The following is a 56,386-nucleotide window of genomic DNA, read 5'->3' on the forward strand; positions in this document are numbered from 1 at the left end:
CAAACGCCTGCCGGAGCGCGCCCTGCATCAGTTCGTGCCGGTGGATACGCCCAATGCTGTTTCAGGCTTTCTGGATCATTGGCGGCCTGACGCGGCTGTGCTGGTGGAAAGCGAGCTCTGGCCCAACCTCATCACCATGACGCGTGACCGCAACATCCCAATGGCGCTTATCAATGCGCGCATGTCTGCCTCTTCTGAACGCGGCTGGGGTTGGTGGAGCAATGCGGCCCGCACCATTACCGGCAGCTTTGATCTGGTGCTCGCGCAGGACGATACAGCCGCCGCGCGCCTCCAACGCCTTGGCGCCACGAGCGCGAAGGCTGTTGGCAATCTCAAGGTAGATGCCGCACCGCCACCGGCGCCTGACGGGCTCATGGGTGATCTTACGCGTCTTCTGGCGGGCCGTGCCGCCTGGGTCGCTGCCAGCACGCACTCCGGTGAAGAACACATCATTGCGGACACGCACCAACTGCTGAAGAAAGCCATTCCTGGCTTGCTGACGGTCATCGTTCCCCGGCATCCAGAGCGCGGCCCAGAGATTGCGCGCATGTTGCGAGAGATGGATCTGGAAGTGGCCCGGCGCAGCACAGGTGATCGTGTCACCGGCCGGACAGACATCTATCTGGCAGACACCCTTGGCGAGCTTGGCGGCTTCTTCCGTATCCTGACGATTGTGTTCATGGGTGGGTCGCTGGTGCGCGTGGGTGGACACAATCCTATTGAGCCAGCGCTGCTTGGGGCGGCCATTCTGACCGGCCCGCATGTACACAATTTTGAGGACATCTACCGCGCCTTTGCAGCCCACAAAGCCAGCGAAACGGTGTCTGACGCACCATCGCTGGCGGCAGCCGTCGGGCGGCTCATGTCTGACGGCGTGCTGGCTGGCGCACGGGTCACAGCTGCCGCTGAAACGGCGGGCAGCCTGACCGGGGCGCTTGAAGCAACGCTTGCCGACCTGCTGCCTTTTATTGACGCAGCCACAGGAGGCACGCCCGATGCGCGCACCTGATCACTGGCAGTCCCCCAATCACTGGCTGGCCCGCGTGCTGACGCCGGTAGCCTCGCTCTATGCATCGGTCACCCGAGCACGCGCCAGCATGGTCGTGCCACAGCGCGCCAGCATTCCGGTTGTGTGCGTCGGCAACATCACGGCAGGCGGCAGCGGCAAGACACCGGTTGCCATCGCGATTGCCAAGCGGCTGGCTGCTCTTGGCGAACAGCCGACTTTCCTGACGCGTGGCTATGGCGGACGCCTGTCAGGGCCGCTGATTGTGGACGCGGAAAAATCCCATGCCATTGATGTGGGTGACGAACCTTTGCTGCTTGCGCGCAGCTTTCCCACTGTCGTTTCCAGTGACCGCCCCAAGGGGGCTGAGTTGGCAGGCCACAAGGGGGCCAGTGTTGTGGTGATGGATGACGGGTTTCAAAACCCGTCCCTGCACAAGGATGCCGGCATTGTGGTGATTGATGCGGGGGCGGGTCTTGGCAATGGCTTGCTCATTCCCGCCGGCCCCATGCGCGAGGCGGCGGATGATGCTCTGGCGCGCGCCCATTGCCTGGTCGTCATGGGCAAGGGCAACGCCGCGGATGATGTCATCTCACAGGCCCGCTCGCGCGACCTGACTGTTATTGCAGGAGCCCTCGCCCCATCCGGTGACCCGGAGCAATGGCGCGGCAAGCAGGTCCTGGCGTTTGCAGGCATCGGAAGACCTCAGAAGTTTTTTGATACGCTGGACAGTCTGGGCGCGGACATTCGCGAGACGCAGGTCTTTGGTGACCATCACAGCTTCACGGACGACGAAGCACAGGCCTTGCTCAGCCGCGCGCGTGACCAAGGCCTGACGCTCGTCACCACGGAAAAAGACATGGCGCGACTGAGCGGCTCGGGCCATTCCGGGGCGCTGGCTGAACTGCGCACCCACGCCCATACACTTCCGGTGGAAGTTGTTTTTGATGACCCGGAGGCGCTTGACCAACTGCTGAAGGCGCGTATCAATGCCGCCTCTCGGGCGGGCGACTACAAGGCCTTTTGAAGGAACAGCACCTATGAGCGGCTGGCAGCACAAGCTGGAATCGGCAGGCTTTTCGCTCCTCATGGGGGCGTTCAAGACGCTCGGCCGCGAACGCGCGTCGGCCTTTGGCGGCTGGCTGTTCCGCACCATCGGCCCGAAGATTTCCCGGCACAAAAAGGCGGATGCCAGCATGGCCCGGGTGCTGCCGGACCTGACGCCGCAGCAGCGCGCCGACTACCTTTCACAGATGTGGGACAATCTGGGCCGTGTCGCCGGCGAATACCCGCATCTGGGCAGCTTCTCAACCGGTGGCCCGGATGCCGATGATGCCGATATCGAAGTCCTTGGCGCTGATGTCCTCGCCAGTTTTGCTGAAGACGGCAAATCCGCCATCTTTGTTTCCGGTCACTTTGCGAACTGGGAATTGATGCCGCTGACGGTGGCGCGGGCGGGTGTAGAGGGGGCGGAAATCTATCGCGCGCCCAACAACCCTGCCGTCGATGCGTGGATCACCAATGCCCGCCAGCAGCACATCATGGCCCATCAGGTCCCCAAGGGTCCGTCCGGTGCGCGCGAGCTTGTGAAATGTCTCAAGTCGGGCGTCAGCCTGTGCATGCTGGCAGACCAGAAGATGAATGACGGCATTGAGAGCACTTTCTTTGGCCGCCCGGCCATGTCTCCGGCAGCCCCCGCCACCATGTCGCTTCGCTACAATGTGCCGATTGTGCCGGTGACGTTTGAACGGGTGGCGGGCACGAAGTTCCGCATCCGTTTCTGGCCGCCGCTTGAGCACGACAAGACCGGCGACATGCAGGCGGACATCGCTGCCATCACGCTCAAGGTCAACGCGTTTCTGGAAGACTGGATCAGGCAGCGCCCGGGCATGTGGCTATGGCTGCACAACCGCTGGCCGAAAGACTAGGTCGCAGATCATGCGGTCTTACTGAGGCATGGGCCCTACAATGAGCTGTGGATCAAGACGCTGCTTGCCCCAGTTCATGCGCCAGTCCAGATGCGGGCCGGTTGCACGGCCCGTCGCACCGACGGTGCCGATCTGTTCACCCTGCGCCACCACCTGACCGACTTCCACATCCACGCTGTGCAGGTGGAACAGGGTCGAATTCACTGAGAACCCATGGTCGATGATGACGATGCCGCCGGTAAAGAAGTGATCTCTTTCCGCCAGCCGAACTGTACCTGACGCCGGAGACAGAACCGGCGTACCAGTGGGCGCCGCAATATCAATGCCGAAATGCGGACGACGTGGCTCGCCGTTCAGGACCCGCTGGGAGCCATAGACGCCGGAAATGCGCCCCTTGGTCGGCCAGATGAAGCCAGACAGGAAATGTTCGTCGCGGCTCGTGTCGCGACGGGCGGCGGCCACCTGCGCGTTGTCCGCGCGGATGCGTTTGAGGGTGGCTGCTGAAAACCCGCCGACCTTGCCGGGTGGCAGACCGTCAATGCGCTGAATGTCGTAGTCGCGCTTGGCAATCTCCAGCGGCCAGACTTCCTGCTCTTCCGTCCCGTCCTTCATGACTGCGAGCAGGGCCGTCGGCCCATGATCGCGGCCAAAGCCGATGACGAACTTGCCGTCGTCTGTCACGGGCAGCATGTCGCCATCCAGTGAAACCTCACTGCCCGGCTCGACAGTACCGATGACCATGCCGCCCTGGCTGAGATCACCGTCCAGTTCGAGCGCGAAGGCGGGTGTGGCGAACAGGGCGAGCGCTGCCGCTGCAATTGCTGATTTACGCAACACCCAGATCCCTCTTCACCATTTCCTCAGCGCCCGCATAGGGTTCCTGCCGATCGACGCTCCAGTAGCGGAGCTCATCAAGCGCAATTCGTTCGCCTGTTACAGCGCAGGTCACAAAGGAGCCCGGTGCCAGAACATCAAAATCTGCATCGAGATAGCGAAGGCGCGCTTCGCCGCCCATCTGACTGTCAAACCGGTTCACGGCCAATCCTCATTAAATGTCTCGTTCGCCCCCATACTTATCACGGGCGATAGCGGCAGGAACAGGGCAGCGATGTCGCGCGGCCCGCAACTCAATCTCCCCCGTAGCCCCGGACTTGATCCGGGGCCCACTCGCAAATGCTGAGATGAACAACGGGTGAGAGTAGGCTCAGGGTCAAGCCCGGAGACACGGAGATGGTGCGTGATGGAGACAGGACAACAGCCTAGAACAGCTCACCCTGCCCCTTGCGTTTTGGTGCAGCCTTTTTGGCCGGTGCGGTCTTTTTCACACCGCCCCTGGGCGCGGGCCCATCAACGGTTTCGACTGTCACCCGGTCGGCATTGGCAAATTCAAGGTCGAACCGTCCGGCTGCGCGCGCGGCATCGCCTGAACGAATGGGTTTGCCGTCCCCATCAAGGGCCAGTGCAAAGCCGCGATCCAGCACACTCTTGTGGGAGAGGGTTTCCAACAGCCGCACGGCCTGATCCAGACGCTTGCGACGGTTTTCCACGTGGGCTGCAAAGACGCGCGGCAGACGCTGGGCCATGGGGTCGAGGGCGCGCCGTGCAGTTTGGGCGGCCACATCGCGGCGGCGCAGAAGGCGTTCGCCCAGGGCATCCAGGTCCTTGCGGGACTGGGCCAGCTGTGCCTGGGGGCGACGGGCTTCCAGCCGCCCTGCCCAATTGGCCAAAGTGGTGCGGCGGTCCTGCAGGAAACGTCCGCGATGGCTGACCAGTCGCTCCCCGGCCACGTCCAGTCGCTGGCGCTGGATTTCCAGCAGGCGTTCGGGCTTTGGCAGGGCGCGGGCGAGGCTGCGCACATCGGTGCGGGCCTGCTCCAGTCTGCGGGTCATAGTGCGGTGCTGGCGGGCGCCCTGCTCCATCACCTGCGCGATGAGATCAGCGCGCACCGGCACGGCATGTTCGGCAGCCGCCGTGGGCGTTGGGGCGCGCAGGTCAGACGCAAAGTCGATCAGTGTCGTGTCGGTCTCGTGACCCACGGCCGAGATCAGCGGGATATCGCTTTCAAAGGCCGCGCGCACCACGACCTCTTCGTTAAAAGGCCACAGATCCTCAACACTGCCACCGCCGCGCGCGACGATGATCAGGTCCGGGCGCGGGATATCTCCGCCCGGCTCTAGCGCGTTGAAGCCCCTGATGCCCGCGGCGACTTCCGCGGCTGCGGTTTCCCCCTGCACCCGCGTCGGCCAGACCAGCACATGGCGCGGGAAACGGTCGCGGACGCGATGCAGGATATCGCGGATGACGGCACCGGACGGGGACGTCACGACGCCGATCACATCCGGCAGAAACGGCAGCGGCTTCTTGTGGCCCGCATCAAACAGACCTTCTGCGGCGAGCTTCTTGCGGCGGTCTTCCAGCAGCTTCATCAGCGCGCCGACACCGGCAGGCTCAATGGATTCGATGACGATTTGATATTTTGACTGGCCGGGGAACGTTGTGAGGCGGCCGGTGGCGATCACCTCCAGACCCTGCTCGGGCTGGGTTGCCAGGCGCGACGCGTTGCCCTTCCAGATCACACCGGACAGGACGGCGCGATCGTCCTTCAAGTCCATATAGATGTGGCCGGAGGCCGGTCGGGACACACGGCCGATCTCGCCGCGCACCCGCACATGGCCGAACTGGTCCTCGACCATGCGTTTGACGGCCCCGGATATCTCCGAAACGGAGTATTCAGGGGCGTTGCCCAAGGCAGGTGCATCAAGAGAATCAGTAGCCAATTCAGGTAGCCTTGCAGGTACGAATCCGGTTGAAAGGAAGGCGGGTTCTAAGGGCGCGAGACTTCGTGCTAGAACCCGGTCAGCATACCCTTCGGCAGCGCGATAGGCTATCGGGCAAACCCAAAGGGCACTCCTTTCACCTCCTTTTGGCGGGCACGGCAGACATGAAAGTATTGGTGGTAGGCTCCGGCGGACGCGAACACGCCTTGTGCTGGAAACTGGCCCAGAGCCCCAAGCTCACCAAGCTTTACGTCGCCCCCGGCAATGCCGGCATGAAGGCCGTTGCGGAATGCGTGGCCATCGGCGTTGAGGACCTCGACGCGCTGGTGACCTTTGCCCGCGACACCCAGATTGACCTGGTGGTTGTCGGCCCGGAAGGTCCGCTGGTGGCTGGCCTGACGGACCGACTGGAAGAGGCTGGCATTCGTGTCTTCGGCCCCAGCGCCAAGGCCGCCCAGCTTGAAGGGTCCAAGGCCTTCACCAAGGACATTTGCCAGCGCGCGGGCATTCCCACTGCCGCCTACCGCCATTTCACCAATGCTAACGACGCGCTGGCCTATGTGCGCGCGCAAGGCGCACCTATTGTGATCAAGGCGGACGGGCTGGCTGCGGGCAAGGGCGTGACCGTGGCCATGGACCTGACGGATGCCGAAAACGCCATCACCGAAGCCTTCGATGGACGCTTTGGTGAGGCCGGCGCAGAAGTTGTGGTCGAAGCCTTTCTGGAAGGCGAAGAAGCCAGCTTCTTTGCCCTGTGCGACGGTGACCGCGCCGTGCCGCTTGTCACCGCTCAGGATCACAAGCGCGTCGGCGATGGTGACGTGGGGCCTAACACCGGCGGCATGGGCGCCTACTCTCCGGCTCCTGTGATGACGCCTGATCTGGTCGAGTTCACCATGACCAGAATGATCCAGCCAACGCTGGATACGCTCAAGGCAGACGGCATGCCATACAAGGGCGTGATCTTTGCCGGTCTGATGATCACCGACAAAGGTCCTGAGCTTATTGAATACAATGCGCGCTTCGGTGATCCGGAATGCCAGGTGCTGATGATGCGTATGCAGAGTGATTTGTTGCCGCTGCTTGATGCTGCCGCGCGCGGTGATCTGTCCGGTGCCAGTGTGACCTGGCATGACGACCCGGCATTGAGCGTCGTCATGGCTGCGAACGGGTATCCCGGCAGCTATGAGAAAAACACGCCGATCAACAATCTGGACACCGCAGGTGCCGGTGACAGCGTGGAGATTTTCCACGCGGGCACGGCTGAGAAAGATAGCCAGATCGTTGCGACAGGCGGCCGCGTCCTCGCGGTAACCGCAATGGGACCATCGGTGGCGCAAGCGCAGGCGCTGGCCTATGCTGCGGTAGACAAGATTGACTGGCCTGAAGGCTTTAGCCGCCGCGACATTGGCTGGCGCGCGATAGAACGCGAAAAGGCCTGAATGCCCCTACGAATTTGAGACATACGACACCCAAGAATCAAGCAAACCAAGAAACTGAATAGGGAATGTCCCGATGAGTGATGCAGCAGAATCGGATGACCGCCAGGAGATGTTCTCCGGCACCAAAGGTGTGGCGGACAATCACCGGTTTGATGAGACCAAACTGTTTGAGTACCTGAACGATACGGTTGAGGGCTTTGAAGGCCCGCTTGAAGTCCGTGAGTTCAAGGGCGGGCAGTCCAACCCGACCTATCAGCTGGTCACACCGAAGAAGAAATATGTTCTGCGTCGCAAGCCGCCAGGCAAGCTGCTGCCGTCTGCGCATGCTGTTGATCGCGAGTTCAAAGTGATCTCCGCACTGGGTGATACCAATGTTCCTGTGCCCAAGGCCTACGCCCTGTGCGAAGACGACGATGTCATCGGCACGATGTTTTACGTCATGGAAATGGTCGAAGGCCGCATTCTTTGGGAAGCGTTGCTGCCCAAGGAAACAAAAGAGAGCCGCGGCCAGATTTATGACGCGATGAACGACACCATCGCCAAGCTGCACATGGTGGACTACGAGAAAGTCGGCCTTGGTGACTTCGGCAAGCCGGGTAACTATTTTGCGCGTCAGATTTCGCGCTGGTCCAAGCAGTATGTGGCCAGTGAGACGGAAACCATCGAGTCCATGAACAAGCTCATGGAATGGTTGCCGAACAACATTCCCGACGAAGACTCAAACTCCATCGTTCATGGTGACTATCGCCTGGACAACATGGTGCTGCATCCCACCGAGCCGCGCGTGCTTGCAGTGCTCGACTGGGAACTCAGCACGCTGGGTCACCCGCTGGGTGATTTCACCTATCACACCATGCAGTGGAAAATGCCTGGCGCCGGTACAGGCGGCGGTACGGGGTCTCTTAAGGATCATGACCTTGCGGCTCTGGGCATCCCCAGCTTTGAGGATTACGTCAAAGCCTATTGCGACCGGACCGGCCGCCAAGGCATCGACAATCTTGATTTCTACTATGCGTATAACTTCATGCGTCTTGCGGGCATTCTGCAGGGCATTGCCGGTCGGGTGCGCGACGGAACGGCAGCCAGCGACCACGCAAAGACCATGGCGGCCAATGTTCGTCCGCTGGCGGATGAAGGCTGGTTCTACGCTCAAAAGGCGGGCGCTGTTTAGTCCCGCCTATTCTGCATAACTTCGGCCATGGTCTCCTTGAGACCATCGGCTGAGGTAATGTGCAGGTCGCGCTGCGGGAACGGGAACTCGATATCATTCTCGTGAAACAGATCCCAGATATGCAGGCGAATGTCGCTGGAGACATTCACCACGCCAGCTTCGGGATCATTTACCCAGATACGCAATTCAAGATCGACCGAGTTGTCGCCAAAGCCCACCAGCCGCGTGGCCGGGGGTGGCGACGACAGCACACGTTTGTGCTCTTCAGCGGACTGCATCATCAGCTCCAGCGCCTTGCGCACATCGGACTGATAGCTGACGCCTACCGCGATCTTGATCCGCACGGCGCGGTTGGAGAACGACCAGTTCACAACTTGCTGGGTGATCAGGTCTTCGTTGGGAATGAGATATTCCTTGCCGTCTCGGGTCACGACGGCGGCGTAGCGCGCGCCCAGCTTGGATATCCAGCCATAGGCCTCGCCAATCTCGATCACGTCGCCGGGTTTGATGGACCGGTCGAGCAACAAGATGATGCCGCTTATGAGGTTGGAGACAACCTTCTGCAGGCCAAAGCCGATGCCCACACCAATGGCCCCGGAGAAGACTGCGACAGCCGTAAAGTCGATACCCAGGGATGTGAGGCCGACGAGCACGGCAACGGTCAGGAAGCCGATGCGCAGCACTTTGCCGACCAGCACTCCTGCTGCGGGCGTCACCCCATCCACCCGCCTCAGCTGGCTTTCGAGCAGGGCCGACGCAAAGATTGCGACCCACACCAATGCCCCCACAAGGATGACACCGTTGATGATAGTGAGCAGCGAAATCCGCATCTCACCGGCCGTGAAGGCCGCCGCATCCAGCGCCGCCACAAACGGCTCCAGCCATCCAAGGATCGCAAGGGCGGCAACGAACCAGATGACGGCACCGACGAGCTGGGTGAGACCGGTCTGGCGGGTCATCGCCGTGATGAGACGAATGAGCAACCACGCCAGCAACAGATTTGTGGCACTGGACAACAATTCAGCCGGCTGGTCTGCCGCGCGCATGGCAAGCGTGGCAAGCCACGTCATCAGATTGGCCGCCAGCGGTGCGGTCAGCGTCGCCAGCCGGTTCAGACGGCCGCTCAGCCAGGCGCGCCCGTCAGTCTTTGCGGCCAGTCGTTCAACCTGCGGTGACAGGCGCCGGCCCAGGGCAATCGACACAAGGACGATGGCCGCCAGAATGCCAAGCTGGATGGCGACGGGAATGGTCGCAACGTCGGTGACGATCCACTGCCACAGGGGCGCGAGCAGTGTCTGGGCACCCTCAGCGGCTTCGGAAATATCAGGAAGCTCTGGTGATTCTGTCGTCTGATACATCTTGGGATTGCAGCATTCCCGATCTGTCCTGTCGAGTATGCGGTCAGGGGGTGTCGCGCGGCCCGAGCCCCCATGCTAGGACACCGGCGAACCTGAATTTGCATACAGTCTGGAAGTCCCATGCCCGAAGCCACCCCGGAAACCAACCCGGAAACAATCGATGTCCTCGACCGCCATCGCTTTGACCAAAAAGCACTTGAAGAATGGTGTGAGGCCAATGTGGACGGCTATGAAGGTCCGCTGGAAATCCGCCAGTTCCAGGGTGGCCAGTCGAACCCGACTTTCCAGCTGGTCACACCCAACCGCAAATATGTGATGCGCAAGAAGCCTCCCGGGCAATTGCTGGCAAGCGCACATGCGGTTGATCGCGAATACACCGTCATGAAGGCGCTGGCGGATACGCCGGTGCCGGTGCCGCACATGTATGCCCTGTGCGAAGACGATGCTGTGGTCGGCACGTCGTTTTACATCATGGAACATCTTGAAGGCCGCGTGTTCCGCGACCCGACCCTGCCGGATCTGACGCCGGATGAGCGCGCTGCCATCTACGACGACATGAATCGCGTTCTGGCGGAACTGCACAAGGTGGATTTTGAAGCTGTTGGCCTTGGTGAGTTTGGCCGACCAGGCAACTATTATGACCGGCAGATATCGCGCTGGATCAAGCAGTACCGGGCCGCCGAAACCGAAACCATCGATGAAATGGAAAAGCTCATTGCATGGATGCCGGATAATGTGCCGGCGGAAGCTTCTGTCTCCATCGCCCATGGCGACTACCGGCTTGAGAACACCATGTTCCATCCAACCGAGCCCAGGATGATTGCTGTGCTGGACTGGGAGCTATCAACCATCGGCCACCCGTTAGCCGACCTTGGCTACAACTCGATGCTCTATCACATCGACAGCCCCACAATGGGCACATTGACACGGGTTGATTTTGAAACGTCCGGCATCCCTGCCGAGATGGAGTATGTGGCACGCTATTGCGAGCGAGCAGAACGCGAAAACATCGAGAACTGGCCCTTCTATGTGGGCTTTTCCATCTTCCGTCTCGCCTCCATTGCCCAGGGCGTTTACAAGCGCGGGCTGGATGGCAATGCCAGCTCTGAACGGGCGACGCTTTATGGCAATGCAGCCAAAATGCTCGCGGAAGCTGCATGGCGCATCGTGGGCGGCAGGAACTGACGGTTTTCCTCCAACCGCATTTTCCGCAGTTTTTGGCGACATCCTTGAGCTTGAGGGGCTCAAAAACCCTGTAACTACAGGATATTAACCTCTCCGCGTGCAGACTTTCCGCAGCAAGAACAAAAGTTGCGAAGTCGAGGAATGTCTCAGGACCACGAGACCAGCGGGAAACTGTCGCCCGGTGCGTTGCGGTACAATAGTGCCGATGCGCCGGATTCATTTTTCCGTGCCGTAGTTGAAAACGCTGCCGACATGATCTCTGTGATCGATGCGGACGGCGTGTTTATCTATGCCTGCCCAAAAGCAGCAGACGTCTTTGGCTTCGACTATGGCTCTATAGACAAGCTTACGCCGGAACATTTTCATCCCGACGATTTCGAAGCCATGTTTGCTGACTTCGTTGATCTGGTGGTCAATGGGGGACGCCGACAGCTCACCGACCATCGGATGAGCAATGGGCGCGGCGGATGGGTCTGGATACAGACTCACGCGATCAACCTTGTTGATGACCCGCGCGTCAAAGGGATCGTCATGGTGTCCCGCGACATCACGAAACAGAAAAACCGCGAAGAAGAAATTATACGCGCAGAAAAGGCCATCGGCTTTGGACATTGGCGCTGGGACAATGGGGCGCTTGGCCCCTACTGGTCCGATGGGATGTTCTCGATCCTGGGCCTCAAGCGTGACGAACATGATGCGGACATGCAGTGGGCCGCCGGCAGAATTGCCGACGATGAACGTGAAGGCATCGCACAGAAGTCCATGGCGGCAATGGTCAACGGCGAATCTTTCAATGACATTGTCTCCATGCGGCACGCGGACGGCACTTATCGCCGTTTGATGGTGACAGGGCATGTGGAGCGAAACCCAGCGGGCAAACCGATGGCCCTGGTTGGGGTCACTCAGGATGTAACGGAGCTTGAAAAAGCCAACAACACCATTCGCCAGTCAGAGCAGGAATTCCGTCTGCTTGCGGAGCATTCCAACGACATTATCTCGCGCTACAATATCAAGGGCGATCTCATCTACATCTCGCCGTCAGTCGAACGGCTGCTTGGTTACCATCCCAGTGAAAGCAAGGAGCATTCCTGGGAAGAATACATGCACCCAAAGGACCGCAAGCAGGTCGCCCGCGAAATGATCAAGATGTTTGGGGACCTGCAAACACGGCGGGTTTCCTATCGCATGATGGCGAAGGACGGACGGTATCTTTGGCTTGAGTCCGCGGTCACCCCGATTTACGGGGAAAAGGGCGACTATCAGGGCATGGTCACCTGCACGCGTGATATCTCGGAGCAAAAGACGCGCGAACAGGAACTGATGGCTGCCCGTGAGCGCGCCGAGCAGGCCAGCCTTACAAAGTCCCGGTTCCTGGCAAACATGAGTCACGAACTTCGCACGCCCCTCAATGCCATTCTCGGGTTCTCTGAAATGATGACCCAGGAAATATTTGGACCGATGGAGAATGCTCAGTACGGGGAATATGCCGAGCTGATCCACGAAAGCGGTGCGCACCTACTATCCCTGATCAGCGATATTCTCGACATGTCGAAGATCGAAGCAGGCAAGTACGATCTTTCGTTTGAGTCAGTCGCAATCGTCCCCGCGCTCGAAAAAGCTGCCCGCATGGTGCAGACGCGCGTTGGGGAGGGAGAGCTTGAGCTTCTGCTTCAGCTGGATGGCGTCGAGGGATGTCAGATTCATGCTGACGAACGCGCCCTGACCCAGATCCTGCTCAACGTGCTGTCAAATGCTGTGAAGTTTACGCCAGGCGGTGGACGCATCACCGTGTCAGCAGTTCACGCTGCCCATGGGCGCATTGCCATCAGCGTGGCGGATACCGGCGTCGGCATCGAGAAGCAGGACCTTGAACGGGTTCTCAATCCATTTGAACAGGTCGTGCGGCACGCTGAGCTGGCAAGTCAGGGCACTGGCCTTGGCCTACCACTTGTCCGGGCGCTGGTGGACATGCAGGACGGCGTCTTTGACATACAAAGCACGCCGGGCCGCGGCACGACTGTGACGATTGCACTTCCGGATGCGGATGCTGCGACCGGCGATGCGACACAGGCACAGTCGGCCTAGATTGGTTTCCCGCAGGTGGCCTACCGCATGCCCTTGAGAGCCGCGTCCATTTCCTCATAGACCTTGTTAACCGCAGGCTCATCAAAGATGCCCCGCCAGTACTTTGTCGTCTTCTCGTGCGCATCGAGAAGGCAGAATGATTTGCCGAACATCTCTGGAATTCGACGCACAAAGAACAGGATCGGTACCAGCGCACAATCAGCAAGTGACAACTGGCCGCCCACCGCGTGACCCGACCCATCCAGATAATTGTCCAGCCAGCCAAGAGCGGTCTTGAGTTCCGTGAAGGCTGCAACGACCTTGTCATGGTCGCGCACGCTGGGGTCGATGTTGCCGAACAACGTCGTCAGTGGCGCGAGCATGTAAAGATCGCCGATACGGCCTATGAGACGGACTTTCGCGCGCTCTTTGGGGTCGGTCGGCAACAAGGAAGGATCTGGATATATCTGCTCGATGTACTCGCAGATGGTTTCTGATTCAGGAAGCACCCACCCGTCATCCAGTTGAAGAGCAGGTACCTTTGCCAAAGGGGTCAGAGCCTTGAAGGCGTCCGGCTCCAGATCGGAGAACGGGTCCACCATCTCTACATCAATGCCTTTGGCATAAAACATGAGCCGGCAGCGGGCGGAAAAGGGTGACAGATCGTTGTTGTAGAGCTTCATTGGCTTCTTCCTTCGGCGCATTGCCTTGCAGCAATGGGCGCTTTGGGGACCCGGCGCTTATGACGCGAATTTCCCGGGAAACTGCTGATTTTTATGCCTCGGGCGGCCAAGTCGCCAATCGAGGCTTCGAATGGTCTTTCAGGTTTGAGACTGCCATTAAAAAGCGGCCCGGTCACCATATGGTGCCGGGCCGCCCTTTTAACAAGCTGTCGATCGACCGATCACGACACTGCTATTCGGCAGCAGCGCGCAGCTCTTCCATGTGCCGCTTGTATTCAAGCCGGGCGATCGTGCGGTTGTGCACTTCGTCGGGACCGTCTGCGAGACGCAGGGTCCGGATGCCGGAATAGGCTTTGGCGAGACCGAAGTCTGATGTCACGCCACCGCCACCATGGGCCTGGATCGCATCATCAATGACCTGCAGCGCAATGCGTGGACCGGCAACCTTGATCATGGCGATCTCGGCACGGGCAACCTTGTTGCCCACCTTGTCCATCATGTCAGCTGCCTTGAGGGTCAGCAGACGGGTCATTTCGATGTTGGTGCGGGCTTCAGCCACGCGCTGTTCCCAGACGGAGTGTTCAGCAATGGTCTTGCCGAAAGCTTCGCGGGTGAGCAGACGCTTCACCATCTTTTCGAGGCAGCGTTCCGCTACACCGATGGTGCGCATGCAGTGGTGAATACGTCCCGGTCCAAGGCGACCCTGAGCAATTTCGAAGCCACGGCCTTCGCCGAGGATCAGATTGCCTGCAGGAACCCGCACATCCTTGAGGATGACTTCCGCGTGGCCGTGCGGTGCATCGTCAAAGCCGAACACTGGCAGCATACGGACGATTTCAATGCCCGGTGCGTCCATGGGAACGATGATCTGTGACTGCTGACGGTAGCTGTCAGCGCCTGGATCGGTCTTGCCCATGACGATGGCAACGACGCAGCGTGGGTCGCCTAGCCCTGAAGACCACCACTTGCGGCCATTGATGACGTACTCGTCACCATCGCGCACGATGCTGGTTTCAATATTGGTGGCATCAGAGGACGCAACTGCAGGCTCTGTCATCAGGAAGGCGGAACGGATTTCACCAGCAAGAAGCGGCTTGAGGTATTTTTCCTTCAGCTCTTCTGAGGCATAGCGCTCGAACACTTCCATGTTGCCGGTGTCAGGTGCGGAGCAGTTGAAAACTTCAGATGCCCAGCCGACGCGGCCCATGATTTCGCACAGAGGTGCGTATTCGAGGTTGTTGGTGCCGCCACCAAGATCGGAATGCGGCAGGAACAGGTTCCACAGGCCGGCTTCGCGGGCCTTTGGTTTCAGATCTTCGAGGATCTGCGGCACCTGCCAAGGGTTCCCTGCGTCGCGGAAGGCCTGCATCTGCGCATTGTATGTGTCTTCGTTTGGATAGATGTGCTCATCCATAAAGGCCTCAAGGCGCGCGATCAGCTCCTTGACCTTGTCTGTATGTTCGAAATTCATGCGAGTTCCCTCGTTTTTCTCGTGTTTTTGACGAAATAGGTAGTTTCGCGGGCGACTCTAACGGCTTGCGCTGGCGCCGTCACCTCCCATCACGGTGTTTGCAGCGGTCTTGCGATAGGTCAAGAAGACCCAACGTTTTGGGGCGGTCGGCCTAGTCCCGGCGGGCGGCAAAAAAGGCCTGCAAAAGCGCCCGCGACGGGCCACTTTCGATGTCGCCATAGACTTCCGGCGCATGGTGGCAGGTGGACCGGGAAAACACCCGCGCCCCATGTTCAACACCGCCGCTCTTGGGGTCATCTGCCCCAAAATACAGCCGCCGGATACGCGCAAAGGAGATAGCGCCGGCGCACATGGGGCACGGCTCCAGGGTGACATAGAGATCGCAGTCGATCAGCCGTTCGGTCCCCAGGGCAGCGCAGGCCTGTCGAATGGCCAGCATTTCCGCATGCGCGGTCGGGTCCTTGTCCTCTAGGGTGCGGTTGCCCGCCCGCGCCAGCACCTCTCCTGACGGCGAGACCACGACGGCGCCCACAGGCACTTCGCCACGGGCGGCGGCGGCATTGGCTTCTTCCAGAGCAATCTGCATGGGGCGTGTCATGGCGGGACCGTGCCTTTTGCAGCCCTGCCGGGTCAAGCCGCTCGCAGGTCTGTCGCGCATCTGCTACAGACCGTCCCCATGAGTGACAATTCTTCCAAAAACCATCTTGAATTCCCGACCGGCGGCGAGCGGATTGCCAAATATCTGGCCCGCGCGGGCGTGTGTTCGCGCCGCGATGCTGAAAAGCTGATCGAGGAAGGCCGCGTGGAGGTGGATGGCATCCGCCTCACCACCCCCGCCTTCAAGGTCGCCAGCGGCAATGTCATTCGGGTGAATGGCGCAGAAGTGCAAAAGCCCGAGGCAACGCGCGTGTGGCGCTATCACAAGCCGCAGGGTCTGGTGACAACCGCCAAGGACCCGGAAGGCCGCCCGACGGTTTTTGAGAAACTTCCCTCGGACCTACCGCGGGTCATTTCCGTTGGCCGTCTGGACATTGCATCAGAAGGCCTGCTGCTGCTGACCAATGACGGCGAACTGGCACGGCAGCTTGAACTGCCTGCGACCGGCTGGCTGCGGCGCTACCGCGTGCGGGTGCGCGGCAAGGTCCATGATGGCATCATTTCAAAGCTGCGATCCGGCATTGAAGTCGAAGGCATCAAATATGGCGAGATCAACGTCACCCGCGACGAGCAATCCTCCGGCGGTGCCAACCAATGGCTCACAATTGGTCTGCGCGAAGGCAAGAACCGTGAGATCCGCCGTGTGCTGGCGGCAGTAGACATTGAAGTCAGCCGGTTGATCCGTCTGTCCTATGGCCCGTTTGAGCTGGCGGACCTGCCTCCTGCTGTGGTGCAGGAAGTGCCCGAGCGCGTTCTCAAGGACCAGATGGGCCGGGGCCCCAAAACCGAGATGGCCGAAGACGGCAGCGTCAAACGCGCGCCGCGCGCGCCCAAGCCCGGCGGATGGGCCAAGGCGAAGCCAAAAGACAAGCCCAAGGACAAAACGAGGGACAAGGCCAAACACAAAAGTCGCGGCAAGCCCAATGACCGTTCATCGAGCCGACCGACAGATCGCGCTGGGGCGAAGCCATATGCGGGCAAACCGGGCAACCGGAGTGCCGCTGCAGGCAAGCCGGGCGGCAAACCTGGCAGCGCTGCCAAGGGCAAGGCTGGTCCGCGCCCATCTGGCGGAAAACCATCCAGCAGAAAACTAACCAGTTCGCGGCCTTCACGTCCAGGCAACTCAGGAAAGCCAAATGCGAATCGTCGGCGGAACCCATAAGGGCCGCCCGCTGAAGGCCCCCAAGGATGCCCGCGTGCGCCCCACTTCGGACCGCACCCGCGAAGCGATCTTCAATGTGTTGGCCCATGGCGATTTTGATGGCTGGTCACTCGACGGTGCGCGCGTGCTGGACATGTTTGCGGGCACCGGAGCGCTGGGTCTTGAAGCCCTGTCACGCGGCGCGTCCTTTGCGCTGTTCGTGGACGACCACCCGCAGAGCCGTGGCCTGATCCGCGAAAATGCCGAGACGTTGGGAGAGACAGGCCGCATCAAGCTTTACCGCCGCGATGCCACAAAGCTGGGTGGCCGCGAAGGCTCAGCCGGCCCACCCTTCTCGCTTGCGTTCTGCGACCCGCCCTACGCCAAAGGCCTTGGCGGCACGGCGCTCTCTTCTGCGCTCGCAGGTGGCTGGCTTGATGAGAACGCCCTGTGCGTGCTTGAAGAAGCAGCATCAGCCGACGTTCCGTGTCCGGATGGGTTTGAAGAACTCAATCGTCGCGAATATGGCGATACGCAGGTTCTGATCCTGCAGGTGAAGCCCTAACGGCGCCCGAACAGCTTTTCGATGTCGGGCAGGCTGAGGGTGACATAGGTCGGGCGGCCGTGATTGCACTGGCCTGAGTGGGGCGTCACTTCCATCTCGCGCAGCAGGGCGTTCATTTCAACGGCGGTCAGCCTGCGGCCTGCGCGGACCGAGCCGTGGCAGGCCATGGTGCCGGACACTTCATCCAGCTTTTCCTTGAGCGACAAGGCTTGACCCAGATCAGCCACCTCATCAGCCAGGTCTTTCACAAGACCCTGAATGTCCGTATCGCCCAGCATAGCCGGGGTCTCGCGGACAATGATTGTCCCGTCACCAAAAGGCTCGATCACGAGCCCAAGTTCGGCCAGTTCGTCAGAGCGATCTGCCAGCGCTGCGGCTTCGTCCGCGCCCAGCTCCACAACTTCGGGCACAAGCAGGGCCTGGCGCTTGATGCCGGTCTCTGCCAGTGCCTTTTTCATGCGCTCATGCACCAGCCGCTCATGGGCGGCGTGTTGATCCACCAACACCAGACCATTGTGGGTTTCCGCCACGATGTAAGTGAGATGCAGCTGGCCCCGTGCCGCACCCAATGGCCGGTCCATCAGGTCATCGGCGGAGGTTTCCTCAACCCGCGCGGCAGGCTGGTCAAAGCCTGCAAGGTCTTGCGGCTGAAGGGGTGATGTTTCCTCCATGCCCGGCACGGCTGGTGGCGCATCTGCTCCCTGCGTCGGCGCAAAGCTGCGGGCGGCGAGTTCCATGAGGTGATGCTGGGGCGGCGGCTGTTGCCCCATATGGGCACCGGGCTGGAACGAGGACAGAGCCGCGCCTGCAACCGTCGTCGATGCGCGATGGCCGGCGGCGTCAAGCGCCATGCGCAGACTTTTGACGATGAGGGCGCGGATCAGGCCGGGATCGCGAAAGCGCACCTCTGCCTTGGCGGGGTGCACATTGACATCCACTTCTGCGGGATCAATCTCCACAAACAGCGCCAGCACCGGATGGCGGTCACGGGCCAGAAAATCCGCATACGCCCCGCGCACGGCACCGATCAGCAGCTTGTCGCGCACGGGCCTTCCATTGACGAAGAGATATTGCGCCTGGGCATTGCCGCGATTGAACGTGGGCAGGCCCGCAAAGCCTGCGATCCGCACGCCCTCGCGCTCGATCTCGACGGGCATCACATTGTCCTGGAAGTCCCGCCCCAAAATGCGCGACAGGCGCGATAGCTGCGCGTCATCGTCCGATGCATCAGTCTCCGCATCCATGCGCAAGGACGTGCGCCCCTCATGGGTGAGCGCAAAGCCGACGCGGGGATTGGCCATGGCGATGCGACGCATCACATCGCCCACCGCCTGTGCCTCTGCGCGATCCGACTTCAGGAATTTGAGGCGGGCGGGCGTGGCATAGAAGAGATCACGCACTTCAATGCGGGTGCCGGGAGCCGCCGAGGATGGCTTGGGGCCCGAGACCTTGCCGCCTTCCACCTTAAGCGCATGGCCTGCTTCGCCCGCAGGCCGCGAGACGATGCCCAGCCGGGCCACGGCACCAATGGAGGGCAAGGCTTCGCCGCGAAAGCCAAGACTTTGAATGTGGACGAGGTCTTCGGTGCCCTTGTCGTTGACCGCCAGCTTTGAGGTGGCGTGGCGCTCCACAGCCAGGGATAGATCATCTGCGGTCATGCCGCAGCCATCGTCATCAACCGCGATGAGGGTTTTGCCCCCGGCTGAAATGGCAACTTCGATGCGGGACGCACCTGCATCAATGGCGTTTTCCACCAGCTCCTTCACGGCACTTGCCGGCCGCTCGACAACTTCACCCGCCGCAATGCGGTTGACCGTGCCTTCGCTCAGCCTGCGGATATGCGGGCGGTTCGCGTTCGGCGCAGCACTGGATGCGGCATCGGCCATGGAAGCTACATCTCTCCCAGATATTTGCGGGCGAGGATTTTGCCTTCTTCGACGGCTGGCTGGTCAAACGGATCAACACCCATCAGATGGGCTGCGATGATTGTTTCCAGCATGAAGTGCATGAGCAGCGCGCCCATGGCTGTCTCGTCCAGCACCGGAATATCGATGGTGCGCACGGGGCGCTTGTTGGCTTTGAGCGTGGCCACCGTGGCGCGGTACTCCGCGTCCATGAGGTCACCCATGGTCTTGCCATTGAGATAGTCCAGCGCCGGGTCATCTGTCGCAACGCGCGGGCCTGCGCCTGCGGACCCCACAGACATGATGGTGTAGGCCTTGTCCGCAGGGCCTGCGAGATAAAGTTGAAGCTGGCTGTGCTGGTCCACGGGGCCGATGCCTGTCGCGGGCACCGTGCCGCGTCCGTCCTTGCCCAGGCTCTCCGCCCATAGCTGGCGATACCACTGGCCAAACCGCTCCAGGCGATCCGAATAGGCCATGATCACGCTGGCGGCGGCGCCTGCCTCCTGCGCCAGCCCTACCTGCATGACGGCACCTGCCGCTGGGGCGACATCTTGAGGGTCAGCGCCTGCTATGACCGGCGCCAATACGCGATCCGCGCCTTCGCGCACGGCCACGACGTCCAGCCCCATGAGCATGGCGGGCACGAGGCCCACATTGGTGAGAATGGAGAATCGTCCACCGACGCGCGGATCATGGTCAATCACCGGCGCGCCGATGCCCGTTGCAAAGCGGCGAACGGGGTTGTCGGAAGGTTCCGTGATCGCGGCAAAATGCTGGGCGAGATAATCGCCACCACCTGCGGCTTCCAGTGCGGCCTTGGCCGCATAGGCCTGCATCAAGGGTTCAGCGGTGCCGCCGGACTTGGACACGACCAGAAACCGCGTCGTGCGCAGGTCAAGGGACTGCAATGCGCGCTCAAAGGTATGGGGATCGAGGTTCTCAAAGAAGTGGACGCGTGGCTCAGTTTGGCTTTGGGCGGGCGTCGCGTCATAGGCGAGCTGCGCCACCGCCTTGGCGCCAAGGCTCGAGCCGCCAATCCCCAGCACCACGATATCGGTGGCGTCCTTTTTCAGGTGTGCCGCGATGCGCTCCATTTCCACGATATCGTCGCGGCGCTTTGGCAGATGCAGCAAGGGCAGCGTGCTGTCCGCATGCTGACGGCGGAGCGACTCCAGGGCGGGGCCCGTTGCGGCAAGATGCGCGTCGTATTGCGCCTGCGTCAGCCCGCCCGCACCAATGATGCCGGAGACGTCGTGGATAAAGGGCAATGAGGGCGTAGGGGCAGAAGGCATGGCGCTAGGCTACTCCGGTACAGCGACTCGCCAAAACAGGCGCCCGCTACCGTAGCAAAGGGCAACGCCCCCCTTAAAGCCAGTTAATTGCTGCCAATCGGCCTTCCTGCAGGCAGCTGCTAGTTTGCAGCGGCTTCCTCGGCTGAAACGGCTTCTTGTCCTGCATCTGCGGACGCTGTGATCCCCTCAGGTGCCCCGACGGCAACCACACGCATGGCGTCCGCCTTCAGCAGGCGCTTGGCGGCCCGCGAGATATCCTCAAGGGTGACCGCATTCACCAGCGAGTTGCGGGTGTCCACATAGTCCAGCCCAAGCCCCTCAAACTGAATGGCTGCAAGCTGACCCGCAATGGCGCGGCTTGAATCAAACCGCAGGGCATAGGAGCCGGTCAGATAGGTCTTGGCGGCATCGAGTTCTTCCGCCGTGATGCCGTTCTCAGCCACATCAACTATCTGCGCTGTGGCGACCTCGAGCGCTTCACCCGCCGTGGCATTGCTGGTGGCGAAATAGCCAAGGGTCAGGCCCCCGTGGGAGAGCGGGTAGAGCGACGTATAGACTGAATAAACCAGCCCGCGTTCCTCGCGCACTTCCTTGAACATGCGGCTGACAAAACTGCCGCCGCCCAGCATGTAGTTCATCACGAAGGCGGGAATGAAATCCTCGTCGTCACGCTTCATGCCGTCCATGCCGAACACAACAACCGACTGGGGGTTGTTGCGCTCGATGACCGTTACGCCGGGCGTGAGCGGCGCGATATCGCCGGGGTCCTTGCGGTCAGTTGTTTCGGGCAGGCTGCCGAACGTGCTGTCGATCAGGGGGGCGAGTTCTGCGGCTGTAATGTCACCGACAACAGCAACCGAAATGTTGTCGCGGGCAAATGCCATGGCCGCGTAAGCGCGCATGTCATCTGCCGTGATGGATGCGAGGCTTTCAGGTGTGCCGGCCGGTGGCAGGGCATAGGGATGATCGCCAAACACATCCTTGAAGAAGGCGCGGTAGGCGACAGTGTCCGGGCTTTCAAGGTCCTGTGCGAGGCTTGCCAGAGACTGGGCGCGGACACGGGCAACATCGCCTTCGTCAAAGCGCGGCTGGGTCAGCGCGAGGCGCACCAGGTCGAAGGCTTCATCAATGTTCTGCGACAGGGTGCGCATCTGGACCTTGACGGTGTCACGGCCTGCGGAGACGGATACGGACACATTGAGGTCGCGAAGGCGCGCGGCAAAGGCCTGGCTGTCCAGGTCCCCTGCCCCTTCGGTCATCAGGCTGGCGGTCATATCCGCGAGACCGGATTTGCCGTCGGGATCAAGGTGGGAGCCTGCATGAAACAGGACCTCAAGTGCCACAACGGGCACGGCGTCTTCTGATACCAGCCACGTTTCGATGCCGCTGTCACTTTTGACCGGCTCAATTTCAAAGGCCTGTGCGGGAACAACAAATGCTGCAAGCAGGAAGGACGTCGTGATGAGAATCTTGCGGATCATGACTTGTCCTCCGTTTCCACTGTCTTGGTATCTGGCTCGGTAGAAGGCTCGACAGTGTTGTCGGCGACTGTTTGCGGACGGGTGAGAACGCCGGTCACGGACCGCTCCTTGCGCAGATATTTGCGGGCGGCCTGGGTCACCTGTTCAGGGGTCACGGCGAGCACCCGGTCCGGCCATGTGGCCGCATGTTCCACGGTCAGGCCGGTCATCAGGGCCACGCCATAGGAGCGCGCCATGCTTTGCTGGCTGTCCTGCGCAAAAATGGCATCCGCCACAAGCGTCCGCTGGGCACGTTCCACTTCTTCAGCGGTCACGCCGTCAGCGAGCAGCTTGTCGATTTCTGCGTCAATGGCGGCTTCCGCGTCTGCCATGGCCACACCAGGTGCAGGCACGGCAAAAAAGCCGATGCTGCCATTATCGAGCGACGAGCCGATGTACCAGCCGCTCGCGCCAAGGGCGATCTTCTGATCCACAACCAGTGACTTGTAGATGCGGGCGGTGGCGCCGCCGCCAATGATTTCACTCAGTACATCGAGCGCTTCTGCTTCGCCCGGTTCGCCATTGGCGTAGGACGGAGCGAGATAGGACCGGCGCACATAGGGCTGCTCGACACGGGCGTCTTCAAGGACGACACGGCGGGCGGCGCGCTGGGGCGGGTCCTGCGGGCGGACCCGGTCAGGCTGTCCGCCATTGGACGGGATCACACCGTAAAACTGCTCAGCCAGCGGACGAAGTTCGGCGGCATCAACATCGCCTGCCACAATCAGGACCGCGTTCGCCGGGTCATACCAATCGCGGTAGAAGTCCAGGGCGTCCTGATAGGTCAGGCCCCGCATCTCATGCTCCCAGCCGATGATCGGTGTGCCATAGGGATGCGCCAGATACAGCATGGCATTCATCTGCTCGGAGAGGATTGAGCCCGGGTCATTCTCGATACGCGCCGAGCGCTCTTCCAGAATGACGTCGCGTTCGGGCAGCACGAGCTCTTCCGTCAGCACCAGACCGGTCATGCGGTCGGCTTCCAGCTCCATGACCAGCGGCAGTCGGTCCCGCGCCACGCGCTGGAAATACCCGGTGTAATCGTAAGACGTGAAGGCGTTTTCCTGGCCGCCATTGCGGGCAACGGTTGCAGAGAACTCACCTGTCGGCACGTTTTCGGTGCCTTTGAACATCAAGTGCTCAAGATAGTGCGCAATGCCGGACTTGCCGCGGGGCTCGTCTGCAGAGCCGACCTTGTACCAGACCATGTGGGTTACCACCGGGGCGCGGCGGTCTTCAATCACCACCACCTGCATGCCGTTGGACAGCATGAAAGTTTCGGGGATCGGCTGACCGGTTGCCTCGACAATGCGTGGTTCGGCTGGCTGTGCAGCTGCCTCAGCCTCGGGTTCCGCGGCTGCCGGTGGCGTTGCGGTTGCGGGTGTCACCGCTTGCGCGGCTTCGCTGGATCCCGCGTCCGCAGGGGAGGCGGTCTGTTCTTCGCCGCAGGCAACGAGAAGCGGCAGCGTGACAAGAAGGGCGGTCGCAATGAGAGGGCGTGAGCCGGTGCGCATGGTTGAAGTTCCGGTTGGGAGACACATCAGGGGCGGCAGGTGAGGAGAGTGCACCACCCGAATATGACAGAAACGAGCCCGATTGGGCCCGTTTCCTTATCTTTTTGTCATCAAGTACTGGTGAAGACCCAAATGGTGAGCCCCAAACCGCAGGAAGAGGTTTCTAGAAGATGCCTTCCAGAAGGCCCTGATTTTCCTTGGGTTCGATGCGCGGTGTCTCGCCTTCGGTAACCGGCTGGCCAAGTGCATCATTCTTGCGCAAACGCTGGGCTTCTGCCTGAGCATCCACGGGAATGGGCTTGGGTGTCCGGTCCTGCCAGAAAATAATGCGATCAGCGAACGACCGATCCGCATCAATGCGGGACTGATATTCGTTTTCGATCAGGCGACGCACTTCCGGGCTGGCGTTTTCAGCACCGGCGCTTGCGATAAGGGCTGATTCACCTGCACTGCCGCCGGGCTGGCCCAGCGCCTGTGAGGAGATGCCCGTCGCACGGCCTGAATAGAGTGCGGATGCCGCAATTTCCTGGGCGGTGCGGGCCTGCCGGTTGGGTGCGCCGGGAACCGGCGGACGCAAGGAGTAGTCCGGCGGAATGGCAAGCGGTGCCTTGGTCACGATGGCGAACTCGTCCGGCGGGTTCTTGCCAAGGCCCAGGGCGTCATCAAGACCACCGCCGCAGCCGGCCAGAAATGCCGATGCTGCAACGACAGCAACAAAGCCGAAAATCCGGGATTTTGGACGCTCAAACATCTCGATCACTTGTCCGGTCTCACTTTTGTCCCGTGGGGCCACACAGGACCCGAGGAAGTTAACTTTGATAATGCGGCAGCAGCCTTAGCTGCCGTTCCGCTTGCTGGCGCGTTCCTGCTGGGCTGTTGGCCCCAGGACCGCGTCCCAGATCAACAATATTACACCAAACACGATGGCAATATCAGCCACGTTGAAAACGTACCAATAAAACCCGAAGGCATGGAAGCTCATAAAGTCAGCCACCGCGCCATACACCGCCCGGTCGTAGGCATTGCCCACGGCCCCGCCGATCACCAATGCCACCGCCACAGCGAGCAACCGGTGCTCAATCCGCGCCAACCACACAATCAGGGCAATGGTGACGCTGAGTGCGAAGATCACCAGAACAGCCACCGCCCAGGTGGAGTTGGCCGGGAGCAGGCCATAGCTGATGCCCGGGTTCCACACCATTGTGAGATCGAAAAATGGCGTGATCGTGATCTTCTGCTTCGCCGGCAGATCAACCCAATAGAGGATCGCCCATTTGCTCAACCGGTCTGAAACAGCAATCACCAGCGCCAGCAAAATGCCATAGCGAAAATGCGCTTCGGGATTCCGCAACGAGGCAATGGCGTCATCAAATTGGCGTTTCAACCAGTTCATGGGGTCAGCCAGCCTCGCTCAAGGTTTCAGGGCGCGCAGCAACAGCTTCGGCGCAGCGGCCACAGGTGCCGGGATGGGCAGGATCGCTGCCCACGTCCGGCAGCAACTTCCAGCAGCGGGCGCATTTTTCACCCTCCGCATGCACCGGCATCACGGCAACGCCGGACACTTCGTCGATGCGGAATGCGTCAGCGGGTGCTGCCTCGCCGGCCGCCATCACTTTCAGGTCTGATGTGATGCACAGATCATCCAGCGGGATATCGCCCAGTGCTGACCGGATCGCGTCATTGTCCACATAGACATGGGGCGCGCCTTCGAGGCTCGCACCGATGCGCTTTTCGCGGCGCTCGATTTCCAGCGCCCCGGTTACCACGCGGCGGAACTGACGCAGGTTCTGCCAGCGGGTCGCCAGCGCCTCGTCTTTCCATTCCGACGGCACGTCCGGGAAGGTGCGCAGATGCACGGAGTCGTTTTCGTCAGGGAAGCGGGATTGCCAGGCTTCTTCCATGGTGAACGACAAGACAGGGGCGAGCCATGCGGTCAGGCATGAGAACACCTGATCCATGACGGTGCGGGCAGCGCGGCGGCGCAGGCTGCCCGGCGCATCGCAATAAAGCGCGTCCTTGCGGATATCGAAGTAGAACGCTGACAGCTCAGTCACGCAGAAATTGGTGAGCGCGTGATAGACGCGGGTGAAGTCGTAGGTCTCATAGCCTTCACGCACCAGCGCATCGAGTTCAGCTAGGCGATGCAGCACGAACAGCTCAAGTCCAAGACCTTCGCTGTCAGCGGCCGCGCGCATGTCTTCCACGCTGACGCGCTCCGCATCGTCAAAGTCTGCAAGGTTGCCGATCAGGAAGCGCACGGTGTTGCGTAACTTGCGATAACCGTCCGTACACGCCTTGATGATGTTGGGGCCGACCACAAGGTCGTTTTGATAGTCAGAGCTTGCCACCCAGATGCGGATGATCTCCGCGCCGGATTGCTGAATGACTTTGTCCGGCGCTGTCGCGTTCTTGCCGGACTTGGACATCTTCTTGCCCGTCTCGTCCAGAATGAAGCCGTGGGTCACAACCTGCTCATAGGGTGCGCGTCCGCGCGTGCCGCAGCTTTCAAGCAGGGAGGACTGGAACCAGCCGCGGTGCTGGTCCGAGCCTTCAAGATAGAGGTTGGCGGGCCAGGTCTGGTCTTCGCGGCCTTCCAGCACAAAGGCGTGGGTCGAGCCTGAGTCAAACCACACGTCCAGAATGTCTGAAACCTGGTCGTAGTCGTCAGCCTTGTAGTCGTTGCCCAAAAATTCCTGCGCGTCCGTATCGTACCAGGCGTCACAGCCGCGCGCGGAGACGGCCGCATGGATACGCGCGTTGACGGCGTCGTCGCGGAGGATCTCGCCGGTGTCCTTGTGGACAAAGATCGTCAGCGGCACGCCCCAGGCACGCTGGCGAGAGACCACCCAGTCGGGACGGGTTTCAACCATGGAGCGGATGCGGGCCTGGCCGCGCTCGGGGAACCATTCAACCGCATCAATTGCTGTCAGCGCCTTTTGGCGCAGATCGTCATGGTCCATGGAGATGAACCATTGCGGCGTATTGCGGAAAATGACCGGCGCCTTGGACCGCCATGAATGCGGATAGGAGTGCTCCAGCCGGCCGGATGCCACAAGGTGACCGGTGGCGCGCAGCGCTTCCATCACGCTCTTGTTGGCGCCGCCATCCTTGCCATTTGGCTTGAACACAGTCTCGCCGGCAAACAGCGGCACGTGATCGTAGTAGCTGCCGTCTTCGGAAACTGTATGCGGCACTTCGATGCCGTGCTGCATGCCAAGCACATAGTCATCCTGACCATGGCCTGGGGCAATATGCACAAAGCCCGTGCCCTGTTCGTCGGTGACAAAGTCACCGGGCAAGGCAGGTACGTCATAGTCATAGCCCTGGCCGCGCAGCGGATGCGCACAGACCGTGCCTTCAATGTCTGACCCTTTGAGGTGCGTCAGGATCTGTGGCTGGTCGAGGCCGGTTTCCTTCATGAAGGCTTCCAGCAGCGGCTCTGCCACCACATAGGACTTGCGCTCGATACCGCGACCGGCGTCATGGCCGCCTTCCAGCAGCACATAGTTCATGTTCGGCGCGTACGCGACGGCCCGGTTGGCAGGGATCGTCCACGGCGTCGTCGTCCAGATGACCAGATGCGGTGTGCGCTGCTCCATGTTGGGCGCGAGCATCACATGCTTCGACTTGGTGATCGGGAAGGCGAGATAAATCGTTGGCGAGTTGTGGTCATGATATTCGACTTCGGCTTCCGCCAGCGCCGTTTTTTCAACGGTGGACCACATCACAGGCTTGGAGCCGCGATAAAGCGCACCGGACATGGCGAACTTCAGAAACTCCTCAACGATCGAGGCTTCCGCGTCGTTTGACATGGTCGTGTACGGACGATCCCAGTCAGCCAGGATACCCAGACGTTTGAAACCTTCGCGCTGAACATCGACCCAGTGCGCAGCGAAGTCGCGGCACTCCTGCCGGAATTCAAGCACGGGCACTTCGTCCTTGTTCTTGCCGGCGTTGCGGTACTTCTCTTCGACCTTCCACTCGATGGGCAGGCCGTGGCAGTCCCAGCCCGGCACGAAGGATGCGTTGCGGCCCAGCATGGACTGCGACCGGCAGACGATGTCCTTGAGAATCTTGTTGAGCGAGTGCCCCATATGGATCTCGCCATTCGCGTAGGGCGGACCATCATGATAGCTGAACACTGGCGCGTCCTTGCGAGCTTCGCGCAGGCGGCCATACAGGTCCATCTTGTTCCAGCGCTCAAGCACCTCTGGCTCACGCTTGGGCAGACCGGCCTTCATGGGAAAGTCGGTTTGCGGCAGAAACAGTGTTGGACGGTAGTCGGGCGTATCGGATTTGGACGTGTCAGACATTGGGTGTTTGGACTCACATATGCGCTCTTGAGGTCTTGGCTGGACCCGTCGCGCTCAAATTTGACTTGAGGGTGGCGTCGTTCTCATCCCGATCCGGCTGGAGCGCTGATCTGCGGCCACACGATGTGCGGGCAAAGGCGCCTAAAGCTGAACCGGGCGACTAATTCGCGCCGAAATACTGGTCCATATCCACTGCATAAACAGCTTGTAGCAGCGGGAGAGTCACCCCGTAAAGCATTGGGTAAAGCGGGGGGTAAAGCGCTCCCCGCCTCCCTTAAATTGCCGGGTGTCAGCCAAGGATTTGGCGGGCAGAGTCTGCATCGGCGGCGATTTGAGCCTTCAGCGCGTCCAGACCATCGAATTTCTGCTCCGGCCGGATGAACCCGATGAGCGAGACGCGCAGGTGAGCGCCGTAAATGTCGCCGGTGAAATCAAACAGATTCACCTCCAAAAGCACGTCCTTCTTGTTGAAGGTCGGGCGTTTGCCAAGGTTGGCCACCCCTTTGTAGGTGCCCTTGTGGTCGCCATCTTCGATTTCGATCTCAACGGCATAAACGCCGAGTTTCGGCGTCACGATCCCATCCAGCGCCACATTTGCGGTGGGAAAACCAATGGTGCGGCCACGTTTGTCGCCATCCAGCACCCGGCCCTCAATAAACCAGGGGCGGCCCAGCATATGGGCTGCGTCTTCCACCCGGCCCTCGCTCAGGGCATCGCGGATGCGCGTTGACGAATAGGCATCCTGGCTTTCGCCACTTTCTGATTTGTCGCCTTGCGGTGAAATCACAGACACGCCGAACCCCTCCATATCGCTCATATAGCGCAGAAGCGTTATGTCCCCTGCCCGGCCCTTGCCGAAGCAAAAATCATAACCCACCGCCACGTGAACGGCACCAAGACCTTTGACGAGCACTTCGGATACGAAATCAGGGGCTGTCAGCGCCGCCATGCTGGCGTCAAACGGCAGGGCATAGACGATTTCAACGCCCTGCTCGGCCAGCAACGCCACCTTGGCGCGGAACGACGACAATCGGAAAAAAGGTGCGTCCGGCGCAAAGAACTGCCGCGGGTGCGGCTCGAAAACCATAACGGCAAGCGGCACACCCATTTCCTGCGCCAAGTCGCGCGCAGTGCCGATGACCGCCTGATGGCCACGATGCACACCATCAAAATTGCCGATGGCAACAACGGCGCCACGGGCAAAATCCGGCACGTCAGTATGGTGGCGGATAATCCGCATGGCAGCTGCCGGACGTCCTTTGTTGATGGGATGGAAGGCCGGGTCCACCTAGGCGGCGGATGGCAATTCGTCAAGAGGGAGGCGAAAAAGTGCACGCAAAGTGGGGGTTGCGCGGGACTCCACAACCCTAGATTGCCCACGCACACAACAACTCGCGTTGCCGTTAACGGTTTTTCAAACCGCCCCCTATAGATTTTCGTCAAGTGCAAAGAAATTGCGCGTGACATTTGAACTATCTGAGGCAGAACGATGGCTGTGAACTTGTCAATGCCCGTCCTTGTAGTCGACGACTATAAGACCATGATCCGGATTATCCGCAACTTGCTGAAGCAGCTTGGCTTCTCTGATGTGGATGAGGCTGCAGACGGCACCGAGGCGTTTGCCAAGATGAAAGAGCGTGGCTATGGCCTCGTCATTTCTGACTGGAACATGGAGCCAATGACCGGCTACCAGCTTCTGAAGGAAGTGCGCGCAGATGAAAATCTCAAGCCAACACCCTTCATTCTGATCACGGCTGAATCAAAGACCGAGAACGTGATTGCCGCCAAAAAGGCCGGCGTGAACAACTACATCGTGAAGCCCTTCAATGCAGCAACGCTGAAGAGCAAAATCGAAGCGGTGATCGGCGAGTTCTAAACCCCTTGTCGCGGGTCCAGACTTACTTCCAATTGAGACGCGGAATGGCGTGCCGGGGTGATAAATCCCGGTGCGCCAACGCCGTTTTGAGCATGGCTTCATCGGGTGCATCGGGGTCATCGCCAAATTCCTTGGCGTGAATACCTGCGGTCACAAACAGCGCGTCCATGCCCTGCGCCTTGGCACCGGGAATGTCCGTTGGCAGACCGTCGCCAATGAACAGCACACGCTGCCAGTCACCTTCCTCGCGCATCACGTCCAGTGTCGCCAACATCTCTCGCGCCAGGCGATAGATCGGCGGATGGGGCTTGCCGGAATACTCAGCCACGCCGCCCATGTCTTCATAGAGTTTGGCCAATGACCCGGCGCAGGTAATGAGCCGCGGTCCGCGTTCCACCACCAGATCCGGGTTGGCGCAGATCATCGGCAGTTTCCGCTCGATCAGTCCGGGGAACAGACCGCGATAGTCTTCGGCGGTCTCTGTTTCATCGTCCCATGGGCCCGTACAGATGATGAAATCAGCCTCATCCTCCGGGTCCCGCGACCGGGTGATGTTCATGCCCTCAAACAGGGAGTGGTCGCCACGATCAGGACCCAGATGGAAACAGCGCGGACCGTAAGAGCCTTCACGCACCATCATGCGGGTGCCATCGCCAGAGGTCACAATCGCGTCCCAGCTGTCCTCGGGCACGCCGATCTGAGCCAGCTGCGCGGGGATACCTTCTGCCGGGCGCGGGGCATTGGACACAAGCACCACCGGCCCGCGCTCTTCGCGGAATTTCTTCAGCGCGGCACAGGCGGCATGATGGGGCTGCTGGCCATTGTGAATGACCCCCCAGACATCACAGAGGATCGCGTCGTAGTTGGACGCGATGTCGCCGAGGCTGGAAATGAGGGTCGTGCTGGGTGCGGGAGATGTATCTGACATGGCGGCGGAGGTAGCGGGCTTTACGCGCTTACGTCAAGCACGCCCGTCAGCCTGCTTGTAGTCACCGGACCTAGATGCGGGCCTGGCGCAATTCCTCAGCCGGGTTGGCTGTGGGGTCTGCGGGTGCCGACAAGGCATCTTCACGGACAGCGCGGGGTTCGCCAAACAGGAAGCCCTGGCCAAATTTGATATTGAGATCAAGAACCGCCACAGCAGCGCGCTCATTTTCGATGCGCTCTGCGATCAGGTCGATGCCGTTGCGTTCAAACAGGGCCTTGATGTCGTCTGCCCGCACCAGAGAGCCGGTGCCGCGCAGATCGCCCAGCAACAACTCCGACGGGACTTTCACAAAGCGGAAGCCCATGTCGTGGAGTTCGCTCAGGTTCATGTCGAGGCGGCGGACATGGTCCAGCGAGAAACGGAAGCCAAGCGCGTGCAGCGCTTCAAGGCTGGCTTTTTCAATGGGCCCAAGCCCCTCAAAAGCGGCTTGTGAAAACTCGAAATACAGATGCCCCGTCAGGTCGGCATTGTGTTCCATGAACTCGACAAATTGCGGGAAGAATTCCGCGTCCAGCAGGGAGTGGGCGGAAATGTTGCAGAAGACGCCGATGTCGCGGCTACGGGCCACAAGGCGGCGCACCACCTGGACACACCGGAACAACAGCAGATTGTCCACCACCGGCATCATGCCAGCAGGCTCTGCCACGCGCATGTAATCGCCAGGCATGATGATCTCGCCTTCCGACCCGCGCAGGCGTGTCAGGCCTTCATAGAAGCGTGTGCGGCGCTGGGGCAGCGTCACGATGGGCTGCAGATAAAGGTCAACGCGGTTTTCTTCCAGGGACGCGCGGATGGTTTCAATCATCTCGCCTTCTGTCACCGTTTCAGCTGCTTCGCCTTCAAGTGGCAGACGGGTCTGATCGCGTGGGGCGTCCGGCTTGCGGTCTGCCGCGCGACGGGCAGGAGAGGTGCCATTGACGCCGGCCTCAACACTTTCCGCGAGGCCCTTCACCAGTGTTTCAACCAGGCGGACTTCGCTGGAGAGCTGTTCGTTGCGTGATGAAGTCTGAATATCGAGGGATGTTTCGAGCTCTGTAATGTGCTCGCGCATGCCGTCCATGTCGCGGCTCATGGTGGCGGCCTGCATGCGCAGACCACGCAGTTCTGTATCAAGTTGGGACCGTTCAGCACTGCGGCCCACAAGCGCATGGGCCTGACCCGCAAACAAAAGCAGCACTGCCCCCACCAGAATGGCAGACTGAAGTTCAACGCCACCGGCACGATGCAGGGCGATCGAAAGCCCGGCAATTACAATCGCGTATGACGCGAAGATGAGACCATTGTTGAGCCAGGATGGCATGGCGAAGACAGTCTTTTGGGCGGAACGCCGGGCAATCTGGCGCAGCTGTCCCGCATGGTGAACAGAGTCTTGATGGCCAGTCTTGCCCGCAGGGTTTGAGAAATCGTTAACCACAAGGGCTGATGGGGATCTTTGACGCCGAGATTTGCCCATTCACGGCCTGATCCCTAGATTTGCGCCCATGCGCCACAGATTCCCGCCTATTTCACCCGACGGCCTTTGGATTTTCGGCTATGGCTCCCTGATGTGGGATCCCGGCTTTGAGTATGTGCGCGCCGCCCGCGCCACCCTGCCCGGCTGGCACCGGCGCATGAGCATGATCGCCACCAACTCCTATGGCCGCCCGTCGCGCCCGGGCCTTGCTGCCGGGCTGCACCCACGCGGCAGCGTCGAGGGGGTGGCGTTTCTGGTGGCGCCGGACAAATGCCCTGAGATTCTGAATGTCCTGAGCAAACGCGAATGGGCTTATCTTGCGGTCATGGCGCCGATGCGTCTGGCGGACGGGTCGAGCGTGCGGGCGCTGACCTATCTCGCCAGCCCGGTGAACGGGCGGTTTCGCGCAACCCAGCCGGTGGGCGACTTTTTGAGGCGGCTCAGCCATGGTGTTGGGCGCAAGGGGTATGCGGCTGACTATGTGCGCCAGTCCGCCGACGCCCTGACCTCTCATGGCGTGCGTCAGAGTGACCTGCATGATCTTGTACCGGTCATTGCCGGGAGAACCAGTTTTCGCCGCTAGGGCTTTTGGGCGGATAAATCAAGCGCGCGGACGATCCCAAAACCTGATACATCCAGCGCTTGCTTCCTCGATGCTTGATAAGGATGTCTCCCGTGAGTGCGCATGATTTCAGTTTTCCGTCGATCACCGGCAGCACCATCAACCTGGCCGACTACAAGGGCAAAACGCTGCTTGTTGTGAACACCGCCAGCGAATGTGGGCTCACGCCACAATATGGCGATCTGCAGCGCCTGTGGGAGCGCTACAAGGATCGTGGTCTGGTCATCCTTGGTGTGCCGTCAAATGACTTCGGCGCTCAGGAACCCGGCACGGAAACCGAAATTCAGGATTTCTGCACGGTGACCTACGCGGTCGATTTTCCGATGACCAGCAAGCAGGCTGTCATCGGCGACAATGCCCATGATTTTTATAAGTGGGTTGCGAAAGAAGGCGGCGACACGGCCATTCCTGGCTGGAACTTTCACAAGCTACTGATTGGCCCCAAGGGCGACTTCATCAAGAGCTTCTCACCCAAGGTCACGCCGATGTCCGATGAGCTGCTGCGCGATCTGCGGCTTGTGGTTGAAGACGCGTAAGAGCTGCATCTCGAAAATATACTACTTTTACGTGCAATTTCTCCGGTTTCAGGGTCAGTTGCACACCTGTGGTTGAAACTAATCCCAAGTTAGCCACACCTTAATATTCCACGTGCAGAACCGATGGCGGGGACATCATCTGCGCATGGGCGTGCGGCCGCTTGGCGGTTGCGCGAGCCTGCGTATTACGGAACGGACATCCGGTGCGCAACATTCTGCCTGCAGCACTTCTTGCCATCGCTGGCCTATTCGTCCTTGTGGGAGCCACACTTGCTCCGACTACGGATGATCCCACTGTCATCATCTTCAGTTCGGATCTTACTTCCGAAGAACGAATGGTGCGGGCCGTCCATCTCGGCGGCACGATCATCAGCATTCCACTCGAGAAACCCGAGGCACTGGGACGGACGATTTTCGTCACGTTCGATGACCTCCCGACTTTTCAACAGATCAATGACCTCGGTGTCATCGCAATTCTGAGCGCTGTCGGCGCATCAGGCTGCGCTGGTCAGCAAGTTTAACAACACGCGCGTCTTTGGGCTGACATGCGCGTGCCCTTTTGAGAGCAAAGACAAGACATGGAACAGATCAGAGAAATCAGGCGCACCGCAAGTACAGCGCTGATGGCGTTCGTCTGGGCGCAGGTTGGTGTGGCCATCCTTCTGGGTGCAACGACTGGCCAGCCAACCCTTGTGCCGGCCATCATGATTGCCGTCCTTGCCGCGATAAACACTGCGGCGTGGATGATGGGTCGCGGCAACGCGCAAAATCGCTTCACGACTGCCGTTGCTGTGGCACTGAGTGTGTCTGTGCTGGTGTATCAGATGACTGGACATCCCTGGCAGGTTGATCTGCACATGTACTTCTTCGCAGCTCTTGCCATCCTTGTTGTGCAGGCCGACAGCCGGGCGCTTGTTCTGGGCGCTGCGGTAGTCGCGGTTCATCACCTTGCCCTCAACTTTGTTCTGCCCCTGGCCATCTTCCCGGACGGCAGCGACTTCATGCGCGTGGTGCTGCATGCTGTCATCGTCGTGCTGGAAACGGGCGCATTGCTGTGGCTGACGGAGCGACTGATTTCCGGCTTCAAAAGTGCTGAGAACTCCATCGCCAAGGCCAATGATGCGCTGGCGCAGGTTGAATCTCTCACCGCAGAACGTGAGCAGGAAGAAGAGCGCCAGCGTGAGGTGCGCCGTGCGCAGATGCGCCAGGTGGCTGATGATCTGGAAAGCGACGTCAAAGGCGTGCTTGAAAGCGTCGGCGGTGCCGCCACTCAGGCAAACACCGTTGCCGAACAGGTCAAATCCGCCACGGAAGCTGCGAGTGAACGTTGTGAAGCGGTGTCTCATGCCTCCGCTGAATCAGCCAGCAATGTGCAGGTTGTGGCCGCCGCAACGGAAGAACTGGGCGCGTCTATTTCCCAGATCGCAAGCCGCGTTGGTGAGTCCAGCCGCTCAGCCCAGTCTGCTGTTGATGAAGCAGACTCGGCTGTTGACGCGTCCCAGCAACTCAATGCTGAAACCGACAAGATTGGTCAGGTCATCAGCTTGATTGAGGATATTGCGAGCCAGACAAACCTGCTTGCCCTTAATGCCACCATTGAAGCGGCCCGCGCCGGCGAAGCCGGCAAGGGCTTTGCCGTTGTTGCCAGCGAGGTAAAGGGCCTCGCCTCCCAAACCGCCAAAGCAACAGAGGAAATCACGGAAACCATCGAGAGCATGCGGGACAGTGCCAAGTCCGTGACCGGCGCCATTGCAGCCATTCGCACACGCATTCAGTCGATCGACGAAGAAAGCGCCGCGATTGCCTCAGCCATCAGGGAACAGACGCAAGCCACGTCCGAGATCGGACAGAACACAGATGCTGCCGCGCAAAGCGTCGGCGGTGTGGATACCAATATCGGCCAGGTACTGGATCAAACACGGACGTCAAATCAAAGCGCAACAGAGATCGCGCGCATCATTGATGACATGAACACCCGCACTGCCGCGCTTCAGGGCCGCCTTGATGCGGTGCTGGAACGGTTGCGCGCAGCATAGCCCAGCACCAGCCTTGAAACAGAAAAGCCCCCCGCCGGATCACCGGCAGGGGGCTTTTGCTTTTGGTGGGCCTGGACGCTTAGGACGCTGTGCGACCTGTTTCCAGGGACGACGTTGCGCGCAGCGGTGAAATCTGGATTTCCACGCGGCGGTTCGCAGCCTTACCAGCGTCCGTTGAGTTGCTTGCAATCGGACGTTCTTCACCGAAGCCCTTCACGAGAAGGCGACGGCCATCCACGCCCTGGCTGGCGAGGTACTGGCCAACAGAGCTTGCGCGGCGCAGGGAAAGGTCGATGTTGTATTCAGCGCTGCCGGATGAATCCGTGTGGCCCATCACGTCAACCAGTGACTTGTCATATTCGTCGAGCACGATCGCGACCGAGTTCAGCACTTCATAGAAGTTCGGCTTGATGTCGGACTGGTTGACCGCAAACGTGATGTTGGACGGCATGTTGAGCAGGATGTTGTCACCTACACGGGTCACGCTCACACCGCTGGCCTGAAGGCGCTCACGCAGCTCAGCTTCCTGACGGTCCATGTAGTAGCCGATGCCTGCGCCTGCCAGAGCGCCAACACCGGCACCGATCAGCACGCGCGTCCGAGTGTCGCCACCACCGATCAGCGCGCCACCAAGAGCACCCACAGCAGCGCCAATGCCGGCACCGATGCCAGCCTTGGAGGCTTTGCGTTCACCTGTGTAGGGGTCTGTCGTGCAGGCCGCCAGCGTCAGAGCTGCTGCTGCAACAAGGGCAATGGTCTTTTTCATCGAATGTCCCGTCCTTTGAAATGGCCCGCAACCGGGCACGAAATCCATGAAGGATGATGGGATCAGCGCATGACGCTCGACACCCCTTCCATCCCCTTCGTCCCAGCTTCAGATTCATCGCATGAACCCAACCTGAACGAAAATGATCATCCGGCTGCCTCGTCTCCCGGTGTTCTGCTATATCTGCACCCGAAAACGACGAAACCGCGCCTTTCAGCCGATCTTTGCATCGTTTTAGCACGGATTGGCCCGACATGGGGTTGGTGGGTTCAACACAACATGTTCATCAAAAACACGTTCAGGAAGGAACTAATTCATGTCGCTCTTTGATCTCACCGGAAAGGTGGCGCTTGTGACCGGCTCCACCAAGGGCATCGGCGAAGCCATCGTCAAACGCATGGCTGAGCACGGCGCAAAGGTTGTCGTCTCCAGCCGCAAGGCAGACGCCTGCGAAAAGGTTGCTGCTGAAATCAACGCCGCCCATGGCGACGGCACGGCCATCGCCATCCCGTGCAACATTTCCCACAAGGAAGAACTCGAGAAGCTGGTGAATGCCACCATGAAGGCATTCGGCCGCATCGACTCGCTTGTCTGCAACGCTGCGGTAAACCCTTACTTCGGTTCATCCGCTGACATCCCCGACGAAGCCTTCCAGAAGGTGATGGACGTCAACATCAAGTCCAACCACTGGCTGTGCAACATGGTGCTGCCGCAGATGCTGGAGCGTGGCGAAGGCTCGCTGACCATCATCTCGTCCATTGGCGGCCTCAAGGGATCTCCCATTCTGGGTGCTTATGCGATTTCCAAGGCGGCTGACATGCAGCTCGCCCGCAACCTGGCTGTTGAGTATGGCGACAAGGGCATCCGTGCCAACGCCATCGCGCCGGGCCTCATCAAGACCTATTTCGCCAAGGCGCTGTGGGATGACGAGAACATTCTCAAGGCATCCACATCCGGCTCTGCTCTCAAGCGCATCGGCATTCCCGATGAGATCGCTGGTGCGGCTGTTTTCCTCGCGTCAGATGCCGGTGCTTTCATGACCGGCCAGACCATGACCATCGATGGTGGTGCAACGATCACCGGTGGCTAACATCGCACTGCTCGTGCGGGTGCGTCTGTGACACTGTCAAAGGCGCATCCGCAGGAGCTGCGGGTCAGTCAGCGCGCTTGCGCGCAATGTAAAAGCCGTAGCTCACAAATGCTGGGTAGCGTTCATAGAGGCTGATTTCATGGCGCTCCGCGTCCACGATGGATTGCGCTGCAACGGAATCTCCATGCCGCGCCAGAAAATCGCCGAACCGCTCCTGCATGGGGCGATAGTAGGTATCGAGCCAGCTGCTCTGGGGCAGCGGAAAATATCCAACCGGCACATATCCATGGGCTTCCAGCTGCGCCATCTTTTTTGATGCCGTTGCCACCTGCGCATATTCGCTCGACCAATGCTCGGTCAGCTCCGCTGGGCGGTCCGATGTCAGCCAGGTCAGCTCTGACACCGCCAAAATGCCGCCGGGCTTGAGAAACGGTCGCCAGCTCTTGATCCCGTTCTCGAAACCCATGTTGTAGATTGCGCCTTCCGACCAGACAGCATCGAGAGACGCTGGCGCGAACTCCAAAGCGTCCATGGATGCAACAAGGGTCGTGATCCGTTGCGACAGCCCTTGCGCCGCAGCCTTGTCTTCCAGTTTAGTGAGGAACGCTGGCAGAAAATCCACAGCCACGATCTGTGCATCCAGAGTACGCGCCAATGTCAGTGTCGACGCACCGGACCCGCATCCAATGTCTGCAATTTTCAAGTCCTGCTTGTCTGACAGGCCTGACAAATCAATGGCGCGCAGAGTGTCTGCTTCACTGCCCGGGCCCTGTCTCAGGGCACTGCCATGCAGGTCTATCAGCAGGTCCATGTCATCCATTGGCGTACTCGTTTGATGCAGTCTCGAAGGTGGGTGTTGCGACAAACTATCATGACCACGTCCCACGGCGCATCGGTTTGGAGCCGCACCAATTCGGCATAAAAAAGCCCGGCGGCATCGCTGCCACCGGGCTCAACGCCCGAATAAAATGCCTTAACCAATGCCCAGCCGACGGGGAGGGGGGATGCTGACTGAACCGGGAGGCTGTCCGGGTGTGAACGAGATATGGGGCACAAAAACCGTGCCCACAAGTGCGACAAACAGCACATCTCGTAACGGCTGCGTGAGCCGTTAAGCCTTTGATTTTTCAGCCTTTTTTAGGAAACCTGATCAAACACCGCGCGCGTGCGTGCCACAATCTCGCCCACTTCGTCCTCGGAAACGATCAGGGGTGGCGACAGGCAGATTGTATCGCCACTGGCACGGATCATCAGGTCATGGTCGTGGAATGCCGCCTTCATGGCGTCAAAGCCACGTTTTGCCGGCGCCCCGTCAACCGGTGCGAGATCAAACGCTGCAGTCAGACCCAGCTGGCGGATGTCTTCGATCAGCGGATGACCCTTCAGGCTCATGATGGCGTCTGCCCACATGGCCTCAATTGCAGCGGTACGCTCAAACAGACCTTCGTCCCGGTACAGGTCCAGCGTGGCGAGCGCCGCAGCACAGGCAAGTGGATGTGCTGAGTACGTGTAGCCGTGGAACAGATCAATGGCGTGGTCGACGCCCGCCACACTGTCCTGGAAGGTGTCGTAAATGTCCTCGCTGACAATCACACCGGACAGGGGCACAGACGCGGACGTTACACCCTTTGCAAAGGTGATCATGTCCGGCACGACGCCAAAGCGCTCCGCCGCAAAGGCTGCGCCCAATCGTCCGTACCCGGTAATAACTTCATCGAAGATCAGCAAAATGCCGTGCTTCTTTGTGATGTCCCGTAGGCGCTGCAGATAGCCGACAGGGGGCGGCAGCACACCTGTGGAGCCCGCCATGGGCTCAACAATGACCGCTGCAATGGTGGAAGCATCATGCAGGGCGACGAGCCGCTCGAGATCATCCGCCAGATGGGCACCCCATTCAGGCTGGCCTTTGGTGAACGCCTGATGCTCACGCGAATAGGTGGCTGGCAGATGGTCGACACCGGGCAACATGGCACCGGAGAACCATTTGCGGTTCATCACCATGCCGCCGACGGAGATGCCGCCAAAGCCGGTGCCATGATAGGCGCGCTCGCGGCCGATCAACCGGGTGCGACTGCCTTCACCCTTGGCCCGGTGATAGGCCAGCGCGATTTTGAGTGCCGTGTCGTCGGCTTCTGAACCAGAGTTGCCAAAGAACACATGGTTGAGGTCACCGGGTGCGAGGGCTGCAATGCGCGAGGCCAGCTCGAATGCCTTGGGGTGTGAAAACTGAAACGACGGCGCGAAGTCGAGTTCGGCAGCGGCCTTTTGAATGGCTTCCACAATTGAAGGCCGGCAATGGCCCGCATTGGCGCACCACAGGCCTGCCGTACCGTCCAGAATGGCCCGGCCTTCCGGCGTGTAGTAATGCATGCCTTCCGCGCGGGCGACGAGGCGCGGCCGTTTCTTGAACTCGGCATTGGGCGTAAACGGCACCCAGAACGCGTCGAGGTCATTTGGCGTATTTGCGGGCCCAAGATCATCAGGTGGTGTCATCGTGGCAAACTCACATAAGCGGGTTTCGGCGCGCTATCCCGGCCCTACTTGCCGGTGCGGGTGCTCAAACGCTATCAGAGACAGGCGCGGTGATAAATAATCACCTATCGCATAGCACCTACTCACCTTCATCCGTCCGGGAAGTCATCCACCATGTCCATTTCTGCGAAACAGTCGGGCGCCAAAGCCCTGGCCAAGCGCCTGAAACGCAAAGGCATCATCGTGGCGCCGGGTGCCTATGACGCGCTTTCAGCCAAGATTGCCGCTCAGGCCGGTGCTGAGTGTGTGTATATGACGGGCTTCGGCGCAGCAGGTTCAACACTGGGCGTCCCCGACATTGGCCTTATGAGCGCTACGGAAATGGCTGACCGGGTGCGTGCGCTGGCGGCCTCCGCGCTGCCCACGCCCCTCATTGCCGATGGGGACAACGGCCATGGCGGACCGCTCAATGCCGCTCGGCTGACGCGGCTATACGAAAGCGCAGGTGCTGCGTGCATCCAGCTTGAAGATCAGGTCTTTCCCAAGCGCTGCGGTCACATGGAAAACAAGGAAGTGGTGTCCACCGCCGAGGCGGCCGCCAAAATCCGTGCCGCCGTCGATGCGCGCGAGAGCACAGACTTCAAGATCATGGCGCGCACGGACGCCCGTTCCATGAACGGCATGAAGGACGCTCTCAAACGCGCTGAAGCGTTTTTGACCGCTGGTGCCGACATTCTGTTTGTGGAAGCGCCACGCTCTGAAAAAGAGCTGGTCAAAATCTGCGAGACGTTTCCAGACACCCACCTGATTGCCAACATGGTGGAAGATGGCAAGACGCCCTATCTCACGGCCAAGGAGCTGGAGCAGATGGGGTTCAAGATTGCCGTGTTCCCGGTGACAGCACTTCTGGCGGTGACGAAACGCCTGCAGGATGTGTACGGCGCGGTTCTGTCCAACGGCAAACTTCCAGACGGGGAAGACCGGGTCACGTTCCAGACCTACAACGAGGTTATTGGCCTGCCTGAACTACTGGCGGAAGCGGCTGAGCTGCACGGCTGATCCCGGCACCGGGACCGGCATCACGCTGCTGGCTTTCACTCCACGCCCGCGCAAGGGCGTTGAACCAGGTGCGGGCCGGGACTTCAATGAACCGGAAGGTCATCGCTGCAACGGCAATGATGACGGCCACGTAGGCCACCATGGTCACGTCGTTTGCCCATGATGCATCGACCAGTGAGAAATCCACTTTCCGCTCGCCATCGACCATGACAATTAGCGGCGCGATGCCTTTTGCGTCGGCAAGCCGGGCCACATTGAAGAACATGAAAATGATGGTCGAATGGACCATGTAGATCGAGTAGGACCAGCGCCCTGCCGCCTTGAACGGTGCAGCGGACAACAGCCGTGACAGGGTCCCGCCTTCAGCTGCAAACGCCAGCACCACCAGACTGAACACAAAAGGCGCGGCCAGCGCCAATACCGTCTCGCCGGCCAAAATGACAAATGCAATGGCACCTGCGGTCGCAGCCCATTCGGCACCCGGCCACAGGGAACGTTCCATGAAATAGCGCTGCCACACCCGATAGGTGCACACACCGGCAAAGAACCCGGCGATGCAGCGCACCACACCAAAATCATGAGTGACATCCATCGTTCCGGCGGAAAACACAGCCAGAGCCACCAATGCTGCCAGCGACATGAAAATCGCCACCCACACCATCCGCCTGAGGGCAAAGACGGCAACAGCGGCAAACAGCAGATAGGTCCACAGCTCCGCGCTGATGGACCAGGCAGGGCCGTTCCATGTCACGTCCGGCCAGAGGCCGAAGCTGTTGAGGAAAAACAGATCAAGAACCAACGCCGTGGTGTCCCAGCGCCCTTCGAATGGCGCCTGCCCGACCGAGAGGCCGTACTGGTACAGCACCCACACGCCCAGCTGCAGAAGCACCAGAAAACACAGGATGGCAGCATGCAACGGCCACAGGCGACCAAAGCGCCGTAGCAAGAACGGTCCGACACTGCGCAGGTTCAATCCATCGCCATAGGCATGGCAGATGACAAAGCCCGACAGGACGAAGAAGAAGTCGACAAACAGATAGCTGTGCAGGATGAAGGCGCTGTCACTCAGAAAAAAGACAACGGGCAGGTGGAACAGGCACACCAGAATGGCGCACACACCTCTGATGCTGTCCAGGGCTGTAAATCTCATCCGCCACATCCACACAAAGCCGAGGATCGGGCATCTGCACCCTGTCGGCTGACTTCCGGTCTGATGACCGTTCAATCCATGTGGAATAGTGCCAGATCAAAAAGAACAAAGTTCTAACGGTGGCAGGCGTGAGGGACTGCCCGGCAGATCATAAACCCTCATAGGTTGCATATTGCGCGAGTGTTGCCATAGACTTTTGACTTGGGAGCTTTGGCTGCTCGACTAGAACCTTGGTCGTGCGGGTGCCGCTGCCTGAAGGTGCAGAGATTTTGGGGGAAGTCTTATGTCTTTTTCTGCCTCACGCTGTATTTGCGCGGTGTTCGGATTGACTTTTCTGGCAGGCTGCAACGGTTCACTCATCGAAACGCGACAGATTGGCTATGTCGACAAGATCGGCGAACCCATCACCGCTGAAGGTTTTGCGTACTTCCTGCCCAGACGCATGGCTGAAGTACGGATTGTGAGGCGTGAGGCCACTCCAGCACTGGCACCCAAGACGGCGCTTGCGAAACTCGTCGCAGCTGAAGCAACCCAGAAAAAAAGTCAGACAGACAGCGCTAGCGCCAGGGCCGCTCTTGCCTGGGCAAAAAAGCACTCATATGGCGCAAAAGAAATTGAAAAACGGACTATCGCAGCCGGGGACGCGCTCCAGGCATTAGAAGCGGCCAGGAAAGGCGTACTGTCTGCACAGGCCGCTTATGACAAAGCCCGGGCGGTCGCAGACGCCAAGAAAAACAATCAGACCGTCAAGTGGGAGGAAACAATATCACTTAAGCTCCTTCCGGTAGAGCCAGATCCCAACCACAGGATGATTGCCAATTTTGACAGCTCGATCTTTCGGGACAACACGATCACCCTGACGGTCAAAAACGGGTTGCTGGAAAGCGGCTCAGGCACCTCTCGTGATGAGACTGCACCCATTATTGTGGCCATTGCATCTACTGCGGCAGCGTTTGTGACGCCGACCTTCCCGATGGGGAGAACTTACTCCCAGAGTAAAGGTCAAGAGAATGCATTGGCACAACCCAAAGTAAAAGAACGATTTGATCGTACCTTGATTGTCGACCCGACGAACGCACAAGAGATTGAGGACACGATCAACAGTATTCTCAGCGAAGAGCTGTTCGACTTCAGCGTTGCCCTACAGCGTGAAGGTGCGCCATCAGAGCACTTCGCAGTGACGCCACCGGCCTGTGCCGTCGCAAGGCGAGACGGTTGTGGCGGCCTGCTTTATCGGCAAACGCGCCGATACATGTGGGATGTTGTTGCGAACTTAAACTCTCTTGCGGCAGATGCTGGAGAGACCATCCGGCAGATAGCTTTTTCCGCACCGGACACATCGGCGGTGACACTGCTTCCGCTTGATACAGCACCTCTGGTCACATCAAAGCATCAGTTCAAGTTTGCGGCAGGCGAATTGGTTTCCCATTCCGTCGAGAAGCCATCCACGGCATTGGCTGCTGCCTCGCTCCCCCTTGATGTGATGCGGGCCATCATCAAAGTGCCGACAGAACTCATTCAGCTGCGCGTGAATTATGCGACTGAATCCAACAATGCTGTCGATCAACAAGTCCGCTTGCTTGAGGCGCAGAAGAAACTGCTCGATGCGCAAACAGCGTATGATGATGCTGTAGAAGCTGCCGAGGAATAGAGAACCTTTCCTACCGCGCCGCAATGCACTCGACTTCAAGGCTGCCGCCAAGCGCCAGTCCGTTTGCTCCAAAGGCGGAGCGTGCCGGGTATGGGGCTTCAAAATATTCTGTGTAGACCGCATTGAAGGCGGGCCAGTCGGCCATGTCTGAGAGCATGACAGTGCATTTTATGACGTCGGCAAATGTCAGGTCGGCGGCTTTCAGCGTGGCTCCGATATTGTCCATGGTCTGACGGGCTTCGGCCTCGATGCCGCCTTCCACCAGTGTCAGCGTGCTGGGTTTGACGCCGATCTGGCCGGACAGAAACACCAGCCCCCCTGCCTCCACCGCTTCTGTGAAAGGTAGGTTCTGACCTTCAAAGGCGCCTGAGGAATGATAGGTCGCGTCGCCAGCATGTGCCGCCACCGGCAGCAAAGCCATGCCTGCCACGCCGAGGGCTCCCAGAACAGTCCGTTTCATTTGTCATCTCCTGCGCGTGGTGTCAGCCAAGGAACATTGGCTTGGAATTGATGTTGTGGATGTTGGGCCGGTAGGCGTCTTTGTCGTAATGCGCGGCCACGTCCACGCGGCGTTGTCCTTCGATGCAGGTCGACACCGGTACGCTTTGGTAAGCCCCGTCGCGCACGGCAATCATCAGGCCGTCGCGGCCCTGTACGAGGTGCTGCACGGCCATGGCACCCATGCTGCGGGCCACCATGGTGTCCAGCGCATCAGGTGTGCCGGTGCGCATGAGGTAGGAGAGTTTCTGGGAAATCGTGCCTGCGCCGGTCAGCCGTTTGAACTCTTCGCTGACGATGTCACTGATGCCGCCAAGGCGGCGGTGGCCGGAGGCATCCGTCTCGCCATACTCCACCGCATCGCTGCCCTTGATGCGCGCGCCTTCTGAAATGACGGCCATGGTGTAGTTGGAAGGGTTGTCGGCCCGGTCAGCCATCAACATGTCCGCCAGCCGCTCCATGTCGAAGGGGACCTCAGCAATCAGCACGCGTGGCGTGTCGGCCAGGTAGCCGGACATCAGCGCCGTCTCACCCGACTTCCGGCCGAACAGCTCAATGATGCCGACGCGTTCATGGCTGCCGGCCGGCGTCCGCAGGGCATTGATGGCATCAACGGAGCGCGTGACGGCGGTTGAAAACCCGATGCAGTAATCGGTGCCGAACACATCATTGTCCATTGTCTTGGGAATGGTGTTCACCTTGACGCCATGCGCCTGCAGCTGTGCGGCATAGGCCAGCGTGTCCACACCACCAATGGGCACCAGCGCATCGATGTTGAGATGCGCGATCACTTTAAGAATATGCGCTGTGCCTTCTTCAAGCGTCGTCACGGCGGTGCGGGAGGTATGCAGCACTGTGCTGCTGAGCCGGTCAATGGCCCGCACGGATGTCGCCGTCAGCGGCATGGTGCAGGTGTCGAGGGACCCTTCGGGATCATCCAGATCAAAATCCAGCAGGCCACGCCAGCCGCGCCGGATGCCAATCACCTCCCAGCCAAGGTCTGTCGCCTGACGGGTGATCGTCTGGATCGCCGGGTTGAGACCGGGAACATCACCGCCGCCTGTGAGAACGCCAATACGCATGTGTTTGCCCCCCCGACCTAGAAGCTCAGCGACTGGGCAATGCCCGGTCGCGTGATGCGGGGTTTGAAGGCTTTGGCGTCGTAGTAGCGATCCACATCCACCTGCGCCGCGCCTTCGCCGGTGCGTGACACGGGCACGGACGTGTATTTTCCCTCCTGCAGCGCCGTCATGCGCCCGGTTTGACCTGACGCGATCAGCTCCACCGCCAGCGTGCCGAACGCCCGCGCAATCATGCTGTCCTGGGAGACCGGTGCTCCGGCGCGCATGAGATAGGCCAGCTGAAGAGAGAACGCAGGCACGCCAAGGCGCTGGGTCAGGTCGCGCGCCAGCACTTCGCCCACACCACCCAGACGCTTATTGCCGAACTTGTCCGTGCGCGCGGGCGTCGCCGCTGTGTCCGCATCAATCCCCACAAGCTGCGCACCTTCCGAGACCACCATAACCGCACCTGCCTCGCCGCCCGCCGACAGATCATTCCACAGCAGTTCAGACAAGGCCGCCACGTCCACGGGCACTTCGGCAATGGCGGTGCGGTCTGCGGAGCCAAGATGCCCCGCCATCAGCGCGGTTTCACCTGAATGCCGCCCCATCAATTCAATGACGCCGATGCTTTCCTCCGCCGACGCCGTGCTGCGAATGTCATGCACCGTCTGGATGGACCGGGTGATGGCTGTGGGAAACCCGATGCAGACATCCGTACCCTGAACATCATTGTCCATGGTCTTGGGGATGGCCAGCACCGGCACGCCTTCCTCGCCTAGCCGTGCCGCATAGCTCAACGTCCCATCGCCGCCAATGGGAATGATCACATCAAGTTGCAGATGCTCGATGACGCGCAGGATATGCGACGTCATGTCTGCCCAGCGGCGCTCGTCATAGGTGGCGGACGCCTCGAGAAAATCCGGCATATCGGCTTCGCGCACGGTGTCGGGGTGCAGGCGGGCAGTGTGCAGCACAGTGCCGCCAAACCGGTCGATGCCCCGGGTCGTTTGAGGGTCCAGCGTCATCAATCGGGATGCGCGAGTGGTGTCATCATCAGGATTGATACCAAGCAGCCCGGCCCAGCCATTGCGGATGCCGACTACGTCCCAGCCGCGCGCGCATGCCTCGCGCGTCACCTGCTGGATCGCCGGGTTCAACCCGGGCACATCACCACCGCCTGTCAGTATTCCGATACGCAACTTGCGGTTCATCGAGGGACCTTTTCAGGCAGGATGGATATAGACGGAGCCGGGTTCGCCGCCGCAGTAAAAACGGTGTAGTCTTGCGACTATACAGGGTTTTCTTGCGGTTTCGTGATGCGTATTGACACAGTGAGGGACAGGATCACGCAGTTCTCGGACGCGCTGGCGCGGGCAACAGCACCGTCCGACGCGATCGCTCTGCTGCAGGCGGAACTGCATCACATCGGGATCGAAGGGATCGACTTCTTCGGGACGCCGCGCCCGGTGACTGAGGCGGGCGCCTTCCGTGAGCCGGATTATGTCGTGTCGACACTGCCCGAGAGCCTTGTGGATGATTACTACGCCTTTGGTTGGGACGATATCTGCCCGGTCGTCGATCTTGCCTATGGGTCCAGCGACGCCACCCTGACGAGCAGCGTGTTTGCGGATGCGCAAGCCGGGTCGAAGCGGCGCGAGATGTGGGACGCCATGCGCGACCACAATGTCGAACACGAGATCAATATCCCGCTCTCCGACGACCGATATGTGCGCCAGATCAGCATCTACACTGTCGGGCGAAGTGCTGCTGACGCGGCCCGCTTTGCCGAGGCGCAGCATCTTGGCCAACGCGTGGCGACTCAGTTCATCTACGCCTATGAAGCACTGGTCCATCACAACGGCGGCACTGATACCGTCGCGCTGACGCCGCGGGAAACCGAATGCCTGCAGTGGGTGAGCACGGGACTGACCAATTTGGAGATTGCCGCCCGGCTGAACGTCTCGGCACGGACGGTCAAATTCCATCTGGCCAACGCCATGGCAAAGATGGATGTCACCACGCGGTCACAGGCGATCGCCGAGGCATCCCGGCATCGCCAGGTCCGCATCGGCGGGCAGACAACCGCCAACTCAGCAAGGCAGGTGCGCCAGCTCCTGGCGAAGCAGCTGATCCTGGCTCATGAGGTCCCTGCCGATCCCGGCGAGAATGAAGGGCTTCCCGTTCTGACGCCGCGCGAAGCGGAATGCCTGCAATGGGTCGGCAGCGGTCTCACCAATCCGGAAATCGCCGAGCGGCTGGACGTGTCCGCACGGACTGTGAAGTTCCATCTGGCCAACGCCATGGCAAAGCTGGGTGTGACCACACGGTCACAGGCGGTGGCCACAGCCCTCAGGCATCGCCTGGTCCGGCTCTAGGCCACCTCTACCTGCCCATTTGGCCAGTTACGCGGACGCGTGACACTGCATAGCTTTCCCGGACTCATGCGCGGTCGTGCCGCGCCGCTTTCCCGGGGGTTCCATGTTGCGTTACGTCTCCTCTCAGGTCTGGTTTGTCGGCATTGCCGCCAGCCTTCTTGTTGCGCCCGCCATGGCGGGGCCGGGCGATCCCTCGGCTGCCTTTATCGCCGGCAACGCTGCACCGGGCGAAACCACCAGCACACGCTGCAATTCAAATGGATTTGTGGAAGTCATCTTCTCGCTGGGCGGCGCCGTCGTATCGACGGTTGAATCGGGCGACACCTGTACGCCGGGCACATCGACGACTTCTGTTGGGACGACATCAACGGGCGGGAGGTCTGAAGCCCAGCGCGAAAATCAGAATGATCTCGACGACCTGGAGGACCTGCACGGTCGGGTCTGGGACGACGAAGGTGATGAACTTGATGTCGGCGGTGGTGAAGACGAGGACGGCGGTGAAGACGGCGGCGGTGGCGAAGACGGCGAAGGTGCTGACGATGACAACGGAGCCGAACTGCGGCGTCTCGAAGGAGAACTCGCCGACGAAAAAGCCAAGAACGCTGAAATGACGGCGGAATTTTTTAGCAACGCAAGGTTGATTGAGGAAGCGAAGGCCGCGCGGGAACAGTTTAGCGCCGAGAACAAGAAAAAAATTGCCGCAGCTGCAGAAACCGTTGAGGAGGCCAGGGTCGAAAGTCAGCGCTGGGAAAACATCTACACCGCCCTGCGTGCGCTGAATGAGGCGCGCGATCTGTTCACGGCAACGCCTGCGTCTTCTGCTGACATGCCGTCCATCGAACGCCGCCTTGAAGAGGCGCGGGCAGACTTGCGCGCCCTCGGCGTGCCCGAGCGAACGTCGATTGCCAGTGTGGAAGCGTCGCGCCGTCAAGCGCGCACGGCCTTCAATAGTGCTGAACTGGCACATTTGGCTGCAGTCGATGACGCCGCGGAGGAGAGCAAGGACTTAGGCCATCAGATCCGTGTCGCTGAAGAGGGCCAGAAGTTGCTCACGACTGACATCGCCAGAAGCGACGCGCGCATCAGCCAGCTTGAATCCCGCATTCAGAACCTCAAGCGGCAGAACCAGTTGTCCGGTCCGTCGCCGCAGCCGTCTATCCTCGACCTCATCAATGCCCGCGGTGTCCACACCTGGGTCTCCGGCGATTTCACCTGGGCGGAAGACACACGCTCCGGCCAGCGGCGCGACACGGAGGCGTGGCGCGTCACCGCCGGGGCCCAGCTGCGCCTCACCGAGCGGGTGACGGCGGGCATGAGCTTTACCTATGGGTTCTCGGACACGGACGACACGACCGGGTTTGGCACCTCCAAGGAAGCAGACACCTATCTGGTGTCGCCCTTTGTCGCTTACCGGCTGAGCCCGGATACGGGGCTTCGCGCCGGGGTCGTCTATTCGCAGACCGAAACCGATGCAGTGCGTGCAGGCGGGGCGACGGCGTCCTACACCACCCGCGGTTATGGTGCGCGCGTGGGCGCAAGCACGCGGGAAAAACTCAACCCGTGGGTGACGGTGCGCGGCGGCCTCGGCCAGTCCTTCTTTTATTCGGAGACGGACGGCTACACGGACACGGCCGGACGCGTGACACCCAATGCCGACAGCCGCAGCAGCACCACCCATGTCTCGACCCGCATGGATGTCGCGGCCACGCCGGACCTGTCGCTCTACGGGTCTCTCAACGGCAGCTACGCGCTACTCAAGAGCGATGGTGACCGTGACCGGGCGGACGCCTATCTGGGCGTGGGTGCGGATTACGACGCCGGTATTGCGCTCCTGTCCGCAGAAGTCGGCAAGACGGTGTTGCGCAACAATTACGACGACATCACAGCAAGGGTCACGGCACAGGTGACGTTCTAGCAATCTTGGATTATTGACCTGCGACCGACCGCATGACTGAGCATTGCCGCGCGGTGAAGCGGCAGGTCTCGCAGCCATAGGGTGCCATCATGTCGATGGCATGCAGACCAGCATGGCCGAGGCCCAGCACATGTCCGAGTTCGTGGGCGGCGGTCTGTTTGTGCTCAAGCACACCACCATCAGGCCCGGACCAGGCCACCAGCGCCGTGCGTCCGCCTGCCTCATTGGGATAGGTCGTGCCTTCGATGGTACCGCCTTCCGTCGCTCCAATCGACGCCACGAGCGCCAGACGGTCGGCGGCTCGATCATCGGGCATGACCGTGATGCCGCACTCGGCCAGACGCTGCGTTGCTGTCTCGATCTGATTGCGCGCGGCCGCATTGGGCCAAACGTCATCCACCGAAATGGCAAGCGGGACCAAGAGCGCCTCACGCGCCGGCTCGGAGGCTGACGCGCAGGCGGACAGGAACAGGCCAACCGCCGCCAATGCAAATGCCTGCAGCCTTAGCCCTTTGTCGCCTGCGATACGCTTTACGCTCAGTGTCACGCTTGCCCCTCACCTCCGCGTATGCGGAACCAAAGTTGTTCAGGCAGACCGCCCCCGCGTGCTGACGGGCCAGATGTCCACCAGCGTGCCGTCTTTGACCACGTGGTAGCAGTCATAGAGGTTGACGGTGGGGTCGCAGTGGGGCGTCTCGAGATTGAGGACACTGCCGGGGGCAAGGCCGGTCTCAGCGTCCGGGAATGCCAGACCGCCCTGCTCGTCACCAAACAGGAAATAGGCCGTGCCATCGGGGGTGCCGGAGGCGATGGCGATTGTCTTCTGGTCGGTGGCCATGCTCTTGATGCCGGCATCCGTGGTGGCGATGCCTGGCGTGTTGGCACTCACCACGGTGGTCTGGATGGTGAGCGACGTTTCAAAGGCCTGTTCGGGGCCGTTTTTCTGGTGCACGGCGTTGTATTCCGTATCCATGAAGAGGTAACTGCCTGCCTGCAGGTCCGTCAGGATGCCCGCCTCTGGATCAATGTCCCATGACCCGGTGCCGCCGCCGGTGAGAATGTCACAGGAAATACTCCGCTCACGGAGCATATCGCGCATGTCACCAAGTTGCTTCATGGCGTCGAGGGATTTTTCCCGGCGCTCGGCATAGTCTTCCACATGCATCAGATGTCCGGCATAGGCCTGCAGGCCCATGAATTTGAGCCCCGGACTGGCAGCGACAAATTCAGCCAGTTCGGCAGCGCCTTCGCCCGGCGCTATGCCGGTGCGGTGAAGGCCCACATCCAGATCAACGATCACTTTCAGGGGACGACGGCCGCCCTGCTCCGGCGATGCCGCGCGCGCCAGCGCCTGTGCATTGTCGAGATTGTCCACGGTCAGGATCAGGTCCGATATGCGGCCGTTGAGGTCCATGACGCGGCGGATGCCGTCTTCCTTCACGACCGGTGATGTGATCAGCACGCTTTCGATGCCGCCCTCGCCCATGACCTCCGCCTCGCCGAGTTTGGCCACGCATACGCCCACAGCACCTGCCGCCAGCTGACGGCGCGCAATTTCAACCGATTTATGGGTCTTGGCATGGGGCCGCAGTCCAAGGCCGGACGCCTTGCAGTGGTCCATCATGCGCGTGAGGTTGCGCTCAAAGGCATCCAGATCAAGCACCAGCGCCGGGGTGTTGAGCGCCTGTGCAGACCCCTGCTGGCCAAGCATGTGCGCATTGGGGGTCATGGTGGCGGCTGTCTCTGGCGTGATGGGCATGAAAAGTCCTGATCAATATCGGCTGCTTCGTCCAATGTCTGATCCAATGCCAGACCTTGGGAACCTTAGAGAAAACCGCCGTTTTCACCAAATGCGGAGGTCGGCCTGATACGCACCTTTCAGAAATCGTTTACCGCGTTAAGGCGGCATCAAGGGGATGGTCGTTAAGGTCCTGCGCAGATATCTGACAATCGGGCCCTGACCATGACCACCGCCGACACACCTTCAGTCGCGCCATCACCGGACGCTGACGCGCTACCTGCGGAGCAGCCAGCCCAGGGCTATATGCCCCCTGCCGTCTCCGCGCCGCGCTACTGGCTGCTGATTTCCGTGCTTGTGCTTCTGGCCTGTGCCTTGGCTGCCGGCTTTGCCATGCGGATGCTGAGCGAGGAAGCGGGCACCAACTCCTATGCGGTGCTGGTGGATTCATGGCTGAACGGCCAGCTGCATTCAGACACCTGTTTTGATGGCGACTGCGCGACCTTTGAAGGCAAGACCTATGTCATTTTTCCGCCCGGCCCTGCTGCCGTGGCGCTGCCCTTTGTGGCGCTGAGTGGTCAGGGCGCGGACTTCAAACACTTCATGCCCCTCTCCATGGCGCTGCTGCTGTCCATCGGCCTCATCTGGTCGCGGCTGTTTGCAGCGGCCGGGCCTGACCAGACGCGCACGCTCATTTTGTTGCTTGCGCTGGTGTTTGCCACGCCGCTTTATTTTGTGGCGTTGCGCGGAGACCGGGTGTGGTTCTTTGCGCAGCTTGTGGGGTTCTTCTTTGTGTCCATGGCGCTATGGGCCACCATCGAACGGCGCAATGCATGGCTTGCTGGCATCATGATCGGCATGGCGTTCTTGTCCCGCCAGATGAGCATCCTCTACGCCCCGCTGCTGTTTGCGCTGATGCTCAATGATGATGAGCCGCTGCTGCGTATCAACAAGGAGCGGATCGTACAGGCCCTCAAGCTTGGCGTGCCGATCCTAGGGGCTGTCGGCGTCTACTGCCTCTACAATTTTGTGCGCTTCGGCGCACCGCTTGATACGGGTTACGGCTACATCGCGGCTAATGTCCTGCCGGGCGAAGAGAACATGATCACTCTGCGGATCAATGATCTTGGCCTGTTTGCCCAGGAGTACTTCCTGTTCAACGTGGTCCACATGTTCTTCCAGGGCCTGCACATTGATTTTGGCGGCACCTACACGACCAAGATCATGGGCGTGGACAGTTTCGGCACGTCCATTCTGGCGGCCAGTCCGTTCCTGCTGCTGCTTGCCTTTGTGCAGCGTCACCGCATCACATTCATCGGCGTTGCCACTGCAGCAGCCATCTGCGGCATCACGCTGTTTTATCATTCCAACGGTTTCAGCCAGTACAATGTGCAGCGCTATGCGCTGGACTGGCTGCCCATTGCCATGCTGTTGCTGGCCCCCACTGTGCGAACGGAGTGGCGTGGCATTCTTGCGGTGCTGGTGGGATACGCCATGGTGCTCAATCTCGTCACCATGGCCGCCCTCAAGATTTCCGGAACAGCCTAGGCAGCTTCAACCACCTGCGCTGATCTGAACGTCAGCAGTTTGTGGCCCACATAGCTTGTGGCCGCGCCAATGGCGATGGCGATGCCGTGGGCGAGGGCTTCGGCGATTGGCATGACCTCGAGACCGATGCCAAGCGCTGGCACAACCATGCGCAACAGCACGACAGCCACCAGCCAGACTTCAACTGCACTCACCAGATTGACGGCGATGAACCGGCGCAGCTGAACAGCCATGGGCAGGCCCGCGTCTGGAAACACATAGGCGCGATACAGCAGAAAACCGCTGGTCATGCCAATGGCATAGGCAATCAGCACCGCCATCTCGAAACTGAGGGCCGGTGCAAAGGAAGCCGACAGAGCAATACGCGCAATCCAGTTGACGGCAGCCGCCAGGCTGCCCACCAGCAGGAAACGCAATACGCGCTTTGTCTCGCTTAGATGTGTGTCGCTTAGAGGTGTGTCACTCATTGCCACGGGCCTCTAGAGCGGAGAGCCAAGAAGCGCTGCAGCGAATACCATGCCGAGCACGGCACCAAGCAGCAGGCTGGGGCCATCCTTGACGGCAAAGGCAACCGGATCGTCATCGAGCTCACCACGCTGGGCCAGCAGCCAGATGCGCGCGACCCAGAGAAACAGGATGGGCGGCGCCGCCCACAGCATGAGTGGCTGCGCGTAGGCACCCGCGGAATAGGCCTCATTCATGACGTACAGAACCAGCACCTGCACGGAGGCAAGGCCGGAAGCGGCGCCAATCATGGCGACCATGGGGCCATCGCCAACCTTATAGCCACGACCAGCCGCCTTGGTGCGGCCATGGGCCTCCATGCGGGTCACTTCCACATGCCGTTTGGCAAAGGAGAGTGACAGGAACAGGAACATGGAGAACACAAGCAGCCATGGGGAGAAGACGACACCTGCCAGCGCGACGCCGAAGCCAAGGCGCACGGTGAACAATGTCGCCAGCACGGCGGCATCCAGCAGCTCGATCTTCTTGAGACTGAAAGAGTACGCCAGGGTCAACGCCAGATAGAGGGTCAGGAAACCGATGGCGACGGGACCAATCCACGCGGCAATGGCATAGGCCGCGAGCATGCCAGCGGGAATGAGCACGAGCGCATGGGCGATCTTCAAGCGACCAGATGCCAGTGGCCGGTTGCGCTTGGACCAGTGGCGGCGGTCATCCGCCAGGTCGAACAGGTCATTCAGCAGATAGGTTGCCGACGCCAAAAGAGACAGCGCGAGGAAACCCGCAGCCGCCAGCGTCCAGGCCTGCAGATCGAACATCAGTCCGCCAAGCAGGAGCGGCGCAAAGATCAGCCCGTTCTTGGCCCATTGATGAAGACGCAGAACCTTGGCGACAAACTTGAACCCGGTGCGCGGACGCTCGAATATCTCTACCGGTTCGCGGACGGTGCGCGCGGCACGCAGCACGCCCGGTGTCGGGTTGACCACAATGGAGTCCTGCGCGGCTTTCCACACAGGTACATCCGCCCGGCTGTCGCCTGCATAGGCGAAACCTTCCGGGAACGCCTCCACAAGCACGGCCGCCTTGGCTTTTGACTTGAGGTTGGTTGCCCCGTCGCTTGCAAAGACGCGACTGATAAACGGAAACCGCTTCTTGATGCGATGGGCGACGAGACTGTCTGTGGCGGTTGCCAGATGCACCTTGCGGCCCATGGCAGCTTCGCGGGCGGCAAAACTCACAAGGTCTTCCGTCGCCGGCAGGCTTTCCACATCCAGCACGGCTTTTTCGGCCAGCTTCTGTTTCAAAATGGCACGGCCTCGCAGCACCCATGCAGCAACCTGAAACAGGCGCAGAGGGTTTTGCCGCACGAAGGCAACAAACGTTTCAAACAGAATGTCCGTTCGGATGAGCGCGCCGTCGAGATCCAGAACAAGGGGCAATTCAGCCGATTTGTCTGTTATTCCGGGCTTTTCCACCGTTTCGGGCGTGCGCTGTGCGTCATATATGGCAGGCATCTGGGGGGCTTCCTGCTGGTTGAACCTTCGCTCAAGTGTGCAGGACCAGGGCCAAAGACCGGGTTAAGGCGGGCACCGGCATTTTTGGTGCCTCCACGCTCCATCCGGCATGGTGTTTGCGACGGTGTTCTTCCTGAAGGGTCAATTGACCCAAAAAATTACACCGGAATTGCGCCATGCGCCTCGACCCACAGTTTGCCAAATACATGATCTTTGCAGGTTCGCTTGCCGTGATGGCAGCCGGGCTGGCGCGGGAAGCCTTTGTGATCAATGTTGGTGTCGGCACCGTGGTGCAGGATCTGCGGCAGTTCAATCTGGATGCCGAGAACAGCGTGCCTGCATGGTGGGGATCATCCATGATGCTGATCGCATCGCTGCTGCTCTATACGCTGGCGGCAAAGGCATGGCGTGCGCGGGATATTCTGTGGCGCCTGTGGCTGGTTCTGGCGATCGTCTTCATGGCCCTGTCCATTGACGAGGCCGCCAGTTTCCATGAAGGCGTCATCGCGCCGCTGCGCCAAGCCTTTGGATTTGGCGGCGTTCTTTTCTATGCGTGGATTGTGCCTGCCTTCATCTGCGTTGCCGGGCTTGGCCTCGCGCTGTTGCCGCTCCTCAAACGATTGCCGGCCAGCCTGTTCTGGAAGTTCGCCGCCTGTGGCGGGATTTTCGTGGCCGGCGCGTTGGGCATGGAAATGATTGGTGGCTGGCTTGACTATCAGGGCTACCGGGCGACCGCCTTCTACGCGCTGTCCATCAGCATCGAAGAAGGGTTCGAGTTGCTAGGCGTCAGCCTGTTCATTGCAGCCTTGCTGGATCAGTTTGATCCCGCCCGTGCCGTTGTCGGCGACTATGCGCGACGCCAACCGATGCGGCACACGCCGGTGCCACGCATGAGCGCAGGCGCAGGCCAGTTCCCGGCCACAAGCGCTGACTAGCCCTGATTAGGGCCAAAATAGGACTTGTCGCTGGCGGTCAGGTTGACGAAAACCGCAACCGGTTGCCAAACGGGTCCATCACTTCCAGCAGTTTGCCGCCCCAGGGCGCATCCTCCAGGCCCGGCCTGATATTGCCTATGTCGTCGCGGCTTCGCAGTTCGGCATGGAATGCCTCGATGTCGTCCATGGACACAAATGCCGTGGAGCCCGGCGTCGCATCGCCATGATGCCCGGTGAGGTCCAGGGTCAACCCAGCCCGTGAGATGCGCATATACAGCGGCAAGTCAGGCTCGAACCTGTGCTCGAACACGATTTCAAACCCCAGATAGTCCAGATAGAAGCGCCGGGCCTGCGCTTCATCAAACATCCTCAGGACCGCAATGGCGCCGTGAAAAGCGATGGTCATTGGGCCTCCTGATCTGCGGGTGTCGGGCGAAAACATCGAGTCTTCCTGCCACTTTAAGCCATCACAACCTGTTGACACCCGTTGGCAGACTCCCTATCTCACCCCCGTGCTTGTTAGCACTCGCCCAAACCGAGTGCCAATAGGCAGCGGGCCGCATCAAGCAGCCCGCTTAGTTATTGAAAATGTTGGACTTTTGGCCCTGATGTGATTGGGGCCTTATCCATTTAAGAGGAGAGAG

51 protein-coding genes (1 of these 51 only partly in view) are annotated in these 56,386 nt (G+C 60.3%); 22 read left to right on the forward strand and 29 right to left on the reverse strand.

What is annotated here, in order from left to right:
• The 3 genes in view from ABXH05_RS16015 to ABXH05_RS16025 are tightly spaced (at most 13 nt apart) and all read left to right on the forward strand, a layout consistent with a single transcriptional unit that may run on beyond the window.
• Positions 1-1,009: the 3' portion of a 3-deoxy-D-manno-octulosonic acid transferase gene (locus ABXH05_RS16015; RefSeq protein ID WP_353562264.1), read on the forward strand. It extends 287 nt beyond the left edge of the window; only the last 1,009 of its 1,296 coding nucleotides appear in the window; its start codon lies beyond the left edge, outside the window; it ends in the stop codon at positions 1,007-1,009.
• Entirely contained in the window at positions 996-2,033 is a 1,038-nt protein-coding gene (lpxK, locus tag ABXH05_RS16020; protein WP_353562266.1) for a tetraacyldisaccharide 4'-kinase, read from the forward strand. The genes ABXH05_RS16015 and lpxK overlap by 14 nt, the downstream gene beginning before the upstream one ends.
• 13 nt (positions 2,034-2,046) lie before the next feature.
• Entirely contained in the window at positions 2,047-2,934 is an 888-nt protein-coding gene (locus ABXH05_RS16025; protein WP_353562268.1) for a lysophospholipid acyltransferase family protein, read from the forward strand.
• Between the two features lie 18 nt (positions 2,935-2,952).
• Here ABXH05_RS16025 and ABXH05_RS16030 read toward each other — a convergent pair whose 3' ends face one another.
• From ABXH05_RS16030 to xseA, 3 genes are all read right to left on the reverse strand, one after another.
• Positions 2,953-3,768 (reverse strand): M23 family metallopeptidase, encoded by an 816-nt coding sequence (locus tag ABXH05_RS16030; RefSeq protein WP_353562270.1) that lies wholly within the window; start codon positions 3,766-3,768, stop codon positions 2,953-2,955.
• Positions 3,761-3,970: a DUF2093 domain-containing protein gene (locus ABXH05_RS16035; RefSeq protein WP_348139013.1), complete on the reverse strand. Its 210-nt coding sequence runs from the start codon at positions 3,968-3,970 to the stop codon at positions 3,761-3,763. Before ABXH05_RS16035 ends, ABXH05_RS16030 begins: the two co-directional genes overlap by 8 nt.
• A 223-nt stretch (positions 3,971-4,193) precedes the next feature.
• Entirely contained in the window at positions 4,194-5,711 is a 1,518-nt protein-coding gene (xseA, locus tag ABXH05_RS16040; RefSeq protein WP_353562272.1) for an exodeoxyribonuclease VII large subunit, read from the reverse strand.
• Between the two features lie 164 nt (positions 5,712-5,875).
• Here xseA and purD point away from each other — a divergent pair, with 164 nt between their 5' ends.
• Together purD and ABXH05_RS16050 are read left to right on the forward strand one after the other, a co-directional pair.
• A complete protein-coding gene (gene purD / locus ABXH05_RS16045) occupies positions 5,876-7,153 on the forward strand; it encodes a phosphoribosylamine--glycine ligase (protein WP_353562274.1) in 1,278 nt (425 codons plus the stop codon).
• A gap of 73 nt (positions 7,154-7,226) precedes the next feature.
• Entirely contained in the window at positions 7,227-8,324 is a 1,098-nt protein-coding gene (locus ABXH05_RS16050; protein ID WP_353562276.1) for a phosphotransferase family protein, read from the forward strand.
• Here ABXH05_RS16050 and ABXH05_RS16055 read toward each other — a convergent pair.
• Positions 8,321-9,682, reverse strand: coding sequence for a mechanosensitive ion channel family protein (locus tag ABXH05_RS16055; protein WP_353562278.1), 1,362 nt, complete (start codon positions 9,680-9,682; stop codon positions 8,321-8,323). The genes ABXH05_RS16050 and ABXH05_RS16055 overlap by 4 nt on opposite strands.
• Before the next feature lie 120 nt (positions 9,683-9,802).
• On the opposite strand from ABXH05_RS16055, the gene ABXH05_RS16060 reads away from it, so the two are divergent.
• Positions 9,803-10,867, forward strand: a complete 1,065-nt coding sequence (locus tag ABXH05_RS16060) for a phosphotransferase (RefSeq protein ID WP_353562280.1) — start codon at positions 9,803-9,805, stop codon at positions 10,865-10,867.
• Positions 10,868-11,008: 141 nt separating this feature from the next.
• Complete coding sequence (locus ABXH05_RS16065; RefSeq protein ID WP_353562282.1) at positions 11,009-12,952, forward strand: PAS domain-containing protein; 1,944 nt, start codon at positions 11,009-11,011, stop codon at positions 12,950-12,952.
• 20 nt (positions 12,953-12,972) lie between these two features.
• Here ABXH05_RS16065 and ABXH05_RS16070 read toward each other — a convergent pair whose 3' ends face one another.
• The 3 genes from ABXH05_RS16070 to ABXH05_RS16080 form a co-directional block, all read right to left on the reverse strand.
• Positions 12,973-13,614, reverse strand: coding sequence for a glutathione S-transferase family protein (locus tag ABXH05_RS16070; protein WP_353562283.1), 642 nt, complete (start codon positions 13,612-13,614; stop codon positions 12,973-12,975).
• 232 nt (positions 13,615-13,846) lie between these two features.
• Positions 13,847-15,085: an acyl-CoA dehydrogenase family protein gene (locus ABXH05_RS16075; RefSeq protein WP_043948451.1), complete on the reverse strand. Its 1,239-nt coding sequence runs from the start codon at positions 15,083-15,085 to the stop codon at positions 13,847-13,849.
• 151 nt (positions 15,086-15,236) lie between these two features.
• Positions 15,237-15,683, reverse strand: coding sequence for a nucleoside deaminase (locus ABXH05_RS16080; protein ID WP_353562285.1), 447 nt, complete (start codon positions 15,681-15,683; stop codon positions 15,237-15,239).
• 78 nt (positions 15,684-15,761) lie between these two features.
• Between ABXH05_RS16080 and ABXH05_RS16085 the strand changes: the two genes are divergently transcribed.
• Together ABXH05_RS16085 and rsmD are read left to right on the forward strand one after the other, a co-directional pair.
• The gene (locus ABXH05_RS16085; RefSeq protein ID WP_353562287.1) at positions 15,762-16,904 is read left to right on the forward strand and encodes a pseudouridine synthase; all 1,143 of its coding nucleotides are present in this window, start codon (positions 15,762-15,764) and stop codon (positions 16,902-16,904) included.
• Complete coding sequence (gene rsmD, locus ABXH05_RS16090) at positions 16,879-17,448, forward strand: 16S rRNA (guanine(966)-N(2))-methyltransferase RsmD (protein WP_353562289.1); 570 nt, start codon at positions 16,879-16,881, stop codon at positions 17,446-17,448. Before ABXH05_RS16085 ends, rsmD begins: the two co-directional genes overlap by 26 nt.
• Here rsmD and mutL read toward each other — a convergent pair.
• The 8 genes from mutL to ABXH05_RS16130 form a co-directional block, all read right to left on the reverse strand.
• Positions 17,445-19,334: a DNA mismatch repair endonuclease MutL gene (mutL, locus tag ABXH05_RS16095; protein WP_353562291.1), complete on the reverse strand. Its 1,890-nt coding sequence runs from the start codon at positions 19,332-19,334 to the stop codon at positions 17,445-17,447. The two genes, rsmD and mutL, sit on opposite strands and share 4 nt — an antisense overlap.
• A 5-nt stretch (positions 19,335-19,339) precedes the next feature.
• Complete coding sequence (locus ABXH05_RS16100) at positions 19,340-20,644, reverse strand: phosphoglucose isomerase-related protein (protein WP_353562292.1); 1,305 nt, start codon at positions 20,642-20,644, stop codon at positions 19,340-19,342.
• A gap of 119 nt (positions 20,645-20,763) precedes the next feature.
• Entirely contained in the window at positions 20,764-22,125 is a 1,362-nt protein-coding gene (locus ABXH05_RS16105) for a M16 family metallopeptidase (RefSeq protein ID WP_353562294.1), read from the reverse strand.
• Positions 22,122-23,678: a M16 family metallopeptidase gene (locus ABXH05_RS16110; RefSeq protein WP_353562296.1), complete on the reverse strand. Its 1,557-nt coding sequence runs from the start codon at positions 23,676-23,678 to the stop codon at positions 22,122-22,124. The genes ABXH05_RS16105 and ABXH05_RS16110 overlap by 4 nt, the downstream gene beginning before the upstream one ends.
• A gap of 163 nt (positions 23,679-23,841) precedes the next feature.
• Positions 23,842-24,429 (reverse strand): DUF3035 domain-containing protein, encoded by a 588-nt coding sequence (locus ABXH05_RS16115; protein WP_353562441.1) that lies wholly within the window; start codon positions 24,427-24,429, stop codon positions 23,842-23,844.
• 84 nt (positions 24,430-24,513) lie between these two features.
• Positions 24,514-25,071 carry a signal peptidase II gene (gene lspA, locus ABXH05_RS16120; protein WP_348138973.1) on the reverse strand — a complete coding sequence of 186 codons (558 nt, stop codon included), beginning with the start codon at positions 25,069-25,071 and terminating at the stop codon, positions 24,514-24,516.
• Between the two features lie 4 nt (positions 25,072-25,075).
• A complete protein-coding gene (gene ileS, locus ABXH05_RS16125; RefSeq protein ID WP_353562298.1) occupies positions 25,076-27,991 on the reverse strand; it encodes an isoleucine--tRNA ligase in 2,916 nt (971 codons plus the stop codon).
• A gap of 289 nt (positions 27,992-28,280) precedes the next feature.
• The gene (locus ABXH05_RS16130) at positions 28,281-29,231 is read right to left on the reverse strand and encodes a bifunctional riboflavin kinase/FAD synthetase (protein ID WP_353562300.1); all 951 of its coding nucleotides are present in this window, start codon (positions 29,229-29,231) and stop codon (positions 28,281-28,283) included.
• A gap of 249 nt (positions 29,232-29,480) precedes the next feature.
• Between ABXH05_RS16130 and ABXH05_RS16135 the strand changes: the two genes are divergently transcribed.
• Positions 29,481-29,867: a response regulator gene (locus ABXH05_RS16135; protein ID WP_043948444.1), complete on the forward strand. Its 387-nt coding sequence runs from the start codon at positions 29,481-29,483 to the stop codon at positions 29,865-29,867.
• A 22-nt stretch (positions 29,868-29,889) separates the two neighbouring features.
• On the opposite strand, the gene ABXH05_RS16140 is transcribed toward ABXH05_RS16135, so the two are convergent.
• Both ABXH05_RS16140 and ABXH05_RS16145 read right to left on the reverse strand, forming a co-directional pair.
• A complete protein-coding gene (locus ABXH05_RS16140) occupies positions 29,890-30,795 on the reverse strand; it encodes a TIGR01459 family HAD-type hydrolase (protein ID WP_353562302.1) in 906 nt (301 codons plus the stop codon).
• 70 nt (positions 30,796-30,865) lie between these two features.
• The gene (locus ABXH05_RS16145) at positions 30,866-32,155 is read right to left on the reverse strand and encodes an EAL domain-containing protein (protein WP_353562304.1); all 1,290 of its coding nucleotides are present in this window, start codon (positions 32,153-32,155) and stop codon (positions 30,866-30,868) included.
• A gap of 181 nt (positions 32,156-32,336) precedes the next feature.
• On the opposite strand from ABXH05_RS16145, the gene ABXH05_RS16150 reads away from it, so the two are divergent.
• From ABXH05_RS16150 to ABXH05_RS16165, 4 genes are all read left to right on the forward strand, one after another.
• On the forward strand, positions 32,337-32,891 hold the full coding sequence (locus tag ABXH05_RS16150) for a gamma-glutamylcyclotransferase (protein ID WP_353562306.1): 555 nt from the start codon (positions 32,337-32,339) through the stop codon (positions 32,889-32,891).
• 83 nt (positions 32,892-32,974) lie between these two features.
• Positions 32,975-33,466 (forward strand): glutathione peroxidase, encoded by a 492-nt coding sequence (locus tag ABXH05_RS16155; protein WP_461495678.1) that lies wholly within the window; start codon positions 32,975-32,977, stop codon positions 33,464-33,466.
• Positions 33,467-33,669: 203 nt separating this feature from the next.
• On the forward strand, positions 33,670-33,987 hold the full coding sequence (locus ABXH05_RS16160) for a hypothetical protein (protein WP_353562310.1): 318 nt from the start codon (positions 33,670-33,672) through the stop codon (positions 33,985-33,987).
• A gap of 57 nt (positions 33,988-34,044) precedes the next feature.
• Complete coding sequence (locus ABXH05_RS16165) at positions 34,045-35,502, forward strand: methyl-accepting chemotaxis protein (RefSeq protein WP_353562312.1); 1,458 nt, start codon at positions 34,045-34,047, stop codon at positions 35,500-35,502.
• 79 nt (positions 35,503-35,581) lie between these two features.
• Here the strand turns inward: ABXH05_RS16165 and ABXH05_RS16170 are convergent, their stop codons facing one another.
• Positions 35,582-36,268 carry a YiaD family glycine zipper/OmpA-like lipoprotein gene (locus ABXH05_RS16170; protein ID WP_353562313.1) on the reverse strand — a complete coding sequence of 229 codons (687 nt, stop codon included), beginning with the start codon at positions 36,266-36,268 and terminating at the stop codon, positions 35,582-35,584.
• 69 nt (positions 36,269-36,337) lie between these two features.
• On the opposite strand from ABXH05_RS16170, the gene ABXH05_RS16175 reads away from it, so the two are divergent.
• Positions 36,338-36,598, forward strand: a complete 261-nt coding sequence (locus tag ABXH05_RS16175; RefSeq protein ID WP_353562315.1) for a hypothetical protein — start codon at positions 36,338-36,340, stop codon at positions 36,596-36,598.
• Positions 36,585-37,358, forward strand: coding sequence for an SDR family NAD(P)-dependent oxidoreductase (locus ABXH05_RS16180; protein ID WP_348138956.1), 774 nt, complete (start codon positions 36,585-36,587; stop codon positions 37,356-37,358). Before ABXH05_RS16175 ends, ABXH05_RS16180 begins: the two co-directional genes overlap by 14 nt.
• A gap of 64 nt (positions 37,359-37,422) precedes the next feature.
• On the opposite strand, the gene ABXH05_RS16185 is transcribed toward ABXH05_RS16180, so the two are convergent.
• Positions 37,423-38,178: a class I SAM-dependent methyltransferase gene (locus tag ABXH05_RS16185; RefSeq protein ID WP_353562317.1), complete on the reverse strand. Its 756-nt coding sequence runs from the start codon at positions 38,176-38,178 to the stop codon at positions 37,423-37,425.
• A gap of 317 nt (positions 38,179-38,495) precedes the next feature.
• Complete coding sequence (gene aptA, locus ABXH05_RS16190; RefSeq protein WP_353562319.1) at positions 38,496-39,851, reverse strand: omega-aminotransferase AptA; 1,356 nt, start codon at positions 39,849-39,851, stop codon at positions 38,496-38,498.
• 153 nt (positions 39,852-40,004) lie between these two features.
• On the opposite strand from aptA, the gene ABXH05_RS16195 reads away from it, so the two are divergent.
• Entirely contained in the window at positions 40,005-40,889 is an 885-nt protein-coding gene (locus tag ABXH05_RS16195) for an isocitrate lyase/PEP mutase family protein (protein WP_353562321.1), read from the forward strand.
• Here ABXH05_RS16195 and ABXH05_RS16200 read toward each other — a convergent pair.
• On the reverse strand, positions 40,840-42,039 hold the full coding sequence (locus ABXH05_RS16200; protein WP_353562323.1) for an acyltransferase family protein: 1,200 nt from the start codon (positions 42,037-42,039) through the stop codon (positions 40,840-40,842). The two genes, ABXH05_RS16195 and ABXH05_RS16200, sit on opposite strands and share 50 nt — an antisense overlap.
• Before the next feature lie 283 nt (positions 42,040-42,322).
• Here ABXH05_RS16200 and ABXH05_RS16205 point away from each other — a divergent pair, with 283 nt between their 5' ends.
• Positions 42,323-43,690, forward strand: a complete 1,368-nt coding sequence (locus ABXH05_RS16205) for a hypothetical protein (RefSeq protein ID WP_353562325.1) — start codon at positions 42,323-42,325, stop codon at positions 43,688-43,690.
• Between the two features lie 10 nt (positions 43,691-43,700).
• Here the strand turns inward: ABXH05_RS16205 and ABXH05_RS16210 are convergent, their stop codons facing one another.
• The 3 genes from ABXH05_RS16210 to ABXH05_RS16220 are packed head-to-tail and all read right to left on the reverse strand — an operon-like array spanning position 43,701 to position 46,463.
• Complete coding sequence (locus ABXH05_RS16210) at positions 43,701-44,150, reverse strand: Rid family detoxifying hydrolase (protein WP_353562327.1); 450 nt, start codon at positions 44,148-44,150, stop codon at positions 43,701-43,703.
• A gap of 22 nt (positions 44,151-44,172) precedes the next feature.
• Positions 44,173-45,270 carry a 6-phosphofructokinase gene (locus tag ABXH05_RS16215; protein WP_353562329.1) on the reverse strand — a complete coding sequence of 366 codons (1,098 nt, stop codon included), beginning with the start codon at positions 45,268-45,270 and terminating at the stop codon, positions 44,173-44,175.
• A 17-nt stretch (positions 45,271-45,287) separates the two neighbouring features.
• Complete coding sequence (locus ABXH05_RS16220) at positions 45,288-46,463, reverse strand: 6-phosphofructokinase (protein WP_353562331.1); 1,176 nt, start codon at positions 46,461-46,463, stop codon at positions 45,288-45,290.
• A 105-nt stretch (positions 46,464-46,568) separates the two neighbouring features.
• On the opposite strand from ABXH05_RS16220, the gene ABXH05_RS16225 reads away from it, so the two are divergent.
• Together ABXH05_RS16225 and ABXH05_RS16230 are read left to right on the forward strand one after the other, a co-directional pair.
• Complete coding sequence (locus tag ABXH05_RS16225) at positions 46,569-47,627, forward strand: LuxR C-terminal-related transcriptional regulator (protein ID WP_353562332.1); 1,059 nt, start codon at positions 46,569-46,571, stop codon at positions 47,625-47,627.
• A 103-nt stretch (positions 47,628-47,730) separates the two neighbouring features.
• A complete protein-coding gene (locus tag ABXH05_RS16230) occupies positions 47,731-49,542 on the forward strand; it encodes an autotransporter domain-containing protein (RefSeq protein WP_353562334.1) in 1,812 nt (603 codons plus the stop codon).
• A 10-nt stretch (positions 49,543-49,552) separates the two neighbouring features.
• Here ABXH05_RS16230 and ABXH05_RS16235 read toward each other — a convergent pair whose 3' ends face one another.
• Positions 49,553-50,089, reverse strand: coding sequence for a zinc metalloprotease (locus ABXH05_RS16235; protein WP_353562336.1), 537 nt, complete (start codon positions 50,087-50,089; stop codon positions 49,553-49,555).
• A gap of 39 nt (positions 50,090-50,128) precedes the next feature.
• The gene (locus ABXH05_RS16240; protein ID WP_353562338.1) at positions 50,129-51,301 is read right to left on the reverse strand and encodes a DSD1 family PLP-dependent enzyme; all 1,173 of its coding nucleotides are present in this window, start codon (positions 51,299-51,301) and stop codon (positions 50,129-50,131) included.
• Positions 51,302-51,505: 204 nt separating this feature from the next.
• Here ABXH05_RS16240 and ABXH05_RS16245 point away from each other — a divergent pair, with 204 nt between their 5' ends.
• The gene (locus ABXH05_RS16245) at positions 51,506-52,828 is read left to right on the forward strand and encodes a hypothetical protein (protein ID WP_353562340.1); all 1,323 of its coding nucleotides are present in this window, start codon (positions 51,506-51,508) and stop codon (positions 52,826-52,828) included.
• Here ABXH05_RS16245 and ABXH05_RS16250 read toward each other — a convergent pair.
• Entirely contained in the window at positions 52,825-53,295 is a 471-nt protein-coding gene (locus ABXH05_RS16250) for a GtrA family protein (RefSeq protein WP_353562342.1), read from the reverse strand. The two genes, ABXH05_RS16245 and ABXH05_RS16250, sit on opposite strands and share 4 nt — an antisense overlap.
• A gap of 12 nt (positions 53,296-53,307) precedes the next feature.
• Positions 53,308-54,807 carry a UbiA family prenyltransferase gene (locus ABXH05_RS16255; protein WP_353562343.1) on the reverse strand — a complete coding sequence of 500 codons (1,500 nt, stop codon included), beginning with the start codon at positions 54,805-54,807 and terminating at the stop codon, positions 53,308-53,310.
• Positions 54,808-54,983: 176 nt separating this feature from the next.
• Between ABXH05_RS16255 and ABXH05_RS16260 the strand changes: the two genes are divergently transcribed.
• On the forward strand, positions 54,984-55,742 hold the full coding sequence (locus ABXH05_RS16260; RefSeq protein ID WP_353562345.1) for a DUF8692 domain-containing protein: 759 nt from the start codon (positions 54,984-54,986) through the stop codon (positions 55,740-55,742).
• A gap of 37 nt (positions 55,743-55,779) precedes the next feature.
• Here ABXH05_RS16260 and ABXH05_RS16265 read toward each other — a convergent pair whose 3' ends face one another.
• Entirely contained in the window at positions 55,780-56,148 is a 369-nt protein-coding gene (locus tag ABXH05_RS16265) for a glyoxalase superfamily protein (RefSeq protein WP_353562347.1), read from the reverse strand.
• Positions 56,149-56,386 lie beyond the last annotated feature (238 nt).

Origin of the sequence: Pyruvatibacter sp. HU-CL02332, from assembly GCF_040362765.1 — a bacterium.
GTDB lineage: Bacteria > Pseudomonadota > Alphaproteobacteria > CGMCC-115125 > CGMCC-115125 > Pyruvatibacter.

Excerpts from the sequence above, each read along its gene's own strand:
- ABXH05_RS16135 (WP_043948444.1), top strand. The coding sequence starts at position 29,481 with ATGGCTGTGAACTTGTCAATGCCCGTCCTTGTAGTCGACGACTATAAG.
- ABXH05_RS16195 (WP_353562321.1), top strand. The coding sequence starts at position 40,005 with ATGTCCATTTCTGCGAAACAGTCGGGCGCCAAAGCCCTGGCCAAGCGC.
- lpxK (WP_353562266.1), top strand. The coding sequence starts at position 996 with ATGCGCGCACCTGATCACTGGCAGTCCCCCAATCACTGGCTGGCCCGC.
- ABXH05_RS16055 (WP_353562278.1), bottom strand. The coding sequence starts at position 9,682 with ATGTATCAGACGACAGAATCACCAGAGCTTCCTGATATTTCCGAAGCC.
- ABXH05_RS16205 (WP_353562325.1), top strand. The coding sequence starts at position 42,323 with ATGTCTTTTTCTGCCTCACGCTGTATTTGCGCGGTGTTCGGATTGACT.
- ABXH05_RS16075 (WP_043948451.1), bottom strand. The coding sequence starts at position 15,085 with ATGAATTTCGAACATACAGACAAGGTCAAGGAGCTGATCGCGCGCCTT.
- ABXH05_RS16065 (WP_353562282.1), top strand. The coding sequence starts at position 11,009 with ATGTCTCAGGACCACGAGACCAGCGGGAAACTGTCGCCCGGTGCGTTG.
- ABXH05_RS16220 (WP_353562331.1), bottom strand. The coding sequence starts at position 46,463 with ATGAACCGCAAGTTGCGTATCGGAATACTGACAGGCGGTGGTGATGTG.
- ABXH05_RS16215 (WP_353562329.1), bottom strand. The coding sequence starts at position 45,270 with ATGCGTATTGGCGTTCTCACAGGCGGCGGTGATGTTCCCGGTCTCAAC.
- ABXH05_RS16265 (WP_353562347.1), bottom strand. The coding sequence starts at position 56,148 with ATGACCATCGCTTTTCACGGCGCCATTGCGGTCCTGAGGATGTTTGAT.
- ABXH05_RS16110 (WP_353562296.1), bottom strand. The coding sequence starts at position 23,678 with ATGCGCACCGGCTCACGCCCTCTCATTGCGACCGCCCTTCTTGTCACG.
- mutL (WP_353562291.1), bottom strand. The coding sequence starts at position 19,334 with ATGGCCGATGCCGCATCCAGTGCTGCGCCGAACGCGAACCGCCCGCAT.
- ABXH05_RS16175 (WP_353562315.1), top strand. The coding sequence starts at position 36,338 with ATGACGCTCGACACCCCTTCCATCCCCTTCGTCCCAGCTTCAGATTCA.
- ABXH05_RS16240 (WP_353562338.1), bottom strand. The coding sequence starts at position 51,301 with ATGCCCATCACGCCAGAGACAGCCGCCACCATGACCCCCAATGCGCAC.
- ABXH05_RS16200 (WP_353562323.1), bottom strand. The coding sequence starts at position 42,039 with ATGAGATTTACAGCCCTGGACAGCATCAGAGGTGTGTGCGCCATTCTG.
- ABXH05_RS16080 (WP_353562285.1), bottom strand. The coding sequence starts at position 15,683 with ATGACACGCCCCATGCAGATTGCTCTGGAAGAAGCCAATGCCGCCGCC.
- ABXH05_RS16105 (WP_353562294.1), bottom strand. The coding sequence starts at position 22,125 with ATGATCCGCAAGATTCTCATCACGACGTCCTTCCTGCTTGCAGCATTT.
- purD (WP_353562274.1), top strand. The coding sequence starts at position 5,876 with ATGAAAGTATTGGTGGTAGGCTCCGGCGGACGCGAACACGCCTTGTGC.
- ABXH05_RS16140 (WP_353562302.1), bottom strand. The coding sequence starts at position 30,795 with ATGTCAGATACATCTCCCGCACCCAGCACGACCCTCATTTCCAGCCTC.
- ABXH05_RS16225 (WP_353562332.1), top strand. The coding sequence starts at position 46,569 with ATGCGTATTGACACAGTGAGGGACAGGATCACGCAGTTCTCGGACGCG.
- ABXH05_RS16210 (WP_353562327.1), bottom strand. The coding sequence starts at position 44,150 with ATGAAACGGACTGTTCTGGGAGCCCTCGGCGTGGCAGGCATGGCTTTG.
- ileS (WP_353562298.1), bottom strand. The coding sequence starts at position 27,991 with ATGTCTGACACGTCCAAATCCGATACGCCCGACTACCGTCCAACACTG.
- ABXH05_RS16130 (WP_353562300.1), bottom strand. The coding sequence starts at position 29,231 with ATGCGGATTATCCGCCACCATACTGACGTGCCGGATTTTGCCCGTGGC.
- ABXH05_RS16070 (WP_353562283.1), bottom strand. The coding sequence starts at position 13,614 with ATGAAGCTCTACAACAACGATCTGTCACCCTTTTCCGCCCGCTGCCGG.
- lspA (WP_348138973.1), bottom strand. The coding sequence starts at position 25,071 with ATGAACTGGTTGAAACGCCAATTTGATGACGCCATTGCCTCGTTGCGG.
- ABXH05_RS16185 (WP_353562317.1), bottom strand. The coding sequence starts at position 38,178 with ATGGATGACATGGACCTGCTGATAGACCTGCATGGCAGTGCCCTGAGA.
- ABXH05_RS16180 (WP_348138956.1), top strand. The coding sequence starts at position 36,585 with ATGTCGCTCTTTGATCTCACCGGAAAGGTGGCGCTTGTGACCGGCTCC.
- ABXH05_RS16260 (WP_353562345.1), top strand. The coding sequence starts at position 54,984 with ATGCGCCTCGACCCACAGTTTGCCAAATACATGATCTTTGCAGGTTCG.
- ABXH05_RS16155 (WP_461495678.1), top strand. The coding sequence starts at position 32,975 with ATGTCTCCCGTGAGTGCGCATGATTTCAGTTTTCCGTCGATCACCGGC.
- ABXH05_RS16060 (WP_353562280.1), top strand. The coding sequence starts at position 9,803 with ATGCCCGAAGCCACCCCGGAAACCAACCCGGAAACAATCGATGTCCTC.
- ABXH05_RS16150 (WP_353562306.1), top strand. The coding sequence starts at position 32,337 with ATGCGCCACAGATTCCCGCCTATTTCACCCGACGGCCTTTGGATTTTC.
- ABXH05_RS16250 (WP_353562342.1), bottom strand. The coding sequence starts at position 53,295 with ATGAGTGACACACCTCTAAGCGACACACATCTAAGCGAGACAAAGCGC.
- ABXH05_RS16100 (WP_353562292.1), bottom strand. The coding sequence starts at position 20,644 with ATGCCTTCTGCCCCTACGCCCTCATTGCCCTTTATCCACGACGTCTCC.
- ABXH05_RS16025 (WP_353562268.1), top strand. The coding sequence starts at position 2,047 with ATGAGCGGCTGGCAGCACAAGCTGGAATCGGCAGGCTTTTCGCTCCTC.
- ABXH05_RS16145 (WP_353562304.1), bottom strand. The coding sequence starts at position 32,155 with ATGCCATCCTGGCTCAACAATGGTCTCATCTTCGCGTCATACGCGATT.
- ABXH05_RS16245 (WP_353562340.1), top strand. The coding sequence starts at position 51,506 with ATGACCACCGCCGACACACCTTCAGTCGCGCCATCACCGGACGCTGAC.
- ABXH05_RS16085 (WP_353562287.1), top strand. The coding sequence starts at position 15,762 with ATGAGTGACAATTCTTCCAAAAACCATCTTGAATTCCCGACCGGCGGC.
- rsmD (WP_353562289.1), top strand. The coding sequence starts at position 16,879 with ATGCGAATCGTCGGCGGAACCCATAAGGGCCGCCCGCTGAAGGCCCCC.
- ABXH05_RS16115 (WP_353562441.1), bottom strand. The coding sequence starts at position 24,429 with ATGTTTGAGCGTCCAAAATCCCGGATTTTCGGCTTTGTTGCTGTCGTT.
- ABXH05_RS16230 (WP_353562334.1), top strand. The coding sequence starts at position 47,731 with ATGTTGCGTTACGTCTCCTCTCAGGTCTGGTTTGTCGGCATTGCCGCC.
- ABXH05_RS16170 (WP_353562313.1), bottom strand. The coding sequence starts at position 36,268 with ATGAAAAAGACCATTGCCCTTGTTGCAGCAGCAGCTCTGACGCTGGCG.
- ABXH05_RS16050 (WP_353562276.1), top strand. The coding sequence starts at position 7,227 with ATGAGTGATGCAGCAGAATCGGATGACCGCCAGGAGATGTTCTCCGGC.
- aptA (WP_353562319.1), bottom strand. The coding sequence starts at position 39,851 with ATGACACCACCTGATGATCTTGGGCCCGCAAATACGCCAAATGACCTC.
- ABXH05_RS16165 (WP_353562312.1), top strand. The coding sequence starts at position 34,045 with ATGGAACAGATCAGAGAAATCAGGCGCACCGCAAGTACAGCGCTGATG.
- ABXH05_RS16255 (WP_353562343.1), bottom strand. The coding sequence starts at position 54,807 with ATGCCTGCCATATATGACGCACAGCGCACGCCCGAAACGGTGGAAAAG.